This window comes from Streptomyces sp. NPDC048415 (assembly GCF_040651675.1).
In the GTDB taxonomy this organism is placed as follows: domain Bacteria; phylum Actinomycetota; class Actinomycetes; order Streptomycetales; family Streptomycetaceae; genus Streptomyces.
On record NZ_JBEZKJ010000001.1, the window covers coordinates 170858 to 226029 of the forward strand.

General features: G+C 69.7%; 54 protein-coding genes, 1 tRNA gene and 3 pseudogenes (2 of these 58 running past the window's edge). 23 read left to right on the top strand and 35 right to left on the bottom strand.

Translation table 11 applies throughout. The features are described 5' to 3' along the window. A protein-coding gene (locus AB0D27_RS00730) for an MFS transporter (RefSeq protein WP_362500921.1) crosses the window boundary here: on the bottom strand, positions 1-340 show its start. 1217 nt of this gene lie to the left of the window's left edge; the window shows 340 of its 1557 coding nt (coding positions 1-340); it begins with the start codon at positions 338-340; the stop codon falls past the left edge of the window. A 162-nt stretch (positions 341-502) separates the two neighbouring features. On the opposite strand from AB0D27_RS00730, the gene AB0D27_RS00735 reads away from it, so the two are divergent. Next, positions 503-982, top strand: coding sequence for a MarR family transcriptional regulator (locus tag AB0D27_RS00735; protein ID WP_362500763.1), 480 nt, complete (start codon positions 503-505; stop codon positions 980-982). A 126-nt stretch (positions 983-1108) separates the two neighbouring features. Here AB0D27_RS00735 and AB0D27_RS00740 read toward each other — a convergent pair whose 3' ends face one another. After that, on the bottom strand, positions 1109-1345 hold the full coding sequence (locus AB0D27_RS00740) for a hypothetical protein (protein ID WP_362500764.1): 237 nt from the start codon (positions 1343-1345) through the stop codon (positions 1109-1111). A 371-nt stretch (positions 1346-1716) separates the two neighbouring features. On the opposite strand from AB0D27_RS00740, the gene AB0D27_RS00745 reads away from it, so the two are divergent. The 6 genes from AB0D27_RS00745 to AB0D27_RS00770 all read left to right on the top strand — a co-directional run bounded on the left by AB0D27_RS00745 (position 1717) and on the right by AB0D27_RS00770 (position 5913). Continuing rightward, positions 1717-2406, top strand: a complete 690-nt coding sequence (locus tag AB0D27_RS00745) for a hypothetical protein (protein WP_362500765.1) — start codon at positions 1717-1719, stop codon at positions 2404-2406. Then, complete coding sequence (locus tag AB0D27_RS00750; RefSeq protein ID WP_362500766.1) at positions 2403-2684, top strand: BON domain-containing protein; 282 nt, start codon at positions 2403-2405, stop codon at positions 2682-2684. The genes AB0D27_RS00745 and AB0D27_RS00750 overlap by 4 nt, the downstream gene beginning before the upstream one ends. Then, positions 2681-3457 carry a metallophosphoesterase gene (locus AB0D27_RS00755; protein WP_362500767.1) on the top strand — a complete coding sequence of 259 codons (777 nt, stop codon included), beginning with the start codon at positions 2681-2683 and terminating at the stop codon, positions 3455-3457. Before AB0D27_RS00750 ends, AB0D27_RS00755 begins: the two co-directional genes overlap by 4 nt. A 235-nt stretch (positions 3458-3692) precedes the next feature. Then, positions 3693-3783: transfer RNA gene (locus AB0D27_RS00760), tRNA-Arg, on the top strand. A gap of 27 nt (positions 3784-3810) precedes the next feature. Next, positions 3811-4749 carry a diacylglycerol kinase family protein gene (locus AB0D27_RS00765; RefSeq protein ID WP_362500768.1) on the top strand — a complete coding sequence of 313 codons (939 nt, stop codon included), beginning with the start codon at positions 3811-3813 and terminating at the stop codon, positions 4747-4749. Positions 4750-4845: 96 nt separating this feature from the next. Next, on the top strand, positions 4846-5913 hold the full coding sequence (locus AB0D27_RS00770) for a ferritin-like domain-containing protein (protein ID WP_362500922.1): 1068 nt from the start codon (positions 4846-4848) through the stop codon (positions 5911-5913). A gap of 154 nt (positions 5914-6067) precedes the next feature. On the opposite strand, the gene AB0D27_RS00775 is transcribed toward AB0D27_RS00770, so the two are convergent. Genes AB0D27_RS00775 through AB0D27_RS00825 form a run of 11 tightly spaced genes read right to left on the bottom strand, consistent with a single transcriptional unit; the run spans position 6068 to position 16378 of the window. Continuing rightward, the gene (locus tag AB0D27_RS00775; protein ID WP_362500769.1) at positions 6068-7306 is read right to left on the bottom strand and encodes a beta-ketoacyl-[acyl-carrier-protein] synthase family protein; all 1239 of its coding nucleotides are present in this window, start codon (positions 7304-7306) and stop codon (positions 6068-6070) included. Continuing rightward, positions 7303-7545, bottom strand: a complete 243-nt coding sequence (locus tag AB0D27_RS00780; protein WP_362500770.1) for a phosphopantetheine-binding protein — start codon at positions 7543-7545, stop codon at positions 7303-7305. The genes AB0D27_RS00775 and AB0D27_RS00780 overlap by 4 nt, the downstream gene beginning before the upstream one ends. 55 nt (positions 7546-7600) lie before the next feature. Further along, positions 7601-8605, bottom strand: a complete 1005-nt coding sequence (locus AB0D27_RS00785) for a beta-ketoacyl-ACP synthase III (protein WP_362500771.1) — start codon at positions 8603-8605, stop codon at positions 7601-7603. Beyond that, positions 8602-9681, bottom strand: coding sequence for an acyl-CoA desaturase (locus AB0D27_RS00790; protein WP_362500772.1), 1080 nt, complete (start codon positions 9679-9681; stop codon positions 8602-8604). Before AB0D27_RS00790 ends, AB0D27_RS00785 begins: the two co-directional genes overlap by 4 nt. Then, the gene (locus AB0D27_RS00795) at positions 9678-10706 is read right to left on the bottom strand and encodes a VlmB-like protein (RefSeq protein ID WP_362500773.1); all 1029 of its coding nucleotides are present in this window, start codon (positions 10704-10706) and stop codon (positions 9678-9680) included. The genes AB0D27_RS00790 and AB0D27_RS00795 overlap by 4 nt, the downstream gene beginning before the upstream one ends. An 11-nt stretch (positions 10707-10717) precedes the next feature. Next, positions 10718-11203, bottom strand: a complete 486-nt coding sequence (locus AB0D27_RS00800; protein ID WP_362500774.1) for a flavin reductase family protein — start codon at positions 11201-11203, stop codon at positions 10718-10720. A gap of 59 nt (positions 11204-11262) precedes the next feature. Next, positions 11263-11754, bottom strand: a complete 492-nt coding sequence (locus tag AB0D27_RS00805) for a hypothetical protein (protein WP_362500775.1) — start codon at positions 11752-11754, stop codon at positions 11263-11265. After that, complete coding sequence (locus AB0D27_RS00810) at positions 11754-12272, bottom strand: SRPBCC family protein (RefSeq protein ID WP_362500776.1); 519 nt, start codon at positions 12270-12272, stop codon at positions 11754-11756. Before AB0D27_RS00810 ends, AB0D27_RS00805 begins: the two co-directional genes overlap by 1 nt. Next, a complete protein-coding gene (locus AB0D27_RS00815) occupies positions 12259-13557 on the bottom strand; it encodes an aminotransferase class III-fold pyridoxal phosphate-dependent enzyme (RefSeq protein WP_362500777.1) in 1299 nt (432 codons plus the stop codon). The genes AB0D27_RS00810 and AB0D27_RS00815 overlap by 14 nt, the downstream gene beginning before the upstream one ends. Before the next feature lie 8 nt (positions 13558-13565). Further along, positions 13566-14702 carry an acyl-CoA dehydrogenase family protein gene (locus AB0D27_RS00820; RefSeq protein ID WP_362500778.1) on the bottom strand — a complete coding sequence of 379 codons (1137 nt, stop codon included), beginning with the start codon at positions 14700-14702 and terminating at the stop codon, positions 13566-13568. 41 nt (positions 14703-14743) lie between these two features. Continuing rightward, positions 14744-16378, bottom strand: coding sequence for an aldehyde dehydrogenase (locus tag AB0D27_RS00825; RefSeq protein WP_362500923.1), 1635 nt, complete (start codon positions 16376-16378; stop codon positions 14744-14746). Positions 16379-16609: 231 nt separating this feature from the next. Between AB0D27_RS00825 and AB0D27_RS00830 the strand changes: the two genes are divergently transcribed. After that, a complete protein-coding gene (locus tag AB0D27_RS00830; RefSeq protein ID WP_362500779.1) occupies positions 16610-17620 on the top strand; it encodes a DUF2156 domain-containing protein in 1011 nt (336 codons plus the stop codon). Positions 17621-17731: 111 nt separating this feature from the next. On the opposite strand, the gene AB0D27_RS00835 is transcribed toward AB0D27_RS00830, so the two are convergent. From AB0D27_RS00835 to AB0D27_RS00900, 14 genes and pseudogenes are all read right to left on the bottom strand, one after another. Next, positions 17732-18496: an AfsR/SARP family transcriptional regulator gene (locus AB0D27_RS00835; RefSeq protein WP_362500780.1), complete on the bottom strand. Its 765-nt coding sequence runs from the start codon at positions 18494-18496 to the stop codon at positions 17732-17734. Between the two features lie 502 nt (positions 18497-18998). Continuing rightward, entirely contained in the window at positions 18999-20582 is a 1584-nt protein-coding gene (locus AB0D27_RS00840) for an acyl-CoA carboxylase subunit beta (protein WP_362500781.1), read from the bottom strand. 155 nt (positions 20583-20737) lie between these two features. Then, entirely contained in the window at positions 20738-21610 is an 873-nt protein-coding gene (locus AB0D27_RS00845) for a hypothetical protein (protein ID WP_362500782.1), read from the bottom strand. 85 nt (positions 21611-21695) lie between these two features. Further along, positions 21696-22358 (bottom strand): SGNH/GDSL hydrolase family protein, encoded by a 663-nt coding sequence (locus AB0D27_RS00850; protein ID WP_362500783.1) that lies wholly within the window; start codon positions 22356-22358, stop codon positions 21696-21698. 119 nt (positions 22359-22477) lie between these two features. Then, complete coding sequence (locus AB0D27_RS00855; RefSeq protein ID WP_362500784.1) at positions 22478-22741, bottom strand: hypothetical protein; 264 nt, start codon at positions 22739-22741, stop codon at positions 22478-22480. Positions 22742-22928: 187 nt separating this feature from the next. After that, positions 22929-23444, bottom strand: coding sequence for an SRPBCC family protein (locus AB0D27_RS00860; RefSeq protein WP_362500785.1), 516 nt, complete (start codon positions 23442-23444; stop codon positions 22929-22931). After that, complete coding sequence (locus tag AB0D27_RS00865; RefSeq protein ID WP_362500786.1) at positions 23441-24850, bottom strand: MFS transporter; 1410 nt, start codon at positions 24848-24850, stop codon at positions 23441-23443. Before AB0D27_RS00865 ends, AB0D27_RS00860 begins: the two co-directional genes overlap by 4 nt. 188 nt (positions 24851-25038) lie before the next feature. Then, on the bottom strand, positions 25039-25734 hold the full coding sequence (locus AB0D27_RS00870; RefSeq protein ID WP_362500787.1) for an HAD family hydrolase: 696 nt from the start codon (positions 25732-25734) through the stop codon (positions 25039-25041). Between the two features lie 7 nt (positions 25735-25741). Beyond that, complete coding sequence (locus AB0D27_RS00875) at positions 25742-26941, bottom strand: cytochrome P450 (RefSeq protein WP_362500788.1); 1200 nt, start codon at positions 26939-26941, stop codon at positions 25742-25744. Positions 26942-27005: 64 nt separating this feature from the next. Next, positions 27006-28565, bottom strand: coding sequence for an MmgE/PrpD family protein (locus tag AB0D27_RS00880; RefSeq protein WP_362500789.1), 1560 nt, complete (start codon positions 28563-28565; stop codon positions 27006-27008). Then, positions 28562-28864, bottom strand: coding sequence for a hypothetical protein (locus AB0D27_RS00885; protein WP_362500790.1), 303 nt, complete (start codon positions 28862-28864; stop codon positions 28562-28564). Before AB0D27_RS00885 ends, AB0D27_RS00880 begins: the two co-directional genes overlap by 4 nt. A 20-nt stretch (positions 28865-28884) precedes the next feature. Next, positions 28885-30666, bottom strand: coding sequence for a carbamoyltransferase C-terminal domain-containing protein (locus tag AB0D27_RS00890; protein WP_362500791.1), 1782 nt, complete (start codon positions 30664-30666; stop codon positions 28885-28887). Continuing rightward, positions 30641-30730, bottom strand: a pseudogene (locus AB0D27_RS00895) (hypothetical protein); the annotation flags it as partial. The pseudogene AB0D27_RS00895 and the gene AB0D27_RS00890, both read right to left, overlap by 26 nt. A gap of 69 nt (positions 30731-30799) precedes the next feature. After that, complete coding sequence (locus AB0D27_RS00900) at positions 30800-32494, bottom strand: class I adenylate-forming enzyme family protein (RefSeq protein ID WP_362500792.1); 1695 nt, start codon at positions 32492-32494, stop codon at positions 30800-30802. A gap of 172 nt (positions 32495-32666) precedes the next feature. Here AB0D27_RS00900 and AB0D27_RS00905 point away from each other — a divergent pair, with 172 nt between their 5' ends. From AB0D27_RS00905 to AB0D27_RS00915, 3 genes are all read left to right on the top strand, one after another. Then, entirely contained in the window at positions 32667-33239 is a 573-nt protein-coding gene (locus tag AB0D27_RS00905; RefSeq protein WP_362500793.1) for a class I SAM-dependent methyltransferase, read from the top strand. A 100-nt stretch (positions 33240-33339) separates the two neighbouring features. Continuing rightward, positions 33340-34062 (top strand): SGNH/GDSL hydrolase family protein, encoded by a 723-nt coding sequence (locus AB0D27_RS00910; RefSeq protein WP_362500794.1) that lies wholly within the window; start codon positions 33340-33342, stop codon positions 34060-34062. Positions 34063-34097: 35 nt separating this feature from the next. Next, on the top strand, positions 34098-35213 hold the full coding sequence (locus tag AB0D27_RS00915) for a ferritin-like domain-containing protein (protein WP_362500795.1): 1116 nt from the start codon (positions 34098-34100) through the stop codon (positions 35211-35213). A gap of 159 nt (positions 35214-35372) precedes the next feature. Here the strand turns inward: AB0D27_RS00915 and AB0D27_RS00920 are convergent, their stop codons facing one another. Together AB0D27_RS00920 and AB0D27_RS00925 are read right to left on the bottom strand one after the other, a co-directional pair. After that, positions 35373-35819: an RpiB/LacA/LacB family sugar-phosphate isomerase gene (locus AB0D27_RS00920; RefSeq protein WP_362500796.1), complete on the bottom strand. Its 447-nt coding sequence runs from the start codon at positions 35817-35819 to the stop codon at positions 35373-35375. A 56-nt stretch (positions 35820-35875) separates the two neighbouring features. Then, complete coding sequence (locus AB0D27_RS00925) at positions 35876-36304, bottom strand: secondary thiamine-phosphate synthase enzyme YjbQ (RefSeq protein ID WP_362500797.1); 429 nt, start codon at positions 36302-36304, stop codon at positions 35876-35878. A 122-nt stretch (positions 36305-36426) separates the two neighbouring features. Between AB0D27_RS00925 and AB0D27_RS00930 the strand changes: the two genes are divergently transcribed. The 6 genes and pseudogenes from AB0D27_RS00930 (at position 36427) to AB0D27_RS00955 (ending at position 40703) form a co-directional block, all read left to right on the top strand. Further along, positions 36427-36510, top strand: coding sequence for a putative leader peptide (locus tag AB0D27_RS00930; RefSeq protein ID WP_350495123.1), 84 nt, complete (start codon positions 36427-36429; stop codon positions 36508-36510). 139 nt (positions 36511-36649) lie between these two features. Next, positions 36650-37537, top strand: a complete 888-nt coding sequence (locus tag AB0D27_RS00935) for an ABC transporter permease (RefSeq protein ID WP_362500798.1) — start codon at positions 36650-36652, stop codon at positions 37535-37537. Continuing rightward, the gene (locus tag AB0D27_RS00940; protein WP_362500799.1) at positions 37510-38262 is read left to right on the top strand and encodes an ABC transporter ATP-binding protein; all 753 of its coding nucleotides are present in this window, start codon (positions 37510-37512) and stop codon (positions 38260-38262) included. Before AB0D27_RS00935 ends, AB0D27_RS00940 begins: the two co-directional genes overlap by 28 nt. Before the next feature lie 50 nt (positions 38263-38312). Beyond that, positions 38313-39344 carry an ABC transporter substrate-binding protein gene (locus tag AB0D27_RS00945; protein WP_362500800.1) on the top strand — a complete coding sequence of 344 codons (1032 nt, stop codon included), beginning with the start codon at positions 38313-38315 and terminating at the stop codon, positions 39342-39344. Positions 39345-39452: 108 nt separating this feature from the next. After that, a pseudogene (locus AB0D27_RS00950) lies at positions 39453-39578 on the top strand (alkanesulfonate monooxygenase); the annotation flags it as partial. 36 nt (positions 39579-39614) lie between these two features. Further along, positions 39615-40703 (top strand): NAD(P)-binding domain-containing protein, encoded by a 1089-nt coding sequence (locus AB0D27_RS00955; RefSeq protein WP_362500801.1) that lies wholly within the window; start codon positions 39615-39617, stop codon positions 40701-40703. 16 nt (positions 40704-40719) lie between these two features. On the opposite strand, the gene mltG is transcribed toward AB0D27_RS00955, so the two are convergent. Both mltG and AB0D27_RS00965 read right to left on the bottom strand, forming a co-directional pair. Further along, positions 40720-41571: an endolytic transglycosylase MltG gene (gene mltG / locus AB0D27_RS00960; protein ID WP_362500802.1), complete on the bottom strand. Its 852-nt coding sequence runs from the start codon at positions 41569-41571 to the stop codon at positions 40720-40722. A gap of 43 nt (positions 41572-41614) precedes the next feature. Continuing rightward, positions 41615-43414, bottom strand: coding sequence for an ABC transporter ATP-binding protein (locus AB0D27_RS00965; RefSeq protein ID WP_362500803.1), 1800 nt, complete (start codon positions 43412-43414; stop codon positions 41615-41617). Between the two features lie 126 nt (positions 43415-43540). Between AB0D27_RS00965 and AB0D27_RS00970 the strand changes: the two genes are divergently transcribed. Beyond that, on the top strand, positions 43541-43996 hold the full coding sequence (locus AB0D27_RS00970) for a MarR family transcriptional regulator (protein WP_362500804.1): 456 nt from the start codon (positions 43541-43543) through the stop codon (positions 43994-43996). 301 nt (positions 43997-44297) lie between these two features. Here the strand turns inward: AB0D27_RS00970 and AB0D27_RS00975 are convergent. The 3 genes and pseudogenes from AB0D27_RS00975 to AB0D27_RS00985 form a co-directional block, all read right to left on the bottom strand. Further along, a pseudogene (locus tag AB0D27_RS00975) lies at positions 44298-45705 on the bottom strand (cation:dicarboxylase symporter family transporter). A 152-nt stretch (positions 45706-45857) separates the two neighbouring features. Next, entirely contained in the window at positions 45858-47456 is a 1599-nt protein-coding gene (locus tag AB0D27_RS00980; RefSeq protein WP_362500805.1) for a peptide-N4-asparagine amidase, read from the bottom strand. 119 nt (positions 47457-47575) lie between these two features. Then, entirely contained in the window at positions 47576-48316 is a 741-nt protein-coding gene (locus AB0D27_RS00985; protein ID WP_362500806.1) for a hypothetical protein, read from the bottom strand. Positions 48317-48500: 184 nt separating this feature from the next. On the opposite strand from AB0D27_RS00985, the gene AB0D27_RS00990 reads away from it, so the two are divergent. The 4 genes from AB0D27_RS00990 to AB0D27_RS01005 all read left to right on the top strand — a co-directional run bounded on the left by AB0D27_RS00990 (position 48501) and on the right by AB0D27_RS01005 (position 53128). After that, positions 48501-50342 carry an ABC transporter ATP-binding protein gene (locus AB0D27_RS00990; RefSeq protein WP_362500807.1) on the top strand — a complete coding sequence of 614 codons (1842 nt, stop codon included), beginning with the start codon at positions 48501-48503 and terminating at the stop codon, positions 50340-50342. After that, positions 50339-52120, top strand: a complete 1782-nt coding sequence (locus tag AB0D27_RS00995; RefSeq protein WP_362500808.1) for an ABC transporter ATP-binding protein — start codon at positions 50339-50341, stop codon at positions 52118-52120. Before AB0D27_RS00990 ends, AB0D27_RS00995 begins: the two co-directional genes overlap by 4 nt. Positions 52121-52351: 231 nt before the next feature. Next, positions 52352-52822: a DUF5709 domain-containing protein gene (locus tag AB0D27_RS01000; RefSeq protein WP_362500809.1), complete on the top strand. Its 471-nt coding sequence runs from the start codon at positions 52352-52354 to the stop codon at positions 52820-52822. Positions 52823-52852: 30 nt separating this feature from the next. Then, entirely contained in the window at positions 52853-53128 is a 276-nt protein-coding gene (locus AB0D27_RS01005) for a type B 50S ribosomal protein L31 (RefSeq protein ID WP_362500810.1), read from the top strand. Between the two features lie 113 nt (positions 53129-53241). Here AB0D27_RS01005 and AB0D27_RS01010 read toward each other — a convergent pair whose 3' ends face one another. Next, positions 53242-54036, bottom strand: coding sequence for a metal-dependent hydrolase (locus tag AB0D27_RS01010; protein WP_362500811.1), 795 nt, complete (start codon positions 54034-54036; stop codon positions 53242-53244). A gap of 145 nt (positions 54037-54181) precedes the next feature. Between AB0D27_RS01010 and AB0D27_RS01015 the strand changes: the two genes are divergently transcribed. After that, positions 54182-55172, top strand: partial view of a DUF3516 domain-containing protein gene (locus AB0D27_RS01015; protein ID WP_362500812.1) — the beginning only. Its footprint extends 1523 nt past the window's final position; only the first 991 of its 2514 coding nucleotides appear in the window; it begins with the start codon at positions 54182-54184; its stop codon lies beyond the right edge, outside the window.

Here is a 55172-nt window from a genome sequence, read left to right on the forward strand (position 1 = left end):
CGGTGGCCGCGCCCTGGAGGACCCGGCCGACGATCAGCCACAGCAGCGAACTGGTCGTCGCCGCGAGCACCGATCCGGCGATCATCAGCAGCAGAACCCCGATCAACGTGGGCTTCTTGCCGTGCATGTCGCCGAAGCGGCCGAGCAGCGGCGTGAAGACCGCGGCGGACAGCAGGGTCGCGGTGGTGACCCAGCTGACATTCGCGGTGGAGGTGCCGAGGTCGCTTTGGATGATGCCGAGGATCGGCACGACGAGGGTCTGCATCATCGAGACGATCATGGCCGCAAGGCCGAGGACCAGGACGAGCGCGATGTCGCCGCCGGGGCGTCTTGACGCCACGCGATCTGTGGGTGTCACGGTTTTCTTCCGTAGTCGGAGAGGGAGGCGAGGAAACTTGAGGTTCACAAAGCTCCAGAGCTTCGAAGGTTGAGATCCTCAAGTAACTGGATAGAGGTAAGCATCGAAGATTGAGGTAGTCAAGTTTCGGGTTACGCTGGCCGCATGTCCGCGACATCTGGAACGAGCCGCTCCGCCCAAGCGTCCGACGGCGGACACCTCGAGGTTTCGAACACGGCACTCCTCGACACCCTGTGGGCCTCCATGGTCAGCCTCTACGGCGACCTCACCACCGCCGCCACCGCGCAGGGCCTCACCTACAGCCAGGCCAAGGCACTGAACGTGCTGCGCCAGGGCCCCGCTCCCATGCGATCCCTGGCGGCCACCCTGCACTGCGACGCCTCGAACATCACCGGGATCATCGACCGCCTTGAGGCCCGCGGCTTCGTCCGCCGCGAGCCCAGCCCCACCGACCGCCGGGTCAAGAACGTCGTCCTCGCCGAGGACGGCGCCGCCGCGGTGGAGACCCTCCGCGCGGGCATGCACGCCACCCATGAGTCCCTCGACGCGCTGAGCGAGGAGGAGCGGGCCACGCTGCAAAGCCTCCTCACCCGTCTGTTTGTCGCGGGTGACGGCGGTTTTTGAGGACGGGGGACGCGCGCTTTCGCGCCGGTGACGGCGATCCCTGGGGACTGGTGAAGCAGGCGCATGCCAGGACGGCCCGGGCGCCTGTGTCAGGAAGGTGCCCCGGCCGTCCCTCTGTGGGAAGCGTCAGCTGCCGTTCAGGCGTGCACGCAGCAGCTTCTTGCCCAGTTCGGCACCCTTGCGGCTGTCCGCCTGGGCCTTGCGGAACAAGTCCGCGATCTCGGTGTCCTTGTCGCGCTCCGCGTCCTGGATGTAGGACTCCAGGCGCAGCGCGTTGCTCAGGCACGCCTCGACGTACCAGATGAGGTTGTAGTCCTTGTCCCGCGTGCCGGTGACATCGCCGGTCTCGGTGGTGCTGGTCATGCGGCCTCCTCCATCTCCGCGAGCCTGGCACCGCGCCCGCCCGCCCCTGTCACGTTCCGGGGCGGCCATGGTGGCCGGGCGGGCACCGTCGGCCCCTTCGTCGGTTTCCGCTTCGAAATCCGCCTCGGGGTGCGTCACGCCGCGCGCCCTGCGGGCTCGCGTCGTCCCTGCGTCGGACCCCTCAGCGCAGCATCGGGTACCCGCCACGGCTCCCTCACACACGGCACCTGGGTGATCGGTCGCGATCGGGCCGGCACAGTTCGAGACGCTGTCCGCCGGTCTCGAAAAGGGCAGGCCGGGTACTCGCTCCGACGTACGGCGATGTTGTCGCGCAAGGCAGCAGGTCAACCGGGTCGACGAACGGAGCGGCCATGACGTACGAAGCGGACGAGGCGACCGCGAAATCGAGATCGGGGCGACCGGAGCTGCGGCCGGTGGGAGCGTCCGGCGGTCTTCCGCACGGGCAGGACTCTTCGCGGCAGCAGCAACTGCCGCATGACCGCAGCCAGGCCATCCTCGAAGCGACGAAGCAAGTGGCCGCGCTGTTGAAGGCGAAAGGGCATACGTTCGCGCTGGCGGGCAGTGTCGCCGTCTACGCGCATGGTGGCGCCGGAAGCTTTCAGCACGACGTCGATTTCTGCATCGTTCCCGAGGACGCCGAGGCGGTCGCGACAACGCTGCACGAGGCGGGTCTCGAGGTCTACGCACCGCCGGAGGACTGGCTGCTGAAGGCCAGGTGTCTCGGTCAGGCCGTGGACCTCATCTTCGAGCTGGCGCAGGAGCCGGTGACCACGGAGATGCTCGGTCGGGCCGAGCAGCTGCAGGTCGACTCGGTGCGGATGCCCGTCCTCGCGGCGACCGATCTGATGCGCGGCCTGCTCGGCGCCTTCTCCGAACACTATTGCGACTTCGGTGCGGTGCTGCCCATCGCGCGAGCGCTGCGGGAGAAGATCGACTGGGACACCATCCGACGCGAGTGCGAACACACCCCGATGCCCGCGGCCTTCCTTTTTCTCCTCGAACGCCTGGACGTCATCGCCCCACACAGGGAGCAGTCATGAACGAGCACGGCGCGGAGCACGCGGCCGACGCCCGCCAGAATCCCGAGTACCGCGTGGCTCATCTGCGAGATCGCCTCGCCGCCGGTGAGCTCGGGGAGCTCGGCATCAAGATCGAGGTGCGCGGCGGCGGGGTACTGCTGACCGGCACCGTCCCGTCCCCGCCGTGCCGGGAGGAAGTGCTTCGCGCCGTCCATCAGGAACTGGCCGGGCTGGCGGTCCACTGTGACATCGCGGTCGCGGAGAACGACTCGCCCGACCATGCGGAGGAGCTGACATGATCCGGGTCGCAGCCGTCGGAGACATCCACATGGGGCCCGACAGCCAGGGCCGGCTCAGGCCCGCGTTCGAGACCCTGCCCAACTGCGCCGACCTTCTCCTCCTCGCCGGGGACCTCACCCGGCACGGCACGGTCGAGGAGGCCCGAGTCGTCGCCCGTGAGGTCGGTGGCCTTCCGGTGCCCGTCATCGCAGTCCTCGGCAACCACGACCACCACGACGAGCGACCCGACGAGGTCACGGCGATCCTGGAGGAGGCGGGTGTCCGTGTCCTGGAAGGCGAGGGAACCGTCGTCGAGGCCGACGGCGGCCGCGTCGGCGTCGCCGGAACCAAGGGCTTCGGGGGTGGCTTCGTGGGGCGCAGCGCCGGTGAGTTCGGCGAACCGCTGATGAAGGAGTTCGTCAGGTACTCCCGTCGCCGAGCCGACAGCCTGCGCGAGTCACTCGAGAAACTGGACCGGCAGGACTGTGACGCCCGGATCGCCCTCACCCACTTCTCCCCCGTGGCCGAGACGCTGGCAGGCGAGCCCCTGGAGATCTATCCCTTCCTCGGCAGCTATCTCCTGGCGGAGGCGATCGACACGGCGGGCGCGGACCTGGCGATTCACGGGCACGCCCACGCCGGCACGGAGCACGGCATGACGAGCGGCGGTGTGAGAGTGCGCAACGTGGCGCAGCCCGTCATCAGGCGCGCCTTCAGCGTCTACCACCTGCACGCCCACGCCTCCACCACCGTCGGCACCGGGGAAGAGTCACCCGCCGGGACACGAAGCTGAGAGGCTTCACGCCTCCCTCAACGCCGTCCCCTCCATCGATCCCCGCCGTCTGCCGCCCGCCGATCCGGCACGCTTCTCGACGGTCCCGACATCCTCGTACGCATCACGGTGGGCGCCCTCGTCACCACCCGCCACGGTCGGCCGGCGGACCAGACATCACAGGCTGAGACGTCCGTTTCAGTGGGCTGCAAGCCAGGAGTGTCATGGTCTTCACGTCGGTCGAGGAGGCCGGCGAGGAGAGATACCCATAGCGGCCCAATGGGGGCCGGAGTTCGTCTCCGGTCAGGGGTTCAGGCCCCACGTAGGTTCAAATCCTGCTCTCTCCGCCCAGCATTCGGACAAGGAAGCCAAGCATGAGCCACTGGGCAGGCAACGCAGTGATCGTGGCGAACGACCGGGCGGGGACCGCGGCTTGCGTCCCGGTCGCGGACGTCACCGACGCGTGTCGGGGGCTCGTCGGAGAGGTGAGTGTGGTCCGGACCGCGTACCCGGGGCACGCCCGGACGCTGGCCATGAAGGCCGCGCAGGACGGGGCGGACGCCGTGCTCGCGGTCGGCGGCGACGGCACCGCGAGCGAAGTGGCGGACGGCCTCGTGGCTGCCGCGGAGGCCGAGCCGGGACTCAGTGGCCCGGCCCTGCTCTGCGTTCCGGCCGGCACGGGCAATTCGTTCTACAAGGAGATCTGGCAGGACCGCCCCTGGCACGAGTCGCTCACCCTCGCCTTCGGGGCGCGGCGGCCGCGGATCCGGCGGCTGGACATGGCGCGCGTCGAGGAGACGCGGGACACCGTTCTGCTGGGCGCTTGTTCCGGTCTTGTGGCCGAAGCGCTGGAGACGGCCGCGGGGCTCACCGGGCTCACCGGCCGCGCCCGCTACCAGGAAGCGGTGGCCGCCACGCTGCGCGAGTTCGCTCCGCACCCGGCGAGGATCGTCGTGGACGGGCAGATGGTCCACGACGGCAGCGTGATCCTCGCCAACGTCGGCGGGGGCCGCTACCGGGGCGGCGGGTTCCTGCTCCTGCCCCGTTCCGTACTGGACGACGGCCTGCTCGACGTCTGTGTGGTCACCGGCAGCCTCGATCCCCGGGAGCTGCCCGGACTGACCCGCGAGGGGCGGCATCTCGAACGGCCCGAGGTGATCTACCGACGCGGCCGTCGCATCGAGATCGAACGCACCGACGGCTCCCCCCTCACCTTCGAGTGGGACGGCGAGGTCCAGCGTGGGCGCACGCGCTACGCGCTGGACGTCCTTCCGGCGGTACTGCCGGTCCTGTCCCCGCCCGAGCCTTCGTGATCGCAGGACCACCATCCGTACCACGTAAGGGGACTGCTCATGAGCGGAACCGTCGACGCCCCGCACACGGACACCAGCGCCGCCTGGTCCTTCCCGATGCGGGGGCGGAACACGTTCACCTGGGAGTACGACACGGATCGAGAGCGTTTACTGAACCTCTATCAAAAGGGCAAGGACAAGCAGTGGGACAGCACGAAGCGGATCGACTGGTCCCTGGACGTGGATCCCTGTGACGTCCTCGGCACGCCGGAGAACACGCTCGCGCTGTACGGATCCCGGCAGTACTCCCGGCTGAACAAGCGGGAGAAGCAAGAGCTGCGACGGCACATGGCCGCCTGGGAGTTCAGCCAGTTCCTGCACGGGGAGCAGGGCGCGATGATCTGCTCCGCCCGGATCGTCGAGTCGGTGCCGGACATCGATTCCAAGTTCTACGCGGCGACTCAGGTCATGGACGAGGCGCGGCACGCGGAGCTGTTCACGCGCTTCGTGCACGACAAGATCGGTATGAGCTATCCGATCAGCCCGCATCTGAAGTCCCTGTTGGGCGAGGCGCTGAACGACGCCCGTTGGGACATGCCGTATCTCGGAATGCAGGTGCTCATCGAGGGTCTCGCCCTCGCGGCCTTCGGCATCCTGCGCGACAAGACGGACAAGCCGCTGCCGAAGCAGATTCTTTCCTACATCATGCAGGACGAGGCACGGCACGTGGCCTTCGGGCGCCTCGCGCTGCGTGACTACTACAAGGAGTTGACCAGCCGGGAGATCGCGGACCGCGAGGACTTCATTGTCGAGGGCTGCTACCTCATGCGTGACCGGCTGCGCATGCAGGAGGTGTGGGAGACGCTCGGCTTCGACATGAAGGAATGCATGGAGTACATGAACCGGGGCCCTCGCATGCAGGCCTTCCGTTCACGGCTCTTCACCCGGATCGTGCCCTGCGTCAAGGACATCGGCCTGTGGGGGCCCAAGGTCCAGCAGGCGTACGCCGACATGGGCGTGCTCGAGATGGCGGACCGTGACCTGCTCAAGCTCATGGAGGCGGACGAGGCCCAGGCCGAGGCGCTGGACGCCGAGCGCCGCGAGCTCGAGGAGCGGCGCAGCGAGGTCCATCATGCGATCGCCGAGGGCCGGCTCACCGGCGTCGAGGGCGACGGCGACGGCTGAGCCTCTACGTGACACAGGCGGCAACTGACTCCGCCGGACCCGCTCCATGGGGTCCGGCGGAGTCTGTCGTGTCGGGGCCGTACGCGGCGCGAACGCGAAGAGCCGCCGCACGGAAGGATCGTGCGGCGGCTCGGCGAGGTCCGGCCTCGGGGCCTCAGGGGCGGGTGAGCAGCACCACGGCGTTCTGGCCGCCGAATCCGAAGGAGTGGCTGACGGCGACCTCCACATGGGCGGGCCGTGCAGCCTTGGCGACGACATCCAGGTCGATCCGCGGGTCCTGGCTGTCAAGGTTCGCGGTCGGCGGTATGAGCCCCGCCTCCACCGTGAGGGCCGCGATGGCCACTTCGATCGCCCCGGAGGCCCCGAGCGAGTGGCCCGTCACCCCCTTCACGGAGGTCACCGCGGGCCGGTCGCCGAGAACGCGGCGGATCAGCTGAGCCTCCATCAGGTCGTTGAGGGGGGTGGAGGTGCCGTGCGCGTTGACATGGTCCACCGACCGCGGATCGACTCCCGCGTCATCCAGCGCCGCCCGCAGCGCCAACTCCGCGCCGGCACCGCTGGGTTCCGGAGCGGTGGCGTTGTAGGCGTCGGCCGAGGCCCCGTAACCGCTGATGTGGGCGCGGATGCGCGCGCCGCGGGCCCGCGCGCTCTGCGGGCGCTCCAGGACCAGGACGGCGGCGCCCTCGGCCGGCACGAACCCGTCGCGGTCGACGTCGAACGGCCGTGAGGCCGCGGCGGGTTCGTCGCGGCGCCCGGAGAGCGCGCCCATCTGCTGGAAGCCGGAGATGATCGAGGGGATGAGGCATGCCTCGGTGCCGCCCGTGATCACCACGTCGCAGCGCCCGCTCCGCAGCAGTTCGCGCGCCGCGCCCACGGCGGTGGCGCCCGACGCGCAGGCCGTGGCCGTCACGAAGTTGGGCCCGCGAGCCCCGAACTCCATGGCGATGTAGCCGGCCGACATGTTGACCGCCAGCATGGGGATCAGCAGGGCGGACACCTTCTCCGAGCCCTGTTCCAGCAGGACGTGGTGCTGCTTCTCCCAGGACGCGGCCCCGCCGATGCCGCTGCCGAGCACCACGCCCACCCTGGCGCCGTCCCAGTCCGACGGATCGAGGCCCGCGTCGGCAAGGGCCTCGGCCGCCGCCGCGAGGGCGAACTGGCTGCTGCGGTCCAGGCGCCAGGCCTTGCGCTTGCCGACGGCGGCGGCCGGGTCGAAGTCGGGTATCCAGCACCCGATGTCGGCGGGGATTCCGGCGAGCGCGGGCACCCGCTGTGCGGCGGTGCCGTCCGCGACCTTGACGCACTCCCATGACGCGGCGGTGCCGAGGCCCGCGGGGGTCACCATGCCGATGCCCGTGATCGCCGCGTCGAACCGGCCATCGGCCGCGGTCATCGGACCGTCACCTGCTTGGCGTCGAGTACCTCGGCCGCCTCGGTCAGGGAGCTCTTCGCATGCAGGTCGTCGTCGGTGAGGGTGATGCCGAACTCCTCCTGTGCGGCCAGCGTCAGCTCCACCAGCGCCAGCGAGTCCAGTTCCAGCTCCTCGAAGGTGTTCTCCGGTGCGACCTCGTCGGCCTCGATGCCGAAGCCCTTGACCAGCAGGCCCACAAGGCGGTCGTACGTGCTGCTCATGTCGTGCTCCTCAACAGGTGAGTGCGGGTGGATGCGAAGAGAGGGGCGATGGTGCTCACACGGGGGTGACCGCGGGCCAGCGGACGGCGCAGGCGCCCCAGGTGAGGCCGCCGCCGAAGGCCGTGAGGACGGTGCGGTGACCGGGTGCCAGCTGGCCCGTGGCCACGGCGTGCGACAGGGCCAGCGGGATGGAGGCGGCCGCGGTGTTGCCGACCTGGTCGAGATGGACGGGGAACCGGTGGCGCGGCAACCGCATCCGGCCCGCGACCGCGTGCAGGATCCGCAGGTTTGCCTGGTGCGCGACGAGCCGGTCGATGTCGTCCACTTCCCAGCCGGCCCGCCGCGCCGCGGTCAGCGACGCGTCGGCCATGCGCTCCACGGCGTTGCGGAAGACGGCCTTGCCCGCCATACGGAAGTACGGGTCCCCGTGGCCGGCGGCGAGGGTGCGCAGCGGTTCGCGCGAGCCGCCCGCGCGGACGATGATGAGGTCGCTGCCGGTGCCGTCGCTGCCGAGCACGGGCGTGCCCAGGGCGCCGGGCTCATCGGCGTCACCGGACCGCAGCACCACCGCTCCGGCACCGTCGCCGAAGATGGCGCGGGTCGAGCGGTCGGCCGGGTCGAGGATGCTGGAGTACATGTCCGCGCCGATGACCAGCACGCTGTCCGCCGTGCCCGCGGCGATCAGCCCGGCGCCGGCGGCCAGGGCGTACAGGAAGCCGGTGCAGACCGCTCCCACGTCGAAGGCCGCCACGGTGCCGAGGCCGAGCTGGGCCGCCACCAGCGGTGCCGTGGCCGGGCAGGGGTGGTCCGGTGTGGTGGTGGCCAGCACGACGGCGTCGACGGCCTCACGCCCCGCGGACTTCAGCGCGCGCCGGCCGGCCTCCACCGCGAGGTCCGAGGTGGCCGTGGACGGGTCGGCGACATGGCGCGTACCGATTCCCGTACGGCTGCGAATCCATTCGTCCGACGTGTCCAGTTCCTGTGCCAGGTCGTCATTGGTGACGGCGTGCGGCGGAAGCCAGGTGCCGAGGCCGCACAGCACCGCGGCGTCGGCACTCACCGTGCTCCCTGGACCGACGCGTCGCGCTCCAGCGTGGCCACCTCCTGGCTGACCTCGCCGAGGTAGTCGGCCACGTTCAGGTAGGACCGCAGCAGCCGCTCCTCGGCGTACGGCAGGCCGTTGCGCACCAGATAGTCCTTCACCAGTGGCTGGGCGCGGCGCAGGTTCCTGCGGGGCATGGACGGGAACAGATGGTGCTCGATCTGGTAGTTGAGGCCGCCGTAGAAGAAGTCCGTGATCCGGTTGGGCACCAGATTGCGCGAGGTGACCACCTGCCGCGTGAGCCAGTCCAGCTGTTCCTCCTCTCCGTCGCGCACGGGCAGCCCCTTGTGGTTGGGCGCGAACATCAGCCCCATGTAGAAGCCGAAGAGGGCCTGGTGGACGACGATGAAGGCGACCGCGATGCCGGGCGAGAGGACCGTGAAGACCACGGTCAGGTAGGCCGCCAGATGCAGCGTCAGCAGGCTGAGGTCGAGGGCCACGTAGCGCTTCAGGGCACCTTTGCGCGCCGCCACGTAGCCGGACGCGTGCAGTCGCAGCCCTTCCATCAGGATCAGTACGTAGAACATCCACGCCTGGTGCCGCACGATGAACCGGCCGGCGGATCCGGTGCGCTTCGTCCGGTCCTTGGCGTCGAAGATCACCTGTCGGCGGAGGATGTCCGGGTCCAGCGAGAGGTGGTTGGGATAGTTGTGGTGTTTGGTGTGGTGGCCGACCCACCAGCCGAAGCTGACTCCCGTGAGCAGATTGCCGTGGGTGTAGCCGATCACGTCGCCGGCCCGTCGGGTACGGAAGATCTGGCGGTGGCCCGCGTCGTGCCCGACCAGGTCCGTCTGGCCGAAGCACACCGCGAGGAAGACGGCCACGGCCAGCTGCCACCAGCTGTCGCCGAGCAGCGCGAACAGGGTCCAGCCGGCCGCGAGGAGCAGCAGATTCGTGAGGATCTTGAACGTGTAGTAGACGGGCTGGGAGTCCATGAGACCGGCCTGCCGCACCAGTTGGGTGACCTCCTGCAAAGTGGCGGTGCCCTCCGTCGCCGCGGCCGACGGGCCGGGTGTCCTGTCCAGGGCGCTCATACCGCCTCCTCGAGACCCATGTAGGCGAGCCTGGTCCGCTGCATGCGCGCGGCCCACTCGTGCCCGGTCTCCAGACGCTCCTGCGCGGTGGTGTCCGCCAGACGGCGGCCCGGCCAGATCTCGTAGTCGCCGAGCAGGTCCCCGTGCCGCTCGACGCCCTGCTGGAAGAGCTCCTCACGGCGCATCAGCTGCTGCGTGGTCGGCAGCTTGTCCCACAGCGCGTAGCCCTCCTGGATCAGCTCCAGCAGTCGCTCCTTGTCCTGCGGGTTCTCGCGCAGGTGATCCCGGACGATGGCGCTGCCGACCGTCAGATGCCGGATCTCGTCGATTCCGGCGCCCCGTTCGATGTCGGCGGCCGCCGGGTCGAAGACCCGCCACTTGCGCTCGCTCAGCTCGGCGGCCGGCGCAAGTACGCCCTCGACCAGGACCGTCAGGACCAGGACGCCGCCGATGAAGTCACGCTCGTCGCGCAGCACCCGCAGCCCGAGGTTCTCCAGGGGGACGAGGATCTGCTCCTGATCGGTGGCCGCGAGGCGGCCCACGGTGGCGAACAACTCATCCTGCGGTACGCCGAGTTCGAGCAGATGACTGCGGAACACCATGGCGTGCCGGGCCTCGTCGATCAGCTGGGTGGCGTAGAACTCCATGCTGTCGTTGTCCGGTGCCAGCGCCGTCAGGTAGCCGATGGCCCGGGTGGCCTTCTCCTCGGCGACGGAGCGGTAGGCGAGCTCCTGGGTGAGCGCGCTGTTGAGCGGGCCGGGCACCCTGACCACGTCCAGTGGTCGCACGTTCGCCGCGTGGCCGAGGACGTTTCCGCGCAGTGTTCCGTGCGGAACGGCGTTGAGCCAGTACCGCAGATTGCAGATGGCCGGCGTGAGTTCGAGGCTCTCCGCACCGTCCAGGAGCGAGGGAGCCTGGTCCCAGTCGGCTTCGCTGGGAACGTCCGTCGTCGCGGTCGTCGCGGTCGTCGCGGGCGTCGGGGTTGTCGCGGTTGTCGCCGTCGTCGCGGGCGTCGATGTCGTCATGAGGATCCCTTTCAATCCCTTTCCGCGGGGCGGAAGGTGGGCGTGGACGGGCCGGTGTGCAGCTCGTCGGCGAAATTGACCAGCGGGGTGCCGCCGACGTGGACCGCCGAAACGACACGCGCGACCACCAGCTCGTGATCGCTGAGCGGCACCGTGAGCTCCGGCCGACACTCCAGCCACGCCACCGCGCCGCTCAGCCGGGGCACCTCGTCGGCGGGGTCGCCGAGCCAGGCCTCCGGGGGCAGCTGCCCCAGGCCGCTGGGACGGGTGCGGCGGGCGAAGTGCCGGGCCAGCGGCTCCTGTTCCGCCGCGAGGCCGTTGGCGACGAAGACCCGGCTGTTCACCATGGCACGCAGGCCCCGGCTACCGCTTCGCAGCGCCACGCAGGCCATCGGGGGGTCTCCCGGGACGGTGCTGAAGGTACTTACCGTCACGCCCTCGGCGTCGTCCCCCACGCCGCAGGTGAGCACCGCCACGCCGGTGACGAAGTGGCGCATCGCGGTGACGATGGCGGCATCGGCTCGCGCCGGGGCTGTCGAGGGTGAGCGTCGGGTGGCTAAGGCCATGACAGCGAGCCCAGGCTCTCGGGGTCACGGTCGGCGGCCGTGTCCGCGGCCTCGAATTCGCTGCGGAAGCGGCGGTACGCCTGGTGTGTCTCCGGTTCGAAGTGCAGCCCGAACGGCTTGAGGTAGTTGCCGAACAGCGCCCTGTCGCCGAAGAGGTGGATCGGCAGCGCGAGCAGCGCCCACTCGAAGCCGAACAGCCAGATCCACCCCAGGGTCACGAGCCCCTGGGTGACCATGGAGTGCATGACGTTGTACAGGACGTAATAGACCTTGGGGAGCTGTCCTTTGTGGCGCCGGTACTGAATCGCCCCCGGGATGTAGCCGATCAGGTCGATGTAGAGAAACAGTGCCACGGCGGGCAGCCACCGCACCTCTGTGAGGTGGGCGAAGAAGAGCACCGTGGCGACGACGAGGCCGAGCCCGTACTCCGCCCGGACGAGCCGAGCGGTCACGGGGGTCATGAACAGGTTCTTGGTGTCCATCAGCCGGCCTGCCCCGCGGAGACGGGAGCCATCGGCTGCGCCGGCCCGGTGGCGACGGCGCGGGCCAGCGCCTCGTCGCCCACCACCGACCCCGAGGCGAACAGGCCGAGCACCACCCGGGCGATGGTCTCCTTGATGACCCGCTCGGCGACCGGTTCCAGGATTCCCGCGAGGCTGGGGATGCCGAAGTCGAAATCCGCGCGGAAGCCGACCCGCACCTCCTCCCCCGCCACGAAGATCCGCCAGGTGCCGTCGAACGACTCGAAGTCCCCGTCGAGTTGGGTGAAGGTGATGGTGAGTGCCTGCCGGTCGAAGTGGTCGGACTCGGTCCAGCGCAGGATGCCGTTGCGGAAGTACACCTCCCAGTCGCTGGTCTCCTCCACCTCGCTGATGTCATGAACAGTGACCGAGCGCACCACCGGTGCGAGATCGGGATAGCGGGCGAACTCCTTCACCCGGTCGTACACCGCGTCCGCGGCGATACCGGGCACGCCGATAGTCACGTCAACGCTGCGCATGGGCGGCGCCACCTTCGAGAGTCGGGACATAGCGGGCTGCCTGCGCGCGGCAGGCACGGTCGAACGCCGCAAGGAGGAACCGCACCTCCGAGGGGCTGAGGACGGCGGGCGGGGTGAAGCGCAGCACCAGGTGGGAGTTGAGCGAGTGGTTCGCCACCAGGCCCTGCTGGATCAGCTCGACCAGCAGGTCGCCGGCCGGTCCCGGCTCGGCGAACTCGACGCCGAGGAGCAGCCCCCGGCCCCGTACCTCCCGTACCAGATCACCGAAGTGCTCCTTCGCGATCCGGCTGATCCCGTCGAGGATTTCGACACCGAGGTCGCGGGCCCGGCTCACCAGGTCCTCCTCCTCGATGGCCTCGAGCGCACCGCGCACGGCGGCCATCGCCAGGGGCATGCCGGAGAAGGTCGAGGTGTGCAGATACGGGTCCTTGTCGAAGGCGCGGAACGCCTCCGAGGTCGCGATGACCGCGGAGACGGGCATGACGCCGCCGCCCAGGCCCTTGCCGGTCAGCAGCACGTCCGGGGTCAGCCCCTCCTCGTCCGCGCCCCACCAGGCGCCGAGGCGGCCGAGTCCGGTCTGGATCTCGTCGAGCACGAAGAGCGCGTCGTGGGCGCGGCACAGCTCCTGGACCGTCCTGAGGTAGCCGGGCGGTGGGAGGACCACACCCGCCTCGCCCTGGACCGGCTCGATCACCACACAGGCACGGCCGGAGGCCGCCTCGAGCTGCTCCGCCAACGCCTCGGCGTCGCCGTACGGCACATGGCTGGTACCGGGAAGCAGCGGGCGGAACGGCCCCTGGAACAGCTCCTTGCCGGTGAGGCTGAGCGCGCCCATGGTCTTGCCGTGGTAGCCACCGTGGGCAGCGATCAGCCGGTCCTTGCCCCTGGTGCGCGCGATCTTGATGGCCGTCTCCACGGCCTCTGCGCCCGAGCAGGCGAAGTGCACGCGGTCGAGTCCCGCAGGGGCCTTGGCCACTAGTGCGTCGGCGGCCAGCGCTGCCTGGGGTTCGAGGAGGACGCGGGTGGCCACCGGGTTGCGGTGCAGCTGCTCGGTGACACGGCGTACGACGGTGGGGTGCCGCGCGCCCATCAGGAGGACACCGTAGCCACCGCAGTTGAGCAGCCGTCGGCCCGTCGCGGTGGTCACCCAGGCGCCCTGGGACTCCGTCTCCAGTTCGCCCCCGAGCAGTTCACCGAGGGTGGCACGCCCCTTGCTCAGGCGCGTCCGGTACAGGCGGCCGATCTCTTCACGGCCGGGGGTCGTCGCAGGTGTGCGAGTGGTCATGACGCTCCTCATGCCAGACGCAGCGGCCGGCCGTCGGCGTGGTCGAGGAAGGGATCGGTGAAGCTGGAGCGGGACGGCGGGTGGAAGGACAGGCCGTGCGAGGCGGCCGCCAGATAGGCGATGTCGCCCGAGCCGATGAAGGCCATCCCTCCGAGCAGCTCCACGGCGCGGCCCACGACCTCGCGGATCGCGTCCTGTGCCCCGTACCGTGCCACCAGGGCCCGCCCGAGGCCCTCGTTGCCCACCGCCTCGTCCATGATCATGCGGGCCGTGCCCTCGGTGAGGAGGGAGGCCGTCTCGTAGCGGGTGAGGAGCTCGGACCGTTCGGTGTTGGTGCCGCGGCCACGCTCGAGGACGCGTTCGACCAGGGCGCCCGCCATTCCGACGTACGAGGCGGTGATGAGCAGTTCGAACCAGATGAAGCCGACCGTCTGGAGTTCGTCCAGCTCGCCCGCCTCGCCGAGTTCCGTGCGCATCACCTGCTGCTCGTCGACGAAGACATCGCTGAGCCGCACCTCGTCGCTCTCGGCCCCGGCCAGGGCCCAGCTCGACCAGAACGGCTCCACGGTCAGGCCCTCCACCTGCCGGGGCACCAGCAGTACCGCCATGTCGCTGGTGCCGTCCGCGTTCGGCAGGGCAGCGCTCGCGGTGAGCAGGTCCATGGACCGCGAGAGGCTGCACGGCTTCTTGGACCCGTTGATGTAGTAGCCCTTCTCGGCGGGCCTTGCCTCGACCGTCGGGCTGAGGATGCCGCGGCCGGGGCGTCCCTCCGCGAAACCGGACGCGACCAGGAGCCGCTGTTCGACTATCCCCTCCAGCAGCGCCCACTCCACGCCGCCGCTCTGCAGGCTGTCGGCGAGCGAGAACAGCGTGGCCACGGAGAAGTGGTGCATGGTGGTGGCCACCGCGAGGGAGGGCGCGGAGGCGGCCAGCGCGCGGGTGACGGCCACCGCCTGCAGCGGCGTGGCCCCGCTTCCCGAGTAGGTCTTGGGGATGACCAGGCCCGGGCCTCCGTGAGCGCGGAAGAGGTCGATGGCCGGGCTGCCCGGCTTCTCCAGATCGGCCAGCGCAACCTTCCCGAGCTCACCCAGAAGTCCTGGGAGAAACTCCTCACAGGTGCGCCGGTCCGTGTTCAATGAGCGCATGACGTCGTCTCCTTGTGAACGTCTTTGTGCGAACGACTGCTTCAGGGGCGCTCGTTGATCAGGTTCTGCCAGGCCCCGAAGACCGCGTCCCGGGGCCGGGATCCCGAGCTGATGCTCACGCCTTGGAGGTGGGAGGTCCGCAGGATGGGGTAGTTGGCCTCGCCGAAGACGCCGCCGGTCAGGCCGGTCCCGCCGTGCGTGGGCAGATAGGGCAGGAAGCCGATGTGCGAGTCGTTCACCTTGAACAGGCCGCCCGTGCGGACGCGGGTGACGAACTCGTCGACGACCTGGGGCTCCTCGGCCCACAGCGAGTTGCGCAGCCCGTAGTGGTTGGAGTTCACGAACTGGATGAACGTCTCCAACAGCTCGGCGTCCGGGGCCGGTTCGGCGATGACGAGGGGCAGCAGCGGGAAGAAGGTCTCGTGCCGTACGGCCTCGAGCTCGCGCGCCCCCTCGACGCCGCGCACCACGATCACGGTCGGTTCGAGGAAGATGCCGTTGGGGTCGCGGGTCTCGTCGAGCTGCATGGCGTGGCCACCGCAGACCACCTCGGCGCCCTTGTCACGGGCGTCCTGGAGGCAGTGGAAGAACTTCTCGTTGCGCAGTACGGGCGTCAGCAGCACGTCGGGTTCCCACGGATGGCCCGGACGTATGTGGCCGATCTGCCGGATCAGGCACTCCACGAGCGCGTCCGCCACGTCGGGGTGCACGAGCACCTGATTGGGGATCATGCACAGCTGTCCGGAGCCGTAGAAGCTCTCGGTGAGGGCCTCGGCCGCGAGTTCGACGTCGGCGTCCTTCCACACGGTGACGATGTCGTTGCCGGCCAGTTCCAGGATCGGCTTCTTGCCCGCCTCGATGCACCGCGCCTCGAACTTCAGGCCGTTGTCGCTGCTGCCGAAGTAGATGATGTCGTCCACCGCGGGATGCGCCAGCCAGCAGCTGAGCATCGGCGCCGGGTCGCCGCACACGACGTTCAGCGTCCCGGGCGGGGCGCCGACCTCCGCAAGGACAGGTGCCACGATCTCCTGCATGACGTACATGACTCCGAGCGGCGCGCTGCGCGGGGCCCGCACCACCAGTGCGTTGCCGCCCATGAGGGCCGTCACACCGAGGAGGGCGCTGGAAAGGGGCGCGTTCTGCGGGGGGTTGAGGCAGACCACCCCGTCGGGCTGCCTGCGCACCTGGAGGCGGCGCTCGCCGCGGTGGAACTCCTGGAGCATCTGGGAGCGGTAGAAGCTGATCGACTCCGGGCCGAAGCACTCCAGCATCCCGGACACCTGCCAGCGGGCCAGGGCCAGCGGGTGACCCTCCTGGACCAGGATGGCGGCGATGTCCTCGGCGTGTTCGGCGAGGCGCGTGTGCAGAAGCCGGCCCACGGTGTCGATGCGAGTGTGCGGGTGCACGGCGCCCCAGGCGGGGGCGGCCTCGGCCGCGGCATCGACGGCCCGCTCCACGGTGGCGCGGTCGGCCTTGGCGACGCGTCCGACGACGGTCGCCGGCAGGTCGTCCGGTGCGATGCGCCCCTGCTCCAGTTTCCGTTTGAGAGTGAGGCTGGCGAAAACGTCGTCGAGTAAGGAATCCGCGTTGAGTACGTAGACCCAATCGTCGCCGGGTACTTCTTGTGCGTTGACAAAGGACTGATAGGTGCGCAGGCGCGCGGGAACCTGACGCATGCCGTGCTGAAGCTGGCGCCGTGAAATCGTACGGGACAACTGCGTACTGCCCACGCTCACTCCTTCAGTGTGCAACCGGACCAGACGGCCGCTCGAGGCCACGTCGGCGATCCTTACAGGGCCGTCTGAGAGGCGACTGAAAGTCCGCTGACACCGCAGCATCAGCCGAATTCAGCAGGCTTTGGATACGTTGCGCGAAGCTTTGGTCGGTCGATCGGGAGTGTGCGACACATGAGCCAAGTTTCAGATATTTCGCGGGAGAGCGCAGAGACCGTTCAGGCCGCACTGACTGCCGTTCAGAAGTATGCGGAGAACCCGAGCGCGTTCCTGGCGCTGAACGCCGAGAACGAGGTGTTCATCAGCGATGGCGGTGAACTCGTCGCCTACCGGGAGGCGGGCCGATTCTTCGTGCAGTTCGGTGGCGTGTTCGGGCCTCAGGACCGCCAGGCGGTGGTTCTTCGAGAATTCAAGAAATATGCCCGCGACCGGAAGCGCAGGATCGTCGGCATTCAACTGCAGCGAGGGGATGCGGAGTTGTACGCGGCGGAGGGATTCACCGTCAACCAGGTGGGTAGCTCCTATGCCGTACATCTCCCCGAATTCACCCTGCGCGGCTCACGTTTCGTGAAGCTGCGCAACAAGATCTCCCGGGCCAGGCGCAGTGGCCTGGAGATCCAGGAGGTCTCGTTCGAGGAGCACCGTGACAGCATCGAGAAGATCGACTCGGCCTGGCTGCGCGGCAAGGGCAGGCACGTCAAGGAGATCGAGTTCCTGGTCGGAGAGATCGGCGGCCCGGTGCAGGGGAACCGGCGACTGTTCCTGGGGACGGTCGAGGGCCGGCCGGTGGCCTATATCTCCTACTCCCCCGCATACGGATCCCGCTCCGGCTGGCTGCACGACCTCAGCCGCCGCCTCCCGGACGCCGGGCCCGGAGTGATGGAGGCCACCAACGCCACCGCCATGGAGGCATTTTCTGGGGAACAGGCCGAGTGGCTGCACTTCGGCTTCACACCCTTCACGGGGCTCGACCCGTCCCATGAGCTGGCGCCGAGCAGCGCCCTGACGGCAAAGTTCCTGCGACTCCTCGCGGAGAGAGGCGAGGCCGTCTACCCGGCCGCCAGTCAGCTGGCGTACAAGGAGAAATGGGGCCCGCAGCTGGTGCTGCCGGAGTATCTCGCCTTCGAGGGCGGGGCGAGCCTGCGTGCTGTGTGGCACATCCTACGGGTGACTAAATCCATTTGAGCCGGCCTCGCCCGGTCGTCCATCTGAGCCGGCCTCGCACGGCCGTCCATGTGAACCGGCCTCGCACGACCGTCCATTCGAGTCGGCCTCTCGCGGCGGTCAGCTCCCCTTTCACAACAGCAGATTCTCCTCCTGCTGAAGTACCTCCTTGAACTTCTTCCGCATTCCCGGCCCGGGGTCGATCCCCAGTTCCGCGGAGAGGTTGTGCTGAACCCGTCGGTAGGTGCTGATGGCATCCGCCTGCCGGCCGGAGCGGTACAAGGCGGTCATCAACTGCTCACAGAATCGTTCCCGCAGGGGATGCTGAGCGAGGAGCTGTTCGAGTTCGGGGATCACCTGCTGGTGCCTGCCGAGTTTCAGGTGCGCCTCGATGAACAACTCCCGGCCGATGAGCTTGGTTTCCTCCAGACGGGCATAGGCGATGCGGCAGGTCATGCCGTTCCCCGCGTCCAGCAGAGCGGGACCGCGCCATACGGAGAAGGCCTCGTTGAGCAGCTTGACGACGCGTTCGGAATCCTCGTCCACATACCGGCTCGCCACGTCCACGGCATGGGTGAACCACAGCGCGTCGACGTCGTCGGGATCGACGTCAAGTAAGTACCCGGAGTGCGACGTGCGAATGAGGTTGCGGCTACTTGGCTTACCGGTCTGTTTGGCGAGTATGCGGCGCAGTCGTGCGATGTGCGACTGCAGAGAGTTTTCCGCGGTCTTCGGGAGACGATCTCCCCAGAGTTCGTCCAGCAGGTCGACGGCCAGCACCGGGGTGCCGGGCGTGAGAGCCAGGGCCGCCGTGATGGTCCTGAGCTTCTCTCCTGGTATGTCGATGGGAACGTTCTCCTCGATCACTTGCAGTGGTCCAAGAAGCCTGATCTGCATACGAATCCCCCGTCTCTCCGATGTGTCGGCAGCCTGACGTAGTGATAAGTGCGAATCCGGGTGCCGGGCGATGCGCCCGACGCCATCGAACGGGCCGCGGGGCTTGCGCTCCTCCGAGGCCTACTGGTAGATGAAGGCTACTGGCGGGTGAAGGAGAGGTTTCGTCCTCTCCACCAACGCGACACGACAGATAAGAACGCTCATCCGCCTCCAGTCGGGAAGGTAGGGAACCCATTCTTCCCGATTCAACCGCACCACGGCGACTATTTCCTTCACGGTTCAACCGATCATGGCGGAAAACCCCTCAACCTAATTGAGGCGGCCCGCCCGTTGATCGCTGGGAAACGGGGCGCCCCCAGGTCATCTCCGTATGGGCGCTCCTCGCGACCGCGATGGCCGAGAGACAGATGGTCTCGATGCTTGCGACGCCAGGAGCGACGCGGCGGCTGCCGGACCGGCACCGCACGGGACGCAGAACGCGAGGATCAACCGCTGTGTACGGTCATGCCGGCGGGTTCCCGTGCTTGCGCGAAGGCAGCGGCGCGTGCTTGGTGCGGAGCATCTCCAGAGAGCGGATCAACACCGACCGTGTTTCCGCTGGGTCGATGACATCATCGACAAGACCTCGTTCCGCGGCGTAATACGGGTGCATCAGTTCGCCCTGGTATTCCTTGATCTTCTGGGTCCGCAGGGCCCCGGGGTCCGCGGCCGCGGCGATCTCGCGGCGGTAGATCACATTCGTGGCACCCTCGGCGCCCATGACAGCGATCTCATTCGTCGGCCAGGCCAGCGAGACGTCGGCCCCGATGGACCGGGAGTCCATCACGATGTACGCACCGCCGTAGGCCTTGCGCAGGATCAACTGGACCCTCGGGACAGTGGCGTTGCAGTAGGCGTACAGGAGCTTGGCGCCGTGCCGGATGATTCCCTGGTGCTCTTGGTCGACCCCCGGCAGAAAGCCCGGCACGTCGACCAGGGTCACCAACGGGATACTGAAGGCATCGCAGAACTGCACGAACCGGGCCGCCTTCTCGCTCGCGTGAATGTCGAGCACCCCTGCCATGACCGCCGGCTGATTGCCGACCACGCCGACGACATGGCCGTCCAGGCGGGCCAGAGCACAGATGACGTTGGTGGCCCAGGCGGGCTGGACCTCGAAGTACTCCCCGTCGTCGACGATTTCGCCGATCACCGCGCGCATGTCGTACGAGCGGCTGGGGTCAGTGGGGACCAGCTCCTGGAGCCTGTCCGTCCCGCGATCCGAAGGGTCGGCGGTCGGCTCCCACGGGGGCGGCTCATGGTTGTTCGAGGGGAGCAGCGTCAGCAGGAAACGGACGTCCTCCAGACACGTCTCCTCGTCGTCGTAGGAGAGGGTCGCGACCCCCGAGGTCGCGGCGTGCACATCGGCGCCCCCGAGCTCGTTGTGCGTGACCGTAGCTCCGGTGACAGCCTGGACGACGTCCGGTCCCGTGATGAACATCTGCGATGTGCCACGCACCATGAAGACGAAATCGGTCAGTGCCGGCGAGTACGCGGCACCGCCGGCGCAGGGGCCGAGCATCACGCTGATCTGGGGGATGACGCCGGAGTTGCGCGTGTTCCTCCGAAAGATGCCACCGTATCCGGCCAGCGCCGAGACGCCTTCCTGAATCCGCGCGCCGGCACCGTCGTTGAGACTCACCAGCGGGGCTCCAGTGGCCACGGCCAGGTCCATCAGCTTGTGGATCTTCTCCGCGTTCGCCTCACCCAGGGCCCCGCCGAAAATGCGGAAGTCATGGGCGTACACGAAGACCTTGCGGCCGTGCACCTTTCCCCAGCCGGTGATGACGCCGTCCGTGTGCGGCCGTTTTTCTTCCATTCCGAAGCCCGTCACGCGGTGTCTGCGCAGCGCTTCGATCTCGGTGAATGTCCCCGGGTCGAGGAACGCGTCGATGCGCTCGCGTACCGTGAGCTTTCCTTTGGCCCGCTGTGCCCGAGTCGCCCGCTCGTCAAAGCCCAGCTCCAGCTGCTCCCGGATTTCCCGGAGTTCGGATACTTTCCCGCTGAAATCGTTGTCGTCTACGGCTTCCCCAATAGAAGTTCCCATGTGAATCCGTCCGGCCATCGGCAGTGGTGCTCGCAATCTCGCAGGGCACACTGGTAGTCCGCTGAAACGCACGCTTCAGCGGGCAGACACCGGGACATGAGATACATGGTTCCGGTCCGCCGGGCCCGGCGCGAGACGCCGGGCACCGCCTCTGGCTAGAAGGCGTGGGAACAGACAATGACCGCCTCGGCCGGATGGTCTCCCCACATGCTCGCGGCTCCCATCCCCCGTCCCCGCCGTTTGAGGGCCTGTGCCAGGCGCAGCACCATGCGCATTCCCGTGGTGTCGAAGGCATGGCCCGCGGCGGACAGCGGGACGGGGGTGCGGTCCGTGCCGTTCACGGGGAGCGTCTTGCGCACTTCGACGAGGCGGAGGTCCTTCGGTGTCGCGGGCACCTCGCGCAGCGCCTGACGAATGGCACGGACGGCTTGTGCGTACGACGATCCGGCAGAGGTCACCACCGTGCTGTGGGCGCCCACCCCGGCAAGCCAGGGCAGCCCGAGGCGTTCGGCCTTCGCGCGTCGCATGAGGACGATGGCCACCGCGCAGTCCGCACGACGAGGGAGTCCCGGCGCCGCGGTCGGACCGAAGTGCGCGGCGATGTCACGTCTTGCGACGCTCCCACCCACCATCGCGTCCAGCACCGCACCTTCCGGCCTCCGCCCGCTGAGCGTCCCCTGCGCGGGACGGGCGTCGTCCCCCAGGTCCACACCGCCTACTACGACCACGTCGCGCTGCCCCCCGCGGATGAGCTGGTCCGCCAGTGCGATGACGTTGAGACCGCTGAGGCGGGTCCTGCTCACGGAGATCGCCGGGACCCAGTCGGGAATGCAGGCCCGTTGCGCCGCCTGGCGAGCCTGCTCCTGCCCCGTGATCACGTAGTCGACATCGGCGGCACAGATACCGGCCCGGTCGAGCGCGCCCTCGATGATGAGCGCCCCGAGGGTGACGGAGGACAGTGCCCCCAGCCCTGCGAAGAGGTCTCCACTGGGCGTGCACGCTCCCGCGAGAATGACTGACTCGGACATGAGCGCTCACCATTCGGCCGGATCGGGATCGGAGAGGGACCGCCGGTGGTTCCGGCCCGGGTGACCAGGGCCGGAACCACGGCGGCTACGCGGCGGCTTCCGTCACTTCGAGATGCGTCGCCAGGCGGCGGATGACCGCGGCGGCGATGGCACGGTCACCGGCGTCGGTCCGCCGGCCGTCCCGTTCACGCGTCACGTCGACGTGGAACGCGCCGTGCCGCAGGGCGAGTTCACGGGTGCGATCCGCCAGAAGTCGCAGCCGCTGCGGCAGCCCGCTCCTGTGCTCCTCGGCCACCGGAGCCAACAGGCGCGGGCTGTACAGGCCCAGGGTGATCACATCGGCCCCGGAATCCCGGAGCGGGCCGACGATCCTGTCCAGCTCCGCCTCGGTGGCGTCGACGTCGAAGGGGTCACGCAGTGCCTCGTGACCGCCGGCCACGACCGCGGCCAGGTCACCCCGGAAGGCCAGCGCCTTGGTCAGCTGCTTGGCCCGGACCTGGGCCGCCGAGTGACCGCGCCGCCCCAGGTTGAGGTACGCCAGGTCCGGCTGGGTCGCCCGCAATACCTCGGCCACGCGGTCCGCCCACGGCACACAGCCGGAACCCCCGCGAGCGGATCCCAGGCCCTTGGCGCCGCTGTCGCCCAGGACGATGAACCGCCGCCAGGGTGCGCCGACGAGGGATGTGGGCTCCTCGCTGCGGGTGTCGCGGTCGGAGTCGGAGCTTTTGTGCAGGGAGGTGCCATTCACGGTGGTCTCCTGACGGGGGGAAATCAGCAGCCCGGGTCGCGGGCGTCGAACGGGCCCGGCCCGTGGCCCCGGCCACAGGGGGGTGTGGGCGGCGGGCGTGCGGGGCGCGGGAAGGCCGCTCAGGTCAGCGGATTGTTCATGTCCTCGTGGCTCATGCCCCTGTCGAGGGATGTGTGTCTCCGCCGCTCCAGCGGCTCGGCGGCACGCCCGCCGGTTTGTCGGCGCCCTGGGGCGAACGCCGTCCCGGTCACGATCGTGCGGGCCCACGCCGCGCCCCCCACCGGCATGACGTTGCCGCGCCGCGGAGCGTCACCGGCCGGGCCCCGCAGCTCGACGAGGTCCGGCAGCGCGGGAACGAAGAGGACGTTCACGGTGTCGGCCACCTCTTCGGCGCTCGCGCGCAGCCCGGCTGGAGGCGGGCAGTGACGGGCGGGGGTACGGGACGCGAGATGCGCCGAGCCGCTGTCGGATGCCGGCTGTCACGGGCCCACGTGATACTCGTGCTCGTCGTTCGGCCGGCCCGCTGTGCGTCCCGGAGGTTCCGTGCCTTGCGCACGGCGGAGAGGGAGCTCACCGAAGGTCTCCTTGCTGCTCGACGACGAGTCTGATCCGGTGCAAAGTGGTGCGCATATTGGCGCGGTTGACGCCCGCGCGCTCCGCGGGCGGCGTCCCGGTGAAAATCCTGCCGAGGAACTCCGCGGCCTTCGCGCCGCGCCCGCGACGCAGGTCCTCCCAGTACTCGACGAGCTCCACACCGTCCGCCCGCGGTTCCACGCGGTAGCCCCACAGGGCGATGGGCAGACCGAAGGAGGTGACCCGGAAGGCGAACTCCTCGTCAGGTTCGGCGCGTACCACCCGGCAGGACGTGAACCACACCGATCTGCCCCTGCGGTTGAACCCCACGAAGCGGTCGCCCGCACGAGGGACCGCGCGCCGGGAGACGACGGCCCAGCACTCGGGGCTCCACCGGCCCATTCGCCGGATGCCGGCGACCGCGGCGTAGACCCGCTCCGCCGGGGCGTTCACGACGACGCGTTCCTCAACGGCCCATTCCCGCCCGGTCGATGTCGCCTCCCGCGCCGTCACAGCTCCGCTCCCTTGCCGCTGACGGCCTCAGTGGCGACGGCCGCCGGCACCGCGGCCTGCGCGGCGTCCGGCTTCGGGCGACCGCGTCGCGGGGAGAGGCCGAGGCTGAGCAGGCCCGCGACGGCCGCGGTGGCACAACTGAAGAACACCACATGGCTGTACGGGGCCGGCTGGGAGGAGGTCTGGGCGGGCAGGATCGCTGCCAGTGCCGCGATACCGAGGGCGCCGCCGATCTGGCGTACCGCCATGTTGAGTCCGGTGGCGCCGGCGAAGTCCACCGGCTCCACGGACAGCGCCGCCGCGCTGGACACCCCGGTGCTGACAGCGCCGATCCCGGCACCGGCCAGCAGTCCGACCGGGAACCACATGCTCCACAGGGCGGCCTGCGAGGAGAGCGTCAGCGCCAGCCACAGTCCGGCCCCCACCAGGGTCATCGCGCCGCAGAACACCACCAGATGCGGGCTGCGCCTGCTGAGGGACCGGCCGACCAGAGCCGCGACCACCGCGGACAGCAGCGCCCCGGGGCTCATGGACAGACCCGCCGAGATCCGCGAGTAATGCCAGACGTCCACCAGGAAGAGGGCCCCGACGAGGAGCCACGCGTACAGCGCCGCGCCGAAGAAGAAGGAGACGAGATTGGCCAGGGCGAAGACCCTGCTGCGCCACAGCCTGGTCTGCAGGGCGGGGCGGGGGTGCCGCCGTGCCCGTACCAGTGCCAGCGCCAGCACGACCAGGCCGCCGGCGATACAGCCGAGCACGCGCGGGTCGTCCCAGTTCCACTCCGGGCCCTGGGTGACCCCGAGCACGACGAGCCCGGTGCCCGCCGCGAGGAGCGCGGTGCCCAGCACATCGGGAAGGCCCTGCCCCGTCCGTGCCGATCCGCGTACCGCCCTGATCCCGACGAGCAGTGCGATGCCGAGGGGGACGTTGATGAAGAACACGGAGCGCCAGCCGACCGTGTCGATGAGGATCCCGCCGAGGCTCGGCCCGGCCGCCGCCGCGGCGGACGCGGCGGCGCTCCACAGCCCGATCGCGGCCGCCCTGCGCTGCGGCGCCACATCGGCGAGGACCACGGCGAGGGACGCCGGAATCATGGCCGCGGCCCCCAGGCCCTGCAGGGCGCGGGCGGCCAGCAACGTGGGAAGGCCGGGCGCCACGGCGCACAACAGCGAGGTGACGGTGAACAGGCCCATGCCGACGATGTAGAGCCGGCGTCGCCCCAGCACGTCCGCGAGGCGTCCCGCGGGTGCCAGAAACGAGGCGAACATGATGGCGTACAGCGAGATGACCCAGGTCAGGTCGGTCACCGAGGCGCTGGGGAAGCTGTCGTGCATGTCCGTCACCGCGAGATTCGCCACGGTGGCGTCGAGGATCGAAAGGAAGATGGCGCCCGCTGCAAGCGTCACCACCACCGGGTAATTCGGCTGCTCGGCAGCCGAATCCGGACTCCGGTCCATGAGTCTTCAGCCCTTCGTCGTACCGATGGACAGCCTTTACTCTCACAAGGATCGGAGCCGTGCGCTGGCAGGTTTTCGACAAGGTCACCGGGGCGCGGTACGACGGCCGGAAACCGCCCGTGCCCCGGCCGTGCGGGTCAGGAGAGGGCAGCCCCGGGCAGCCGCCGCCAGCTTCCGGCCTCGGCGTACCGGGCCAGCACCGGGTCCGCGCCGACCACCACGGGATGGCCCACGGCGCGCAGCATCGGCAGGTCGGAGGCGTGGTCACCGTACGCGTGACAGCGGTCACCGCGGATGCCGCGCTCCTGGAGCAGGGCGCGCACCGCGACGGCCTTCTCCTCGCCGATCATCGTGACGTCGAGCCTGCCGGTGTGGACTCCGCCGGCCGTCTCGGGCCGCGCGCAGAGCACCGCGTCGACGCCGAGCCGCTCCGCGATGGGGTCCAGGCACGGGGCGAAGGACCCCGAGACCAGGACGACCGTCTCGCCCCTGCGCCGGTGTTCCCGCAGCGCCGCCACACTGTCCCTCAGGAACAGTTCGCCGCCGCTCAGTTCGGCGGCGAACCAGGCGCGGCCCTGGGCGGCCAGCTCCCGGTCGTCGCTGCCCGCGTAATGGCGGTAGTACGCGCGGGCCACCGCGGCCCGGGGCGCGCCGCGCGCCGCGAGGGCCCGTAACCCCCGCACGGCGTCGTCGAAGGCGGCGCGCGGCCGGCCGGAGACCTTGAAGTGGTGGCGCAGGAACCGGGACATGCTGTTGACCGAGATCAGCGTCTCGTCGACGTCGAAGAACGCGGCGGCGGGCGGAGACGAGGGTCCGGATCGAGGCGGGGGCATGGCGCGATCAGTCCCAGGCGGCGGGAAGCTCTTCCCAGCCCCCGAGGGCGGCGAAGTCCTTCCAGCGCAGCTTCTCGGTCGGCACCGCGAGCCGCAGCCGGGGGAACCGGTCGAACAGGGCGCGCAGGCTGATGGCCAGTTCGGCCCGGGCGAGGCCCGCGCCGATGCAGAAGTGCGGGCCCTGGCCGAAGGCCACCTGCGTGCGGTTGTCCCGCTGTATCAGGCAGCGGTCGGGCTCCGGGTACACCTCGGGGTCCCGGCTGGCCGTGCCGACCGAGGCGAGGACCGCCGAGCCCTCGGGGATGACCGTGCCGCCCAGCTTCACGTCGCTGGTCGTGATCCGGATGGAGGTCCCCCCGCCGGGGCCGTTGAGGCGCACCACCTCTTCGACGGCGTCGGGGTAGAGCGCGGGGTTCTCGCGCAGGAGCGCGAGCTGGTCGGGGTTGCCGAGCAGGGTGGCTGTCCCGCCGCACAGCACCGTCACCGTGGTGTCGTGCCCCGCGAGCAGCAGCAGCGCGCCCAGGCCGACGATCTCGGACTCGGAAGGCTCCCCCTCCTCGTCGTGGATCCGCACCAGGGCGCTGATCAGGTCGTCGCCGGGTTCCTCGCGGCGGAGTCCGATCAGCCGGGCGAAGTAGGCCCGCATGTCCTCGTTGGCCTGGTTGATCTCCTCGGGCGGGTACTTGGTGAGCGACATGAACCGGTCCGACCAGGCGCCGAACTTGCCATAGTCCTCGAACGGCACCCCGAGGGTCCGGCAGATCACACGCAACGCCAGCGGACGCGCGTACACCTCGGCGAGATCGACCTCGGGCGGACCGGCCTCCATGGCGTCGAGCAGATCCGCCGCGACCTCCTCGACGTACGGCCGCAGCCGCTCCACGCGCTGTGGACTGAAGGCCCGGTTGGCCAGCCTGCGCAGGCGGGTGTGCCGCGGGGGATCCATGGTGAGCATGCTGTTCGGATCGGGCTCGACCACCTGCGCGCGGGCGGCACCGGGGCGGAACAGTGCCTCCCTGCTGAACCGCCGGTCCGACAGCGCGGTCCGGACGTCCTCGTGGCGGGCCACGAACCAGGCGGGGTCGCCGGTGGCCAGGGTGATCGGGCACACCGGCTCCTCCCGCAGCGCCCGCGCGTACTCGTCGGGAGGCACCAGCGGGTCGGTCCGCTTCGTGGGATAGGTGAACCTGGGCGCATGATCGGACATCGTGCGGTACCCCTTTCTTTCGACTCCCGTGTGCTGCACGGAAGACGGGCGTTGTCCCGGCCGCTCAGGAGCCGTGAGACACGCCGGACTCGAGGAGTGGCTGGGAGGTGGGCAGCGGTTCGGACAGTGCTCTGCTCACGAGGGCGTCGACCTTTGGTGCGTCCAGCGAGGCGAGATCCTCCAGGGCGTCCACCACTTCGGCGGACGTTCCGGACAACGCGAGCTTGTCCCGGACGAGTTCGCGGTGCGTGTCCCTGGTCCGGGGGCCGGCCGACCCTCTCGGCCGCTCGCACGAGGCGGTGAGCACCCGGCCTTCGCGCAGGGTGACGCGCAACCGGGCGCCCACCGCCTTGTCGGCCTCCTGGAATGTGGTGCTCGGCGCTCCCCCGGCATCGGCTGCCGCCGCCGGGCCGTCCCCCATGAAGTCCGCGAGCCACTGCCTGCCGCGTTCCCCGGCCTGCCGCAGTGCCTCGCCCAACGGGGCGGTGGCACGCAGGACTTGGCGGCTGAGCCCGGGGTCGTACTCCAGTCGCACCCGGTCCACGAGGGACCAACGCACGGGGTCCGCGGTCGCCGGTTCCGCCAGGTCGGCGGGGACGACGGAGCCGGTGGTCAGGGCGGTCGCGACGTTGTACGCGACGGAGACGTTGAGCGCCATGATCGCCGAGCGTTCCCGGTCGACGTACGGGGCGCCCTCCTGGTCCATGGCGATGGTGAGCCGGGCCGCCGAGACCACGATCTCCTCGATGTCGCGGATGTCTTCCGGGGAGAGCTGGGTGTGCAACTGTGCGGCACAGTCGACGGCCGCGTCCACGTACGCACCGGCCGGGTGCATCTTGAAGGTCAGTGTCTCGGTGTGCCAGCGCGTGCCGAGTCCGGCCGTGACCGCCTCGGGCGAGGGCACGTGGGAGAACTTGGCCAGCAGGCCGCCCGGGTGCTCGAGGATGTCGTCCGCGCCCCGCAGGCCCGCGGCCGCCGCGTCGCAGGCGTCCAGCGCGGTGCGCACCGGGGTCGCCGCCGAGAGGACCTTGGCCTCGCTGCCGAGAAGCGCCCGCCGCAGCGGCCACGGCGGCATCGCGAGGGCGAGGCCCCAGGCGTCCGTCCACAGCTCGGCCGGTGCCCCCGCGCCGTGCAGCCGGGCCGCCACGGCGCCCATGAGCTGGGTGTAAGAGGTCCCTTGGCCGCGCAGCGGTCCCAGCGCACCGGCTGCGGTGACCCGGGCGGCACACTCGTTCGCGGCGACGACCGCCGTCAACAGGGCGCGCCCGTCAAGCCGTTGGGCCCGCCGGAAGGCCAGCGGGACCCCCACGGAGGCGTGCGTGACATGGCCGGCGTACATGCTGTCCTCGTAGTAGAGGCACGAGGACAGCGCGGCCATCACCTGCGCCGCCCGGCAGGGGTCCGACGCGAGCGGAGTGCCGAAGGCCCGCACCAGTTTGCGCCCCAGGGGATGTCCCAGGCTCGCGCGCAGCACCGCGAGATGTGACATGACCTGGCTGGTCGCGTACGCCTCGATCCGTTCGGGCAGGTCCGGGTGGCGCAGGCCCGCGGCCCACCCGGCGAGCCGCCGGGTGAGGGAGGCGCCGGGGTCCTGGCCGCGGCCCGCCGTGCCCGCCGCGCTCATGTCTCGCGCCAGGACAGGCCGCGCCGTCGGTCCTCGATGGACCTGACCGCGCAGGTGGCGGCGAGGACCGAGGCACGGGCCGCGGCCAGTGCCTCGCGCGCGTCCTGGCCCAGCCCCTCGTCGTCCGGCGCCCGCCTGGCCCGCTCGGCGGTCGCCACGAGCTGCAGCGCGCATTCGACGGACGCGATGCACGCCTCTTCCAGCGGCGCCGCGCGGCCGGTCGCGCCGGTCAGCCTGGACAGCACCGCCTTCAGCAGCGCACCGACCGGCTGACGGTCCATCTGTTCCGGCTGTGCCATGTCCGCCATCTCGACGTTCGTCACTTCTTGACGACCAGGAAGCGCCCGAGGACCAGATAGTCGATCTCGGTGTGGAGGAAGCAGCCGAGCGCGTCGGTCGGCGAGCAGACGATCGGCTCGCCGGCGACATTGAACGAGGTGTTCACCAGGCACGGAACTCCGGTCAACTCGGTGAAGTGGCTCAGCAGTTCGGCCAGTTTCGGGTTCGACTCAGCGGTGACGGTCTGCACCCTGGAGGTGCCGTCGACATGGGTGGCGCCGGGAATGACGTCGCGGAACTCGGGCCGCACCGGGAAGACGAACGTCATGTACGGCGATGACGCCTTCTTGCCCATCTCGAAGACCCGCTCCGCCTCGGACTCCAGCACGACCGGCGCGAAGGGTCGGAACGGCTCCCGGTGCTTGACCCGGGTGTTGATGATGTCCTTGATGTCGGCGAACCCGGGGTTCGCAAGGATGCTGCGGTTGCCCAGGGCTCGCGGGCCGTACTCGGCGCGGCCCTGGAACCAGCCGATGACGGTCTTCTCGCTGAGCAGCTTGGCGGTCTGCTCGGCCACCGACTCCTCGTCGAGCTCGGTCCACTCGACCCGGTCGGCGTGCTCGCGCAGCGCGCTGAGCATCTGCTCGTCGTCGTACGACGGGCCGAGGTACGGGGTGGCGGTCCCCGGGCGGGATCGTCCCTTGAGCCTGCCCGCGTAGACGGCGGCGCCGATGGCCACGCCCGGGTCGCTCGCGCCGAAGCTGACATGGATGTCGGTGAAGCGGGAGTTCTCCAGGAGCTTGGCGTTGTTCACGCAGTTGAGGGCGAGGCCGCCCTCGTAGATCAGCCGGGTCAGATCGGTGCCTGCCTCCAGAGCGCGCAGCTGGTGGGCGGTGACCACCTCGACCATCTGCTGCGCGGCGGCGGCCACCGTGGCGCGGAACTCCGTCTCCTCGCGGCGCCGTTCGTCGCCGTCGAAGAGCCGGTCCAGGAGGGGGTAGTAACCGCGGGTGCCGCTGGGGTCGTTGGCGAGGGCAAGGCTGTAGCGGCCGTCCTCGTGCAGTTCGACCACGTGCTCGAGCAGGGGGTTGTCCGACGGGGGCGGGGCGAAGGCCGCCAGGCCCATCACCTTGTACTCGTCGTTGTTGGGCATGAAACCGAGGTAGCGGGTGATCTCGCCGAAGAGCAGGGCGAGGGAGTGGTTGACACTGATGGACGACTTCTCGAAGAGCCGGACCTCCCCGTCCCGCACCTCGCCCATGACGGCGGAGAGCCGCTCGGCACGGCCGTCGCTCACCATGAACGCCGCGTCCCGCTCCCCGGACAGGTAGTAGCCGCACATCAGATGCGCCAAGTGGTGCGGCACCGGGACGAGTTTCTCGGCCGGCAGGTCGAAGCCGGTGCGCTGCTTGAAATCGGAGTGCAGCGCCTCCTTGCTCACCAGCCCTCCGTAAAGATCACCGAACCGCCTGAGCCGGTCGAACTTCTGCTCGACGGTCAGCCCGCTGCCGCTGATGTCCTGGATCATCGCGTTCACGACATCGGAGGAGAACGACCAGGGGAACGCGATGACATCGACCTGGTCCAGGCGCACATCGGCGGTGTTCAGGCACCACCGCAGGGAGTTCGCCGGAAAGTCGGAGGTCTTCTTCTCCCGGTTCAGCCGCTCCTCCTCGACGGCGGCCACCAACTCCCCGTCCACGGACAGCGCGACGGCCGCGTCGTGGCCCAGGATGCTGTGCCGGTCGATTCCGGTCGCTCCGTACAGCCGCCCGAACGTGTCGGCACCGTTGGTAAAGCCGTTGTAGCCAAGGACAATCACACCGGGCTCCTTTGATGACGGGGTGACGCACCATCAGTGCGACGGGGTACTGTCTCGGGCTCATCGTTCAAGTTCCGGCTGGCGCGGCCCTGAGATCCAGCTGAGACGGCTGCCTCAGCCACTGGCCTTCGCGTCATGTCCACTGGCCGAAGCCGATGCCGGATGTGCCCGCGATCAACTGCTCGCGGAGCATCACGCGGCGCACCTTCCACGTCGCGGTGCGGGGGAACTCGTCCCAGCGGATCTGGAGAGGCTCGGCCAGCTCCGGCAGTCCGGCCGTCGCGGTCCGCCACTGGGCCGGGTCGACGGGAATGTCGTGCCGCGTGCTGTACACGGGCTGCGGGAGGCCGTCCTGGACGGACAGCACGATGACTTCCGTGGTGCTGGGCAGACGGTCCAGGAGTACGTCCTCGATCTCCAGGGCGCTGGCTCCGGGAATGCGGTCCACCTCGCGGTCGATGAGACGCACCGCGCCCCAGCGGTTGATGACCGCCATGTCGCCCAGGTTCCACCAGTCGCCCTCGCGTTTGAGGTCATGGCGGGCTCGCTCCCCGACGTAGGTGAGGCAGCGACCGGGTGCGGAGAACTGGATCAGGCCCACCTCGCCGGGCGGCACCGCTCCGCCGGTCGCCGGATCCACGGCGCGCAGCCTGCCGAACCCTGGCACCGGCCATCCCAGCATCTGGGTGGGGGGCGGCCGGTGGCCACGGCGCCGCACCGACCTGCGGGTGTACGGCCGGATCGCCACGGCGCCCGCCTCGGTCTGGCTCCACGACTGGACCCACACCGGGAACCTGCGGTCGGTGGCCGCCAGGAAGGTGCGGATCGTCCGGGTGTGTATCGCGTCGAAGGAGTTCACGAACACGCGCACCCGGCGAAACGGCCTGCCGGGGTCCCTGGCGAGGTCCTCCCAGGCGAGAAAGGCGTTGGGCAGGGTCTCCACCAGGGTGGGAGCATGCCGCACCAACAGAGCGCGAAGCCTGGGGCCTTGAGGGTCCGACAACATCAGGAGCTTCGGCCCGACCGTGGTCAGCGGCAGCAGGCCGGTGATCACCCGCTGGTGCGAGTACGGCTGGCAGAAGGCCACGGTGTCGTCCGCACGCAGCCGGAACACCGGCCATCGCTCGGCTTCCACCAGCCCCAGGGAGTAGAGGGAGGCTGCCGAGTGCAGCACCAGTTTGGGTATGCCGGTAGTGCCCGAGGTGTGGGTGATGACCATGGGCTCGTCGTACTCCCGTAGCCGCCGCGCGGGCACTGGGCCGCCCCGCAGTCCGCCGAAGTCGAGCACGTCCGGGCGGTCGGCGGGTGCGCCGTCGACGCACGCGGTCCGCTCGGCCAGCTTGGCGAGGGTCCCGGTGTCGAGCCCCATCGCGTCCAGGGCCCGGCGATCGGTCACCACGTAGGGGCGCTCCAGGCGTTCCAGGAGCACGGCGACCGTGTCCGGCGGGTGGTTGTCGGAGATCAGTGCCGGTATGGCACCGATGCGCGCCGCGGCGGAGGCCAGCAGCGAGATGTCCAGGTGGTTGCGCTTCACGACGGCGACGCGGTCCCACTCGCGTACCCCCATGGCGTACAGCCGTCCCGCCAAGTCGTCCACCAGCGCGGCCCATTCGGGGTAGGTGCGCTCCAGCGGCCCTTCCGGGTCGACGTCCGGTGCGCGGTCGACGATCACCAGCTGCCCGGGGTGATTCCGCGCCGCCAGGTGCCACACCTCTCCGATACGTCCGGTGGCGGGCACCCGGGAGAAGGGGGAGAGCCTGCGCCGGAAGCGGGCGGGGGCGTAGTCGGTGAGGAAGCCGGGACGGGAGTCGGTCGCGTGGGTGGTCATGCGCGTCCCCAGAGGTCTGTGGCCGGATGCGGCCGGGTGGTGACGCACTGGGCCCGTCGGATGAGCCCGGCGTCGACGTGCCGGACCCGCAGGAACGTAGGGCAGCGTGCTGACACGGCGCTGGCGCGGCGATGTCAGCGGGCGACGGTGTGCCCGGAGTTAGCGTCGGCGCATGTCAATGAACAAGGCGCACCGCACGCTGTGCAGTTCGCGGAAATGGGCCAGGCTCGCGGAGCAGCGGATCCTGCCCTGGGCGCTGGAGGGCGTCGAGCTCGGCGAGGACGTCCTCGAACTGGGCCCCGGCTACGGCGCCAACCTCCGCGTTCTCGTCGAGCGCGTCCCCCAGCTCACCGCGCTGGAGATCGACGGGGCGACAGCGCGGCGGCTCGAACGGGACTGGGGCGGCCGGGCGCGCATCCTGCACGGGGACGCCTCCGCGATGCCGCTGCCCGACGGCGGCTTCTCCGCCGTGGTGTGCTTCACGATGCTGCATCACGTGCCGACCAGCACGCTCCAGGACCGGCTGCTCGCCGAGGCGTTCCGGGTGCTGCGGCCGGGTGGCGTGTTCGCCGGCAGTGACAGCCAGCCGACGCTGCCGTTCCGGCTCTTGCACCTCGGCGACACCATGAACGTCGTCGGCCCCGAAGGGTTCAGGGCGCGGCTGACCGCGGCCGGGTTCGACGACGCCGTCGTGGACCGGGACCGCCGGGGTCACAGCATCCGCTTCCGCGCCCGCAAGAGGTAGAGGCGCGACGGACAACACCGCGGGGACGGCCCCGCCAGGGATGCGGCACCTCGATGATGTCGCTTTTCCGCCAGCGAGGCACGCCGGCCGGGTGCAACTGTTGATCGGTAGGACACAGGGCGTACGGGAGGACGTGGACGTGGAGACGGTTGACGTGACGGAGAGCAACGACCCCCATGTGGTGTCACCGGCCGAGGGCGGGACATTGCTGCGGGGCGCCCCCTGGTCCAGGTTGGTGATCGTCGGTGACAGCGTCGCCCAGGGCATCAGCGAGCCGCGCCTCGGCTACCGCTCCGAGCCCTGGTCGAGCCTGGTGATCGCCGCGCTCCGCGAGGTACGGCCGGACCTGGCGCACCTCAATCTGGGCGAACGCGACCTGCTGACCGCGCAGGTAAGGGAGAGCCAGCTGCAGCCCGCGCTGGACTTCAAGCCCGACCTGGTCATCGCGCTGTGCGGGGGCAACGACGGCCTGCGCAAGGTCTTCGACCCGGACGCCGCGGAGAGCGAACTCGAGGCCCTCTTCGCGCCGCTGCGCGAAACCGGCGGCACGCTGGTGACCTCGGGCTTCTTCGACATCATCGGCAACCCGCACTTCGACGCGCGGTACCGGGACGTGGCCCGTGAGCGCCTCGCCGTCCTGTCGCAGCGTATGAGGGCGGTGTCGGAGCGCCTGGACGCGGTCTACGTCGACATGCAGAGCCACCCGACGGGTCGCGAGGAGTCCGTCTGGAGCACCGACGGCATCCACCTCAACGCCCGCGGCCAGGCCGTCCTCGGCACCGAGATCATCCGCGCCCTGGGTGCGCGGCTGGGCAACGCCTGAGCTCTGGCCAAGTACGCCCCGAGGAGGGCCGCTCCGTGAGTTCGTACGAGCTGTACTCAGTCCCCGTTCCCACTGACACCTGGAATGTACCGATGGCGGGGGCGGCCCGCTTCTCCTGGGAGTACGACGGAGGCCGGGACCGGCTGCTCGCGTTGTACCAAAAAGGCAAGGACAAGCAGTGGGACGCCCAGAAGCGCATCGACTGGGGGCAGGAAGTAGACCCTCTCAACGTTGCCGGACTGCCCGCGGAGTTCAAGCCTCTCTTCGGATCCGACATCTGGAACAAGATGTCGCAGAGGGACCGCGACGAAGTCGACCGGCACCACGGCTCCTGGCTCTTCAGCCAGTTCCTGCACGGTGAGCAAGGAGCGCTGACCGTCTCCGCCAGGATCGTGGAGTCGGTGCCGGACCATGACTCCAAGTTCTACGCCGCGACTCAAGTGATGGACGAGGCGCGGCACATGGAGCTCTTCGGCCGCTTCGTGCACGAGAAGATCGGGATGTACTACCCGGTCAATCAGGACCTGGCCAAACTGCTGGCCGAGTCGCTGGAGGACAGCCGTTGGGACCTTCCCTATCTCGGCATGCAAGTGCTGATCGAGGGGCTGGCGCTGGCGGCCTTCGGACTCTACCGGGACATGGCCACCACGCCGCTCGTCAAGCAGCTCCTCGCCTACGTCATGCAGGACGAGGCCCGGCATGTGGCGTTCGGGCGGCTGGTGCTCAAGGATTACTATTCCGAGCTGACCAGCAAGGAGCGAGCCGAGCGCGAGGAGTTCGTGATCGAGGGCTCGTATCTGCTCCGCGACAGGTTCACCGGACGCGAGATCTTCGAAACACTCGACCTGCCGCTCGACGCGTGCATGAAGCACGTGGACGGTTCAGAGCTGATCACTCTCTATCGGTCGCTCCTCTTCGGTCGAATCGTTCCCATCATCCGGGACATCGGACTCTGGAGCGACAAGGTGAAAGCCGCCTATGCCGATATGGGCGTACTGGACCACGCCAAGGCAGACCTGGTGGCCCTGATGCGGCAGGACGAGGGAATTGCCGAGCAGTACGACGAGGAGCGCGCCGCCGCCGAGTTGAGCACCCGCAAGGCGGAAGTGGACGAGGCGGTCGAGCTCGGTTCGACGAAAGCAGGCGGGTAGCGCAAGCGGGCCAGCTCGTGAGGCCTCCAGGTCCAGCGCCGCCCAGAGCTCCCGCTCCACGTCCCGTCAGCGGTATGTGTGAGGCGAGGCACTCCGTTCTCCGTTGCGGCAACCACGACTCCGCTTCACTTCCACGCGGGCAACGGCGGCAGAACTCGACTATCTGCCGAGTTCCAGCCGACCGACGTGGGCCACGTTCTCCCGGTCGTCGGCGTCCTCACTGGCTTCGGCGGCGAACCAGGCGTCGAGGATCTCCTTGAGCAGCGGCTCGGACGTCAGCCGCAGGCTGAGTGCCAGCACGTTCGCATCGTTCCAGCGGCGTGCGCCGTCCGCCGTGTACGCGTCCGTGCACAGGGCCGCTCGTACCCCGGGCACCTTGTTCGCGGCGATCGACGCGCCCGTGCCGGTCCAGCAGCACACGACCGCCTGGTCCGACCTCCCGGCGGCGACCTCACGGGCCGCCGCCTCCGAGCACGCCGCCCACTGCGCGTCGTCCCCAGGCCGCAGCGCCCCATGCGAAAGCACCTCGTGGCCGCGGCCGCGCAACTCCGCGAGAAGGGAGCGGGCCACGGGTTCGTCCATGTCCGAGGAAACGGAGATCCGCATGTCTCGGAGCCTACTCAGTGGGTGAGCTCGACGCCTCCGGAGATCCAGAAACGGGATCACGCGCCTGCGAGGAAGCTCAACCGCACCTTCCTGTCGGGGTTGTCGCGGTTCGTATCCACCAGGCACACCGACTGCCATGTTCCCAGCTCCAGCCTGCCGCCCAGCACCGGCAGTGTCGCGTGGGGCGGGACGAGGGCGGGGAGTACGTGGTCTCGGCCGTGCCCGGGGCTGCCGTGGCGGTGTTGCCAGCGATCGTCCGCGGGAAGGAGGGAGTGCAGGGCGGTGAGGAGGTCGTCGTCGCTGCCGGCGCCGGTTTCGATGATCGCGATTCCGGCGGTCGCGTGGGGCACGAACACGTTCAGCAGACCGTCGCGGCCCGCCGCCGCCTCACGGAGAAACGCCTCGCATTCGCGAGTCAGGTCGACGACCGTCTCCGACGAACCGGTGGCGACGTTCAGGACACGGGTGGTGAAGGCATCGGACATGCCCCAATCCTCACCCATAGGCCGGGATTCACACCCGAAGGATCGCCCGTAGGCTGATACGAGGGGTCCATTCCGCGAGACGCCATTGACCGTCCGCGCACCAGCTGGCTACTTTCTGCCGCATGTTGCGTTCAGTCTTGCTCACCACGCGCGGTCACATCGACCTGCTGCGGGTGGCCTCCGCCGCGTGTCGCCGCGGCTGCTGACGCCCTTTTTCACTCCCCCTCTCTTCGCCCGCGCCCCGCCCACCCGCGCGTCCCGCTTCACGCGATCCCACGCTGAGCCCATGACGTGGCGGCGCTCTGGCGTATCTCTCTCCAGTCGCTCACCTCCCCTGGAGCACTCATGAGCATCAGCCATGCCCCGCCAAGCTCCCCAGAACCCGAAATATCGGATAAGCCCAAGGCCGGCGCGCCGGAACAGGCGTCTCCCGAGCTCGAACCCATCGTCCCCGCCTCCACGCGCCGCACCCGTGTCCCCCGCTGGCTGCGCCGCACCTCCGGGCCCCTCCTGCTGCTCGCTTTGTGGCAACTCCTCAGCGGTACGGGCGTGTTGGCCCCGGACGTGCTCGCCTCGCCGGGCACCATCGCGCGGGTCGGCAGTGATCTGATCGCGGACGGGTCGCTGCCGAACGCGATGGGCGTCTCACTGCAGCGCGTCGCGGTCGGGCTGTTGTTCGGCACCGTCGTCGGCACCGGACTCGCCCTGATCTCTGGACTGTTCCGCATCGGTGAGGATCTCGTCGACGCGAGCGTGCAGATGCTGCGGACCGTGCCGTTCGTCGGGCTGATCCCGCTGTTCATCATCTGGTTCGGCATCGGCGAGGCCCCGAAGATCGCGATCATCACCCTCGGTGTGTCCTTCCCGCTCTATCTGAACGTCTACGCCGGTATCCGCGGCGTCGATTCCCAGCTGATCGAGGCCGGGGAGTCGCTCGGACTCTCACGGTGGGGACTCGTCCGGCATGTCGTCCTGCCGGGCGCGCTGCCCGGGGCGATGACGGGGCTGCGCTACTCCCTCGGCATCGCCTGGCTCGCGCTCGTCTTCGCCGAGCAGATCAACGCGGACGCCGGGATCGGCTTCCTGATGGTTCAGGCGCGTGACTTCCTGCGGACCGATGTGATCGTGGTCTGCCTGATCGTCTACGCCTTCCTCGGCCTGCTCGCCGACTTCATCGTCCGCACCCTCGAAAGGCTGCTGCTGCAATGGCGACCGACGTTCACGGGCCGTTGACCACCAAAACGGCCACGTCCTCGGCCGTACGGGTGAATGGCCTGACCCGCTCCTTCGACGGCCGCGCCGTCATCGACAACCTCCAATTGGACGTGCGGCCGGGCGAGTTCGTGGCCCTGCTCGGGCGCAGCGGCTGCGGAAAGTCCACCCTGCTGCGCATCCTCGCCGGGCTCGACCGCGACATCGAGGGCACCGTCCTCGTCCCGCGGCGCAAGGCCGTCGCGTTCCAGGCACCTCGGCTGATGCCGTGGAAGAAGGTGTGGCGCAACGTCCTGCTCGGCCTGCCCGGCAAGCCCGAACGCGCCGTCGCCGAACAGGCGTTGACCGAGGTCGGCCTCACCCACCGCTCGGACGCCTGGCCCAAGACTCTCTCCGGCGGTGAGGCACAACGCGCTTCCCTCGCCCGGGCGTTGGTGCGCGAGCCGGATCTGCTGCTGCTCGACGAGCCGTTCGGCGCACTCGACGCGCTGACCCGCATCAAGGCCCAGCGGCTCGTCGGCGAACTCTGGCAACGCCGCGGCTGCGCCGTCCTGTTGGTCACCCACGACGTCGAGGAGGCGGTGCTGCTCGCCGACCGCGTCCTGGTCATGGACGGCGGTGTCATCGCGTACGAGACGAAGGTCGAGCTGGACCGGCCGCGCGACATCACCGACCCCCGGTTCGCCGCCCTGCGCGCCGCACTGCTGGAACGACTCGGCGTCGACACCGCGGCCGAAGCCGCCTGAGCCCCCCCCTCCCACCCACCCTCAGTTCAACCCGAACGAACGGAACCACCATGCGACGACGTCCCGCACCCGCCGCCCTGCTCCTCCCCCTGGCCCTGCTCCTCGCCGCCTGCGGCGGGAACTCCGCCGCCGACACCAGCTCGGGTGGGCGGACCGACGGCAAGGGCTCGTTCACCCTCGACGTCGGGGATCAGAAGGGTGGTTCGGAGGCAGTGCTGCGCGCCGCCGGGGAGCTGAAGAACCTCGACTACAAGATCAAGTGGTCGACGTTCACGTCCGGTCCGCCGCTGCTGGAGGCCGTCAACGCCAAGGCCGTCGACGTCGGCGGCGTCGGCAACACCCCGCCGGTCTTCGCGGCCGGAGCGGGCTCGAAGATCTCCGTCGTGGCCGCCTGGCACGGCACGTCCAAGGGGGAGGCCATCCTCGTACCGAAGGACTCCTCGCTGAAGAATCCCGAGGAGCTGAAGGGCAAGTCCATCGCCGTGGCGCAGGGTTCGTCCGCCCACTACCAGCTGATCGCCTCGCTCAAGAAGGCCGGGCTCACGCTGGGCGACGTCAAGGTGAAGTACCTCCAGCCGGCCGACGCGCTGGCCGCGTTCACCAGCGGCAAGGTCGACGCGTGGGCGGTGTGGGACCCGTACACCTCGCAGGTGCTGCAGGCCAAGCAGGGCAGGATCCTGACCGACGGCGACGGCGTGGTCAACGGGCTCAGCTTCCAGGTGGCGGCCCCGAGTGCCCTCAAGGACACCAAGAAGGCCGCGGCCATCAAGGACTACCTCGAGCGGCTGCGGCGCGCCCAGGACTGGGTCTACACCCATCCGCAGGCGTGGGCCAAGGTGTGGGCGAAGGACACCGGACTGCCGTACGAGGTGGCGCTGGCGTCGGTGAAGCGCACCAACGCCAGCCGTATCGCGGTCGCCGTCGACAAGCCGCTCATCGCCTCCGAGCAGGCGATCGCGGACACCTTCACCGGCCTGAAGCTGATCCCGCGCAAGGTCGACTTCGCCGGCTTCGTGGACACGCGGTTCAACGACAGCCTGCCCCCGTCGACGTCCACGCCCCGCGTCTTCAAGGAATCCTGATGACCGTCCATCTCCACGCGGGCGACCAGCGTGTCCAAGACCGTTCGGGACAGGCGGCTGAGCGTCGGTTCTGAACAGGACTCACTCCCGCTCAGTTTCCAGGAACGGTATCCGCACCTGGAGGAGGCGTACTGGTTCGGGGAGGGAGTCATCCCGGATCTGGCCGCCAGGGGGCTGCTGCCCGGTACGGCGGTGGGGCCCGGCGCGCCGCTTCTGGTCGCGAGCGGCCGCTGAGGGAAGATCCGGAGCCCCCGTCGAGTTAGTAGAAGCGTGAACAACACCGGCGTGCGCGCGAGAGAAGTCGATGTCGTCGTCATAGGCGCTGGACAGGCCGGACTGTCCAGCGCCTATCACCTGCGACGCACCGGCTTCGAGCCCGAGCGGGACTTCGTCGTCCTGGACCACGCGCCGCGTCCGGGCGGCGCCTGGCAGTTCCGCTGGCCGTCGCTGACGTACGGCAAGGTCCACGGGATGCACTCCCTGCCCGGCATGGAGCTGACGGACGCGGACCCGGCGCGCATGTCGTCGGAGGTCATCGCGGAGTACTTCGACACCTATGAGCGCACGTTCGACCTGCGGATACGGCGGCCGGTCGACGTCAAGGCCGTACGGGAGGGTTCCGGCGGACGGCTGCTCGTCGAGACGGACGCCGGTACGTGGTCGGCGCGGGCGCTGATCAACGCGACGGGCACCTGGGACCGACCGTTCTGGCCGCGTTATCCGGGACAGGAGACCTTCCGGGGACGGCAGTTGCACACGGCGCAGTACCCCGGCCCCGAGGAGTTCGCCGGACAGCGGGTGGTCGTCGTCGGCGGGGGCGCTTCCGGCACTCAGCACCTGATGGAGATCGCCCCCTACGCGGCCGAGACCACGTGGGTGACGCGGCGTCCGCCGGTCTTCCGCGAGGGCCCCTTCACCGAGGACCTCGGGCGGGCCGCCGTCGCGCTCGTCGAGGAACGGGTCCGGCGGGGACTGCCGCCCAAGAGCGTGGTCTCGGTGACCGGGCTGCCGTTGAACGACGCGATCCGGCAGGCTCTGGACGACGGCGTACTGGACCGCCGGCCGATGTTCGACCGCATCACGCCGGATGGTGTGGAGTGGGACGACGGGCGTCGGGTGGCCGCCGACGTGATCCTTTGGGCGACCGGCTTCCGGGCCGCCATCGACCATCTGGCGCCGCTGCGGCTGCGCGAGCCGGGCGGCGGAATCCGCGTCGAGGGGACGCGCGCGATCACCGATCCGCGGATCCATCTGGTCGGCTACGGCCCCTCGGCCAGCACGATCGGCGCCAACCGGGCCGGCCGCGCCGCGGTGCGGGACATCAAGCGGCTGCTCGCAGGAGTGCCGGTAGCCGTCTGATACCTCGTACGCCGGCTCAGTGACTGGGGGTCACGGCCGGGGACGCGCTCTTGTGCTTCTGGTTGAACTCGGCGACGTTCCTCTGGTGCTCCTCGTAGCTGGCCGTGAAGCGGGTGTCGCCCGGCTTGACCGTCACGAAGTAGAGCCAGTCCCCCGGGGGCGGGTTGCTCGCGGCGCGCATCGCCTCCTCGCCGGGGTTGGCGATCGGGGTGGGCGGCAGCCCCATGCGCAGATACGAGTTGTAGGGGCTGTTGAGCCTCGTGTCGCTCTGGCTGGTGTTCAGGGTGGAACGGTTCAGCGCGTAGTTGATCGTGGAGTCCATCTGCAGCGGCATACCGCGCTCCAGGCGGTTGAAGATGACCCGGGCCACCTTGCCCATGTCCGCCTTGGTCGCCGCCTCGGCCTGGATGATGCTCGCGATGGTGACCGCCTGATAGACGTTCATTGCGTCGTGCTGCGCACCCGCCGCGACCGGCGCCCCGTTGAACTTCTGGTTCGCGGTGCTGACCATGGACGACAGCAACGACTCCGGCGTCGCCCCCTCGTCGACCGGATACGTCGCCGGGAAGAGGTATCCCTCCGGGTTGCCCTCGGCATCGTTCGGCAGCTTCAGATTCGCCTTCCCGAGGGACTTCTTGGTGGTGCCCGGCGAAACCCCGAGGGCCTTGTCGACGGCCTCGTAGACCTGGCCGGAGCGCCAGCCCTCCGGGATGACGAGGGACGCCGGCTTAGCGTCCTCGCCACCCGCCAGGCACAGCAGCGGCACCGCCACGGCGGTGGCCGCCACCACGGCTCCGGTCGCGATGAGGGCGACCCGGCCCCGGCGCGTCAGTCGAATCGTGTTCCGGGGCGGAGTGTTCATCTGCATGGGGGCACGGTAACCCGCTAATGCCTACAACTCCGACATATCGTCATCTTGTCGGCTCCAGTTGGGCGTCCCGGTGGACGAGCGCGGCGTAGCGGCCGTCCTGCTCCAACAGCTCCTCGTGCGTTCCGCGTTCGGCCGTGTGACCGGAGTCGAGGACCACTATCTGGTCGGCACCTCGAATGGTGGACAGCCGGTGGGCGATGGTGAGGGTGGTGCGGTTGGCCGACAGGGCGTCGATGGCCTCCTGGACGGCGTGCTCCGTGCGCGTGTCCAGGGCGCTCGTCGCCTCGTCGAGGATGAGCACGGGCGGGTCCCGCAGGATGGTTCGGGCGATGGCGAGGCGCTGCTTCTCGCCGCCGGAGAAGCGGTGGCCGCGCTCACCGACAATCGTGTCGTACCCGTCGGGCAGGGACGCGATGTGGTCGTGGATCTGGGCCGCCCGCGCCGCCGCGTACAGCTCCTCGTCGGTGGCGTCCGGCTTGGCGAAGCGCAGGTTCTCGGCGACCGAGGCGTGGAAGAGGTACGTCTCCTGGGAGACGACGCCGACCGCGCGCGCGAGGGTGTCGAAGTCCAGGTCGCGCACATCCACCCCGTCGAGCGTGACACGCCCGCCCGTGACGTCGTACAGCCTGGGCACCAGATAGCTCAGTGTGGACTTGCCCGAGCCGGTGGGGCCGACGACGGCGAGGCTGCCGCCCGCGGGGACGGTGATGTCGATGCCGTCGAGGATCGGGCCGCTTTTGTCGTCGTAGCGGAACTCGACGTCCTCGAAGCGGATCTCGCCCTTGACCTGGTCGAGGTGGACCGGGCGCTCGGGCTCGGTGATGTCGATGGGCAGGTCGAGGTACTCGAAGATGCGCTGGAAGAGAGCGAGCGAGGTCTGGATCTGGACGCCGGTCGAGAGCAGGCTGACCGTCGGACGGAACAGGCCCTGCTGGAGCGAGACGAAGGCGACGAGCGTGCCGACCGATATGGAGGGGCCGCCGAACTGGAGGGCGATGCCCGCGGTCCAGTAGATGACGGCCGGCATGGCGGCCATGACGATGCCGATGACGGACATGCGCCAGCGCCCCGCCATGTTCGACCTCACCTCGAGGTCGACCAGGCGCTCGGACTCGTCCGCGAAGGAGCGCGTGAGCGAGTCGGCGCGGCCCATGGTGCGGCCGAGCAGAATGCCGCTGACGGAGAGCGACTCGGTGACGGTGGCGGCCATCGCGGCCATCTGCTTCTGGCGCTGAGTGGTGATCTTCTTGCGTTCGTTGCCGACGCGGCGGCTGATCCACACGAAGGCCGGCAGCAGGAGCAGGGAGACCACGGTCAGGCGCCAGTCCAGGGCGACCATCGCGACGATCGTGGCGACGACGCTGGTGAGGTTGGAGACCAGCGAGGTGGCGGTGGAGGTGACGGTCGCCTGCATGCCCCCGATGTCGTTGGCGATGCGCGACTGGACCTCGCCCGTGCGCGTTCTGGTGAAGAAGGCGAGGGACATGCGCTGCAGCCGACCGTAGACGGCGGTGCGCAGGTCGTGCATGACGCGCTGGCCGACCGTCGTGGAGATCAGGGTCTGCAGCACGCCGAAGACGCCGGTCAGGACGGCGCTGAGGATCATGCCGAGCGCGAGCAGGCTCAGCAGGCCCGTACGACCCTGGGGGATCGCGACGTCCAGGATCGCCTTCAGCAGGAAGGGCGTGGCGACGGAGACGAGGGAGGCGGCGCCGACCAGCAGGCCGACGATCGCGAGGCGGCCGCGGTAGGGCCGGAAGAGTTTCAGGATGCGGCGCACCTGCCGCGGCTGTTCCGCGTCGGCGGGTGGCGGGGTCCAGGTGGGTTGGTCGGGACGCATGGGCTCCTACGGGGTGTGAGACGAGTCCCGCGAGAACCCGAGGGCATACGGGACGACAAGGACTGAGGGAGCATAGCTCATTGTTACCTATACTCACAATGAACGGCATCCTGATATTGTTCCCGCATGACCACCCCCGATGCCGACGGCCTGCTCGCCGAGCAGTTGCTCCGGCTGACCCGCCGCGTGCACCGCATCCAGAAGCGCCATCTGGAGCAGCGTGAGCTGGGCATCACACCGGCCCAGTCCCGGCTGCTGCGCACCCTCGCGCACTACGGCTCACCGCCCCGCATGGCCGATCTCGCCGAGCGCCTGGAGGTCGTGCCCCGCGCCGTGACCACCCTGGTCGACGGCCTGGAGGCGAGCGGCAAAGTCCGGCGGGTCCCCGACCCCAGCAACCGGCGTGTGATCCGCATCGAGGTCACGGACGAGGGCCGCAAGGCGCTGCGCGAGCTGCGCGGCGCGCGCCGCTCCGCCGCGGAGGAGATCCTGGCTCCGCTGACGGACGAGCAGCGCGCGGTGCTCGGCGGACTGCTGGACACATTGGTGGACGGCATGCCCGGGGTGGATCCCCGCTGCTGAACCGGCAGCAGTAAGGCACTCGACAGCCCGACGGGCCGCGGCCGCCAAACTCCGTCCTGCCGGAGATGCGGCGCGCGACCCGTCCCGGGTTCGTCAACTCACCTCCGGCGCCGGTTCCTTGGCGGGATGCGGGCGGCGGCGGGGCGGGGGCAGGTGAACGTCTGGTTCGTCAGCTGGCCTCGGGGCGCCGGTTCCCTGGGGCCGTCTGGTTCGTCAGCCGGCCTCGGCCGCCGATTCCCTGGCGGGCGCCTGGTTCGTCAACCATCCTCGGCCGCCCATTCCCTGGCACGCGCCTGGTTCGTCAGCCGGCCTCGGACGCCGGTTCCCTGGACGCCGTCTCCCCCGGCGCTACGGCCTTCACCAGCTCAGGCTGCCGCGCCGGCACCTCCGCCTCCGGCTCGTCGTCCTCCTCCACGAACGCGATCTCCCTGTCCAGCACCTTCTTGGCCCGCTGCGTGTCGAGCGCACCCTCCCAGCGGGACACCGCGAAGACGGCGACGCAGTTGCCGAGCAGGTTGGTGGTGACGCGCATCGAGTCCATGATCCGGTCGACGCCGAGGAGGAGCGCGACGGCTCCGGCGGGGATGACGCCGAGGGAGGACGCGGTCGCCGACAGGGCGAGGAAGGCCGAACCTGGCACTCCCGCCATACCCTTGCTGGTCAGCATGAGTACCAGGACCACGGTGATCTGCTGGCTCAGACTGAGGTCCACGCCGACGGCCTGGGCGATGAACAGCGTGCCGATGGAGAGGTAGATCGAGGCGCCGTCGAGGTTGAAGGAATACCCCGTGGGCAGCACAAGGCCCACGGCGTCGTCACGGCAGCCCGCCTGACGCAGCTTCTGCATCATGCGCGGCATCACCGTCTCGCTGGACGCGGTGCCCAGCGCCAGCAGCATCTCCTCGCGGGTGTAGCGGACGAACTTCCAGAGGCTGAGCCCGGTGACCGCCTTCAGGGCGACGGCGAGCAGTGCGAGGAAGAGCAGCGCGACCGCGTAACACAGCACGATCAGCTTGCCGTACGTCTTGATCACGCCGAGCCCGTACTCGCCCACCAAGTGGACCATCGCACCGAACACGGCGAGCGGGGCGAGCTTCATGATGAAGCCGACGATCGCGAAGACGACGTCCTGGACCTGCTCGACGGCGGGCAGGATCTTCGGCACCTTGGTGGTGCCGAGGTGCAGCAGCGCGGCCCCCACCAGACACGCGAGGACGAGGACTTGGAGCAGCGAGTTCTCGGCGAAGGCGCCGACGGCGCTCTGCGGCAACGCGTCGAGGACGAACTCGCTGGTCGACGGCAGCGAACCGCCACCGGTCTTGCCGTCGACCGCCGAGGCGTCGAGCTTCGACGGATCGGCGTGCATACCCGATCCCGGACTGACAACGTTGGCCGCGACCAGACCGATGAGCAGTGCGGCCGTGCTCGCGATCTCGAACCAGAGCAGTGCCTTGAGCCCGATCCGGCCGAACGCCTTCAGATCACCGGCCTTGGTGATGCCCACGACGACCACGCAGAACACGAGCGGTGAGATGACCGCCTTGATGAGCCGCACGAAACCGTCGCCGAGCGGCTGGAAGGTCGTGGCCGTGTCGGGGCCACAACCTTCCGACGACGATTCCGAGCACGAGCGCGCAGGCGACCTGCGCGAACAATGACGTACGCAGTATGTGCGCGACGCGTCGCGGGGACGGTACAGACGGCGGCACTGGCACTCCTCCGAGGGGACTTCTGGTATGCGGAAACGCCCTTCCGCGTCGATCACTCTTGAGGAGCCCGTGCTGCCGCCGGATACCTCTGTGTCACGTCCAGGTAAATCATGGAACAGACGCGCCGTTCCCCCTCGGTGGACTCTTCGGGCTCAGCAGTCGCTGCGGTCCCGCGTCAGCACGCCCTGCACGGTGACCAGGCCACGGTCGTAGCACCCGGCCGAGCCGTACAGCCGGTAGCGCTCGCTCGTCGTGGCGACCGCATGACGCTGGTCTCGGGGCACGTTGGCCGTATACGTCGCGTCGCCCGAATAGGTGTCGTCGAGCCGTGACCACGCGCTGCGCCGACCACCCAACTCCTCGACGGCGAACGCCCGGTCACCGAGCGTCAGAACCGTCCGCAGCCGGTCGTCCGCGCCGAGGGTCGTCGTACCCTGCATCGTGTACGTGCGCTGCGTGCGGGTCGTCCGGGCCGGTCCCCGCCCGTCGACGGTGACCTTCTCGTCGTCGGTCCAGGTGGCCTCGAGCCCGTCCGTGTTCTCGTCGTCGGTCCAGCGGTGCACGGAGGTGTTCGCCAGTGTGCGGCCGACAGTGGTGCGCACCCGGCCGTGCGAGGTGTCGACGTATCCGGCGACCGTCAGCCGATGGCCGCCTTCGGTGTCGAGGCGGTTCTCCGATCCGGGCGTGTACACGGACGAGTTGGCGAGGTCGCTCGCCGTGCTCTCGGTGAGCGCACCGCTCACCCGCTCGCGCCGCGCGTCCTGCCAGACCAGCACGTTGACCGGCGTGCTCCAGCCGGTCTGCCCCTCGGGGACGCCCACGACGGAGACGTCGATCTGATGTGGGCGGCCATCATTGAGGAGCCCGGCGAAGGGTGTCAGGTCGTACTCGATGGGCTTGACGTCGAAGGCGCGCGGGCCCGGAATCACGTACCAGAGGAAAGGGTTGGACCAGCCGCCGGTCCACACGGTCGGGAACGGCTCGGCGATACCGGCCAGTCGGCCGTCCACCTTGATCTGCACCTCGCGATAGGGGCCCTTGTCCGCCTTGCACGAGTACGGCGCCGAGGTGGGCACCGTCAGATACCAGAACTCCTCACAGCCGCCGCCCGACCCGGTCGCGTACACCTCGGCGACGACGCGCTCACTGTTGCGCGGTGTGGTGAGGGTGCCGTTCTGGAGGGTGAGGACACGGTCCGGCGTCGTGGCCGCCCTGCCCTCGTAGAACGTCAGCGTGACCTTGACGTCGATGACGCCGGTGTACGTGTCGTCGACGACGTTCCCGATGAGCATCTCCACGTCGCGGCTCTGCCGGAACGTGTCGCTGTAGCGCGTCACGTCCTTCTCGACCGACCACTCGATGCCGTCCGGTGAGGGCTCCGGAGTGGACGTACGGAAGATCTCCACGCCACCGACGCGCAGATAGCCGAGCCGGTCGAACTGCCGCCCCTTGACCTTGCCGTCGAGCCGCAGCACCACTTTGCTCCAGTGGTCGCCGCAGCCGGTCGGTGGCGCGTACGTGCCTTTGTACGGCGTGAAGTCGCGGAACTGCGCCTCGGCGAGCGTCACTTCGCAGGACGTGCCGGGAGGCTTGCTGATCGGCGGGGCGGCGGTCAGAGGGTCGTGCCAGTCGGTGCCGAACTCGGCGGGTGGATCCGCCACTTGGGCGGCGGACACCGGGTTCGCCCCGAGGAGGGCACTCACCGCGAGGGTCAGCCCGGCGAGCATGGACATGACGATCCGTCTTCTCATGTGCGGTGTTCTACGGGGGAGTCGGGCCGCCCGCAATGGGGCATCGGAAAACCCCGGCGTCAGGGGATTCCGGCCTTGGGGTACCCCATGCCGTAGTGCCGCCCGCTCCACCAGGACGACTAGGCGTTCAGATCCGCCTTGTCCCCCATCACCACCACAGGGTGCTGATCCGGGTCGAGCGTGCGCAGCAGATAGGCCATGGCCGACTTGGAGAGGCTCACGCACGCCGACGTACCGCTGCCGTGGTCCATGTGCAGCCAGATGCCCCCGCCCTTCGACTGGCCCTCGGGCCGGGTCGGGTCGTTCGGCACGGTGCCCTTGACTCGGTTGTAGTCGATGGCGATGACGTAGTCGAAGTCGTGCCAGTGCGACTTCGCCCAGGAGCGCGGGGCCTGGAAGGACGACGACCGGGTGTACGGGAGCCGGGCGCCCGGGTCGGCGAGCACCCCGCCCGCGTCGCTGAGCGTGAACACGCCGACAGGACTGCGGTTGTCACCCTCGTGGTGATCGGTGGTCCAGCCCTTCTTCCCGTTGTGCCCGGCCCAGCTGCGGGTCTTGTCCCACGTGGAGCCGGACTTCGTGTACAGGACGACCGTGGAGTCCGCGGAATCCTTGCCGTCGCCGTAGACCGCCACGACCTGGCGGGAATTGGACGGGATGCGGGCCTGCAACCGATCCCCCACGTCAGGGACACGCTTCAAGTCGACGCTGCGCGCCCGGGCATGGCCGGCCTTGCCGCCGGACCCGCCGTCGCCCTTCGCCCCGCCACGGTCCGCGCCGCCGCAGGCGGACAGGGGCGCGGCGAGCAGACCGCAGGCCGCCGCGACGAGCACCGTCCGTATCGCACCGTTCTTCCGCATGCGAGCCATCGTCGCACCCACGGGCAAGCCGGGCCGATTCCTTTCCCTGAAGCCAAAAAATCGTTTGCCTCGCACGGTGCTGCGACGCGAACCTTTCACGGTTTGCTGCCGGCCTTCACGGCCGGTCGGTTGCCGAAATTTCGCGGCTCCCGCCACCCCCCCTGACACGAGCCACTGGGACGTCATGCAGATTCAAGACCTTCCGTATCCCGACCCGGGTGTGCCGGACGCGCGCTCGGGTCCCCGATTCCTGTGGTGGCTCGGCCGCAATCAGCTCGGCGGGCAGCTCAAGTCCCTCGCGTGGGGTCTGCTGCACTTCGTGTCCGTCTCCGGCCTGCCGTTCTGCGTCGGCCTCGCCGTCCAGGCCGTCGTCGACCGCTCGGGCACCCGGTTGGCGCTGACGGGCGGGCTGATGGTGGTGTGCGGTGTGGGCATCGCGCTGGGCGACACCATGCTGCACCGCACCGCGGTCACCAACTGGATCACCGCGGCGGCCCGCGTCCAGCAGTTGCTGGCGCGCAAGACCGCCCAGTTGGGCGCCGCGCTGACGCGTCGCGTCGCGGCCGGTGAGGTCGTCGCGGTCTCCACCGGCGACGTCGAGAAGATCGGCTGGTTCGTGGAGGGCGTGTCGCGGTTCGCGGCGGCGGCCCTGACCGTGGTGCTGGTCTGCGTCGGCCTGGTCGCCTACCAGCCCGCGCTCGGCGTGGTCGTCGCCGTGGGCGTCCCCGTCCTGGCGCTCGCCGTGTTCCCGCTGCTCCCCCGCGCCACCCGGCGCGCCGACTTCCAGCGCGAGAAGGCCGGGCGCGCCACCGAGCTGGCCTCGGACACCGTCGCGGGTCTGCGGGTGCTGCGCGGCATCGGCGGCGAGGAACTGTTCCTCGACCGCTACCGCCGCGCCTCCCAGGAGGTCCGCCGGGCGGCCGTGCGCAGCGCCAGGATGTGGTCACTGATCTCGGCCATTCAGGTGCTGCTGCCCGGTCTGCTGCTGATCGCCGTCATCTGGCACGGCGTGCACCTGGCCCGCGCCGGCCGGATCACGGTCGGCGAACTGGTCACTGTGTACAGCGCGGTCATGCTCCTGAGCTACCCCTTGCACCATTTCGAAGAGATCGCGATGGCTTACTCCTTCTCGCGCCCGTCGGCCAAGCGAGCGGCGCGGGTGCTGTCCCTCGAACGCGCCATGGACAGCGCCGGATCACGTGCGGCTGAAGTCCCGCGCGGCGATCTGTACGACCCCGCGACGGGGCTGCTCGCCCCTGCGGGCCGGCTCACCGCGGTGGTGTGCGGCGACCCGGACGCGGCGGGACTGCTGGCCGAACGGCTGGGCGGGCACCCCTCCGAAGAGGGCATCTCGGTGCTCCTCGGCGGAGTTCCGCTGGACGAACTGCCGCTGGACTCCGCGCGTACCGCCGTCCTCGTCCAGGACAAGGACCCGGTGCTGCTGTCCGGCTCGCTGCACGAGCTCCTCGACGTGCCCGCGTCGGGTTTCGTCACCGCCGAGGCCGCGCTGACGGCCGCGCAGTGCGGCGACGTCCTGGACGCGCTCGCCCAGGGCTCGCTGGACGCCGAGGACCCGATGGACGCCCGCATCACCGAACGCGGGCGCTCCCTGTCCGGTGGTCAGCGCCAGCGTCTCGCGCTGGCCCGGTCGCTGATCACGGACCCCGAGGTCCTCGTCCTCGACGAGCCGACGTCCGCCGTCGACTCGCACACCGAGGCACGGATCGCCGACGGCGTGCGCTCCCTGCGTACGGAGCGCACCACGGTGGTGTTCACCTCCTCGCCGCTGCTCCTCGACCACGCGGACCGGGTCGTACTGGTCCACGAGGGCGAGGTCACGGCGGTGGGTGTGCACCGCGAACTGGTGCACCAGGAGCCGCGGTACCGAGCCGTGGTGACCCGGGAAACCGAGGACGAGGCCGCGGTCGGGGGCGTACGGGACGCCGAAGCCGCCTTGGGCGGCGTACTCGCACACGATGAAGCCGCATTGGGCGGCGTACTGGAAGAAATCGAGGAGACCGCATGATCGGCGTGGCGCCACCGGCGTACGACCCGGCCGCCCCGACGACGGCGAACACTCTGCCCGTCGGCGCCCCCGCGACCGTACGCGCGTACGTGGCCGAACTGTTCCAACGGCACCGCCGGGCCTTCCTGTCGGTCATCACCGTCAACACGGTGGCCGTGGTGGCGTCCATGGCCGGCCCCTATCTGCTGGGCTCGCTCGTCGAGCGGGTCTCGGACCATGCGCGTGAGCTCCATCTGGAGCGCACCGTCACACTGTTCGTCGCCGCGCTCGTCGTGCAGGCCGTGTTCGTGCGCCAGGTGCGGCTGCGCGGCGCCATGCTCGGCGAGCGGATGCTGGCCGACCTGCGCGAGGACTTCCTCGTACGGTCGGTGGGACTGCCCCCCGGCGTCCTGGAACGCGCGGGAACGGGTGACCTGCTGTCCCGCATCACCACGGACATCGACCGGCTCGCCAACGCCATGCGAGAGGCCGTGCCCCAACTGGCCATCGGCGTGGTGTGGGCCGTGCTGCTGCTCGGCGGACTCGCCGTGACGGCACCGCCGCTCGCACCCACCCTGCTCGTCGCCGTGCCTGTCCTGGTGGTCGGCTGCCGCTGGTACTTCAAGCGCGCGCCGTCCGCCTATCGCTCGGAGGCCGCCGGTTACGCGGCTGTCGCGGCCGTCCTCGCCGAGACTGTGGACGCCGGTCGCACCGTCGAGGCCCACCGCCTGGACGAGCGCCGTATCGCCCTGTCGGATCGCCGGGTCAAGGAGTGGACGGCCTGGGAGCGCTACACCCTCTGGCTGCGCTCGGTGCTCTTCCCGGTCATCAACATCACGCATGCCACGGTCCTCTGCTCGGTCCTCATGATCGGCGGGGTGTTCGTCCTGCGGGGGTGGATCGGCGTGGGCCAGCTGACGACGGGCGCGCTCATCGCGCAGATGCTCGTCGACCCGGTCAACCTCATCCTGCGCTGGTACGACGAGCTGCAGGTCGCCCAGGTCTCGCTGGCCCGGCTGGTGGGTGTCCGGGACATCGAGCCGGACGCGGGCGACCCGGATGTGGCGCCGGACGGGCGCGACGTGCGCGCGGATCGGGTGCACTTCGGTTACCGAGCGGGCGTGGACGTGCTGCGGAAGGTGTCTCTCGAGGTCGCGCCGGGCACCAGGCTCGCCCTGGTCGGCCCGTCCGGAGCGGGCAAGTCCACGCTGGGCAGGCTGCTCGCCGGCATCTACGCACCCCGGGACGGCCGGATCACCCTGGGCGGCGCCGAACTGTCCCGGATGCCCGCCGAGGACGTGCGCTCCCACGTCGCCCTGGTCAACCAGGAGCACCACGTCTTCGTGGGCTCCCTCCGCGACAACCTGCTGCTCGCCCGGACGGGCGCCGTCGACGCCGAGCTCTGGGCGGCGCTCGGCGCGGTCGACGCCGACGGCTGGGCGCGGGCGCTGGACGACGGCCTGGACACCGAGGTCGGCTCGGGCGGGCTTGCCCTCACCCCGGCCCAGGCCCAGCAGATCGCGCTGGCCCGACTGGTACTGGCCGATCCGCACACGCTCGTCCTGGACGAGGCGACGTCGCTCCTCGACCCGCGCGCGGCCCGCCATCTGGAACGCTCTCTGGCGCGCGTGCTCGACGGCCGCACCGTCGTCGCCATCGCGCACCGGCTGCACACCGCGCACGATGCGGACGTCATCGCCGTCGTCGAGAACGGCCGCATCAGCGAAATGGGCAGCCACGATCAGTTGGTCGCCGCCGACGGCGCGTACGCGGCGCTGTGGCAGTCCTGGCACGGGTGAGTGCGCAGCCCGGTGCCCTCGCGGGCGACTCGTTTCGTCTGCGGGGCGCTCGCATGGTCGGACCGTGTGGCGTTGCGCGGTGCCGAAGGGGAGTGGAAGGCTGGACGTGGGCACCGGCTCGGGGGACCCACGGGAACCACCCGGTTCGCATGAGGCGACGCCTGTGTCCAGCGGCCTGCGCGCCCGCCGTCGAGTGCGGCGGCACCGGCCCAGCACTCCCTGGAGGTACCCGTGGACAGCGCCGACGGATGGGGAGACGACGTCTACCAGCCCGACGGATCCGAGGTACAGGACGACGCGGGGCTGCTCGACGTCGAGGACACCCTGCTCGCCGACGGCGTTGATGATCCCCTCGACCGTGGCTGGTCGCCGCCGGAGCGGCCCTGGGCGGTGGAGCACCCCGGGGTGACCGTCGCGGAACGCCGGGAGGGCGAGACCCTGGACCAGCGCCTCGCGGAGGAACTGCCCGACATCGCCGAAGCCGGCGGAGACGGCATCGGTGACTGCCAGGGCACCGACGGCGAACCCCTCGACAACGAGGTGGGCGCCTCCCGCTCCGGCCGTCTCGTGGCCCCCGACGAAGGGGCGCACGAGGACGAGGAGAGTGGGCTCATCGCCACCGACGTGGGCATCGACGGCGCCGCGGCCTCGGCCGAGGAGGCCGCGATGCACATCGTCGACGAGGACACCCTGTCCGGCTGACCGACCCTCCCTCTCCCCCGAGGAGCACCCATGCAGAAGGACAAGCAGCCCGACTACCACCCCGTCGTCTTCCGCGACCGCGCCGCCGGCTACGCCTTCCTCACCCGCTCCACCGCGACGAGCGACCAGACCATCGAATGGGACGACGGCGAGACCTACCCGGTCGTGGACGTAGAGATCTCCTCCGAGAGCCACCCCTTCTACACCGGCAAAGCCCGGACCGTGGACACGGAGGGACGAATCGCCCGGTTCGAGCGACGGTACGGGGGCGCTGGACAGGCATCCGACACGAGCGACACCGCCTGAGCGGACGCCTCGACCGCCCGCGGCCCCCGGCTCAGCAGCAGCGCGCAACCCACCCCCGCCCGGCCCACTCCCACCTGTCCTGGCCCCCGAGTCCGGCCGTCGGGCGGCGCTCGTCAGATGAAGTTGAGCGCCGCCGCGCAGCCCACCCCGCCGAGCAGCATGAACACAGGCATCAGCACCTTGAGCTCGACCCAGCTGCCGGCGCGGAAACGCATCACCTTGGGCGGGCCGATCGGATACCAGCGCCTGCGGCCGACCGGGATGGGCCACAGGATCGGGCAGCCGGAGACCGTCAGGGCGTCCCCGATGTCGTGCACCAGCGCACCGAGCACGATCGGGAGCCCGAGCCACAGGTATCCCTGGCCCGGAGCGGTGAAGAGCCAGTCCGAGCCGTTGCCCGGTTTGTCCAGGATTCCGGCGAGGATCCAGGCGCTCGTGGCGGCGAGGAGCCAGACCAGGATGTCGCTGCTGGAACCGCGGGCGGCCCGCCACAGCAGCCCCTCGATGGCGAGCACCATGTGTACGAAGAGAATGGCCAGGACCGCCCAGCGGCCGCCGGTGATCGCCAGGACCGAAGTGCCGGCGCCGATCAGCACCGCCCACAGCCAGGTGTGCGTCAGCGTGCGGTGGCCACCGGAGCGCCGGGGGTCGCCCTGCTTCTTGGTCCCCTTGTAGACGGCGTACGAAAGCTTGTCGACGATCTCGCACAGGCCCCGTGAGACGGGTCCGAAGGCGCGCGAGATGGTGGCCGCCTTGTGGTCCAGATCGGGGGCGAGCGCGGCGCCGGCGCAGATCAGCGCGCCGACCAGGAGGACCGGCCAGGGCATGGTATGTCCGGCCGCGGCGGCCGCCGCTCCGACGCCGAGCCAGGCCGCGGCTCCCGACAGTGAGTGTGCTGGTCCCATCATGACCGTTCCCCGCCCCATTCGTGTGGTGCCGCTGTCCAGTTGCCCGTGTGCGCTGACGCTTCGTCGGCGCCACAGCGTAGCGTTCGTGATCTTCGGATGAGCATCCGATTCCCCCATCGAGCGGGTTGACAGGCAAGATGGGTGCGTGACCCTTATCGATCAGCTGCCGCAGACCGCAGATCCCGACGCCCTCTACGAAGCCTTCGAGTCGTGGGCCCAGGAACGCGGTCTCACGCTCTACCCCCATCAGGAGGAGGCGCTGATCGAGGTGGTCTCGGGTGCGAACGTGATCGTCTCGACGCCCACCGGGTCGGGCAAGAGCATGATCGCCGCGGGTGCGCACTTCGCGGCGCTCGCCCGCGACGAGGTCACCTTCTACACGGCACCGATCAAGGCGCTCGTCTCGGAGAAGTTCTTCGAGCTGTGCAAGATCTTCGGCACCGAGAACGTCGGCATGCTGACCGGCGACGCCTCCGTGAACTCCGACGCCCCCGTGATCTGCTGCACCGCCGAGGTACTGGCCTCCATCGCACTGCGGGACGGCAAGCACGCCGACGTGGGCCAGGTCGTGATGGACGAGTTCCACTTCTACGCGGAGGGCGACCGCGGCTGGGCCTGGCAGATCCCGATCCTGGAACTGCCCCAGGCGCAGTTCATCCTTATGTCCGCGACGCTCGGCGACGTCGCGATGTTCGAGAAGGACCTCACCCGGCGGACCGGCCGTCCCACGTCCGTGGTCCGTTCGGCCACCCGGCCCGTACCCCTTTCCTACGAGTACGTGCTCACTCCGCTCACGGAGACGCTGACCGAGCTGCTCGCGACCAAGCAGGCTCCGGTCTACATCGTGCACTTCACCCAGGCGCAGGCCGTGGAGCGGGCGCAGGCGCTGATGAGCATCAACATGTGCACCCGCGAGGAGAAGGACCAGATCGCCGAGCTGATCGGCAACTTCCGCTTCACCACCAAGTTCGGCCGCAACCTCTCCCGTTACGTGCGCCACGGGATCGGCGTGCACCACGCGGGCATGCTGCCCAAGTACCGTCGACTGGTGGAGAAGCTCGCCCAGGCGGGTCTCCTGAAGGTCATCTGCGGCACGGACACCCTCGGCGTCGGCGTCAACGTCCCCATTCGCACGG

What these genes read in the sequence shown, in the direction of transcription:
- AB0D27_RS00735 (WP_362500763.1), top strand. Translation starts at nt 503, where the DNA reads ATGTCCGCGACATCTGGAACGAGCCGCTCCGCCCAAGCGTCCGACGGC.
- AB0D27_RS00740 (WP_362500764.1), bottom strand. Translation starts at nt 1,345, where the DNA reads ATGACCAGCACCACCGAGACCGGCGATGTCACCGGCACGCGGGACAAG.
- AB0D27_RS00745 (WP_362500765.1), top strand. Translation starts at nt 1,717, where the DNA reads ATGACGTACGAAGCGGACGAGGCGACCGCGAAATCGAGATCGGGGCGA.
- AB0D27_RS00750 (WP_362500766.1), top strand. Translation starts at nt 2,403, where the DNA reads ATGAACGAGCACGGCGCGGAGCACGCGGCCGACGCCCGCCAGAATCCC.
- AB0D27_RS00755 (WP_362500767.1), top strand. Translation starts at nt 2,681, where the DNA reads ATGATCCGGGTCGCAGCCGTCGGAGACATCCACATGGGGCCCGACAGC.
- AB0D27_RS00765 (WP_362500768.1), top strand. Translation starts at nt 3,811, where the DNA reads ATGAGCCACTGGGCAGGCAACGCAGTGATCGTGGCGAACGACCGGGCG.
- AB0D27_RS00770 (WP_362500922.1), top strand. Translation starts at nt 4,846, where the DNA reads ATGCGGGGGCGGAACACGTTCACCTGGGAGTACGACACGGATCGAGAG.
- AB0D27_RS00775 (WP_362500769.1), bottom strand. Translation starts at nt 7,306, where the DNA reads ATGACCGCGGCCGATGGCCGGTTCGACGCGGCGATCACGGGCATCGGC.
- AB0D27_RS00780 (WP_362500770.1), bottom strand. Translation starts at nt 7,545, where the DNA reads ATGAGCAGCACGTACGACCGCCTTGTGGGCCTGCTGGTCAAGGGCTTC.
- AB0D27_RS00790 (WP_362500772.1), bottom strand. Translation starts at nt 9,681, where the DNA reads ATGAGCGCCCTGGACAGGACACCCGGCCCGTCGGCCGCGGCGACGGAG.
- AB0D27_RS00795 (WP_362500773.1), bottom strand. Translation starts at nt 10,706, where the DNA reads ATGACGACATCGACGCCCGCGACGACGGCGACAACCGCGACAACCCCG.
- AB0D27_RS00800 (WP_362500774.1), bottom strand. Translation starts at nt 11,203, where the DNA reads ATGCGCCACTTCGTCACCGGCGTGGCGGTGCTCACCTGCGGCGTGGGG.
- AB0D27_RS00805 (WP_362500775.1), bottom strand. Translation starts at nt 11,754, where the DNA reads ATGGACACCAAGAACCTGTTCATGACCCCCGTGACCGCTCGGCTCGTC.
- AB0D27_RS00810 (WP_362500776.1), bottom strand. Translation starts at nt 12,272, where the DNA reads ATGCGCAGCGTTGACGTGACTATCGGCGTGCCCGGTATCGCCGCGGAC.
- AB0D27_RS00815 (WP_362500777.1), bottom strand. Translation starts at nt 13,557, where the DNA reads ATGACCACTCGCACACCTGCGACGACCCCCGGCCGTGAAGAGATCGGC.
- AB0D27_RS00820 (WP_362500778.1), bottom strand. Translation starts at nt 14,702, where the DNA reads ATGCGCTCATTGAACACGGACCGGCGCACCTGTGAGGAGTTTCTCCCA.
- AB0D27_RS00825 (WP_362500923.1), bottom strand. Translation starts at nt 16,378, where the DNA reads ATGCGTCAGGTTCCCGCGCGCCTGCGCACCTATCAGTCCTTTGTCAAC.
- AB0D27_RS00830 (WP_362500779.1), top strand. Translation starts at nt 16,610, where the DNA reads ATGAGCCAAGTTTCAGATATTTCGCGGGAGAGCGCAGAGACCGTTCAG.
- AB0D27_RS00835 (WP_362500780.1), bottom strand. Translation starts at nt 18,496, where the DNA reads ATGCAGATCAGGCTTCTTGGACCACTGCAAGTGATCGAGGAGAACGTT.
- AB0D27_RS00840 (WP_362500781.1), bottom strand. Translation starts at nt 20,582, where the DNA reads ATGGGAACTTCTATTGGGGAAGCCGTAGACGACAACGATTTCAGCGGG.
- AB0D27_RS00845 (WP_362500782.1), bottom strand. Translation starts at nt 21,610, where the DNA reads ATGTCCGAGTCAGTCATTCTCGCGGGAGCGTGCACGCCCAGTGGAGAC.
- AB0D27_RS00870 (WP_362500787.1), bottom strand. Translation starts at nt 25,734, where the DNA reads ATGCCCCCGCCTCGATCCGGACCCTCGTCTCCGCCCGCCGCCGCGTTC.
- AB0D27_RS00875 (WP_362500788.1), bottom strand. Translation starts at nt 26,941, where the DNA reads ATGTCCGATCATGCGCCCAGGTTCACCTATCCCACGAAGCGGACCGAC.
- AB0D27_RS00880 (WP_362500789.1), bottom strand. Translation starts at nt 28,565, where the DNA reads ATGAGCGCGGCGGGCACGGCGGGCCGCGGCCAGGACCCCGGCGCCTCC.
- AB0D27_RS00885 (WP_362500790.1), bottom strand. Translation starts at nt 28,864, where the DNA reads ATGGCACAGCCGGAACAGATGGACCGTCAGCCGGTCGGTGCGCTGCTG.
- AB0D27_RS00900 (WP_362500792.1), bottom strand. Translation starts at nt 32,494, where the DNA reads ATGACCACCCACGCGACCGACTCCCGTCCCGGCTTCCTCACCGACTAC.
- AB0D27_RS00905 (WP_362500793.1), top strand. Translation starts at nt 32,667, where the DNA reads ATGTCAATGAACAAGGCGCACCGCACGCTGTGCAGTTCGCGGAAATGG.
- AB0D27_RS00920 (WP_362500796.1), bottom strand. Translation starts at nt 35,819, where the DNA reads ATGCGGATCTCCGTTTCCTCGGACATGGACGAACCCGTGGCCCGCTCC.
- AB0D27_RS00925 (WP_362500797.1), bottom strand. Translation starts at nt 36,304, where the DNA reads ATGTCCGATGCCTTCACCACCCGTGTCCTGAACGTCGCCACCGGTTCG.
- AB0D27_RS00930 (WP_350495123.1), top strand. Translation starts at nt 36,427, where the DNA reads ATGTTGCGTTCAGTCTTGCTCACCACGCGCGGTCACATCGACCTGCTG.
- AB0D27_RS00935 (WP_362500798.1), top strand. Translation starts at nt 36,650, where the DNA reads ATGAGCATCAGCCATGCCCCGCCAAGCTCCCCAGAACCCGAAATATCG.
- AB0D27_RS00940 (WP_362500799.1), top strand. Translation starts at nt 37,510, where the DNA reads ATGGCGACCGACGTTCACGGGCCGTTGACCACCAAAACGGCCACGTCC.
- AB0D27_RS00945 (WP_362500800.1), top strand. Translation starts at nt 38,313, where the DNA reads ATGCGACGACGTCCCGCACCCGCCGCCCTGCTCCTCCCCCTGGCCCTG.
- mltG (WP_362500802.1), bottom strand. Translation starts at nt 41,571, where the DNA reads ATGCAGATGAACACTCCGCCCCGGAACACGATTCGACTGACGCGCCGG.
- AB0D27_RS00965 (WP_362500803.1), bottom strand. Translation starts at nt 43,414, where the DNA reads ATGCGTCCCGACCAACCCACCTGGACCCCGCCACCCGCCGACGCGGAA.
- AB0D27_RS00970 (WP_362500804.1), top strand. Translation starts at nt 43,541, where the DNA reads ATGACCACCCCCGATGCCGACGGCCTGCTCGCCGAGCAGTTGCTCCGG.
- AB0D27_RS00980 (WP_362500805.1), bottom strand. Translation starts at nt 47,456, where the DNA reads ATGAGAAGACGGATCGTCATGTCCATGCTCGCCGGGCTGACCCTCGCG.
- AB0D27_RS00985 (WP_362500806.1), bottom strand. Translation starts at nt 48,316, where the DNA reads ATGCGGAAGAACGGTGCGATACGGACGGTGCTCGTCGCGGCGGCCTGC.
- AB0D27_RS00990 (WP_362500807.1), top strand. Translation starts at nt 48,501, where the DNA reads ATGCAGATTCAAGACCTTCCGTATCCCGACCCGGGTGTGCCGGACGCG.
- AB0D27_RS00995 (WP_362500808.1), top strand. Translation starts at nt 50,339, where the DNA reads ATGATCGGCGTGGCGCCACCGGCGTACGACCCGGCCGCCCCGACGACG.
- AB0D27_RS01005 (WP_362500810.1), top strand. Translation starts at nt 52,853, where the DNA reads ATGCAGAAGGACAAGCAGCCCGACTACCACCCCGTCGTCTTCCGCGAC.
- AB0D27_RS01010 (WP_362500811.1), bottom strand. Translation starts at nt 54,036, where the DNA reads ATGATGGGACCAGCACACTCACTGTCGGGAGCCGCGGCCTGGCTCGGC.